Annotated in this window: 46 protein-coding genes (2 of these 46 cut by a window edge); 28 read left to right on the plus strand and 18 right to left on the minus strand. The window is 69.0% G+C overall.

Annotated features, from left to right (window positions below; all coding sequences use genetic code 11):
• A protein-coding gene (locus M673_RS16545; RefSeq protein ID WP_061977291.1) for a glycosyltransferase family 2 protein crosses the window boundary here: on the minus strand, nucleotides 1–487 show its 5' portion. 377 nt of this gene lie to the left of the window's left edge; only the first 487 of its 864 coding nucleotides appear in the window; the start codon lies at nucleotides 485–487; its stop codon lies off the left edge, out of view.
• Entirely contained in the window at nucleotides 469–2,547 is a 2,079-nt protein-coding gene (locus tag M673_RS16550; protein WP_061977293.1) for an HAD-IIB family hydrolase, read from the minus strand. The genes M673_RS16545 and M673_RS16550 overlap by 19 nt, the downstream gene beginning before the upstream one ends.
• 69 nt (nucleotides 2,548–2,616) lie before the next feature.
• Between M673_RS16550 and M673_RS16555 the strand changes: the two genes are divergently transcribed.
• Together M673_RS16555 and M673_RS16560 are read left to right on the plus strand one after the other, a co-directional pair.
• Entirely contained in the window at nucleotides 2,617–3,654 is a 1,038-nt protein-coding gene (locus M673_RS16555; RefSeq protein WP_061977295.1) for a glycosyltransferase family 4 protein, read from the plus strand.
• A 2-nt stretch (nucleotides 3,655–3,656) separates the two neighbouring features.
• Nucleotides 3,657–4,841 (plus strand): glycosyltransferase family 4 protein, encoded by a 1,185-nt coding sequence (locus M673_RS16560; RefSeq protein ID WP_061977297.1) that lies wholly within the window; start codon nucleotides 3,657–3,659, stop codon nucleotides 4,839–4,841.
• Between the two features lie 119 nt (nucleotides 4,842–4,960).
• Here M673_RS16560 and M673_RS16565 read toward each other — a convergent pair whose 3' ends face one another.
• Nucleotides 4,961–5,944, minus strand: a complete 984-nt coding sequence (locus M673_RS16565; RefSeq protein ID WP_244493208.1) for a hypothetical protein — start codon at nucleotides 5,942–5,944, stop codon at nucleotides 4,961–4,963.
• A 177-nt stretch (nucleotides 5,945–6,121) separates the two neighbouring features.
• Here M673_RS16565 and M673_RS16570 point away from each other — a divergent pair, with 177 nt between their 5' ends.
• Together M673_RS16570 and M673_RS16575 are read left to right on the plus strand one after the other, a co-directional pair.
• Nucleotides 6,122–7,195, plus strand: a complete 1,074-nt coding sequence (locus M673_RS16570) for an acyl-CoA dehydrogenase family protein (protein WP_187301280.1) — start codon at nucleotides 6,122–6,124, stop codon at nucleotides 7,193–7,195.
• Nucleotides 7,192–8,517 (plus strand): PIG-L family deacetylase, encoded by a 1,326-nt coding sequence (locus M673_RS16575; RefSeq protein ID WP_061977303.1) that lies wholly within the window; start codon nucleotides 7,192–7,194, stop codon nucleotides 8,515–8,517. The genes M673_RS16570 and M673_RS16575 overlap by 4 nt, the downstream gene beginning before the upstream one ends.
• Here the strand turns inward: M673_RS16575 and M673_RS16580 are convergent.
• Together M673_RS16580 and M673_RS16585 are read right to left on the minus strand one after the other, a co-directional pair.
• Complete coding sequence (locus M673_RS16580; RefSeq protein ID WP_061977305.1) at nucleotides 8,438–9,622, minus strand: glycosyltransferase family A protein; 1,185 nt, start codon at nucleotides 9,620–9,622, stop codon at nucleotides 8,438–8,440. The genes M673_RS16575 and M673_RS16580 overlap by 80 nt on opposite strands.
• A 5-nt stretch (nucleotides 9,623–9,627) precedes the next feature.
• A complete protein-coding gene (locus M673_RS16585) occupies nucleotides 9,628–11,211 on the minus strand; it encodes an aldehyde dehydrogenase (NADP(+)) (RefSeq protein ID WP_061977307.1) in 1,584 nt (527 codons plus the stop codon).
• Between the two features lie 216 nt (nucleotides 11,212–11,427).
• Here M673_RS16585 and M673_RS16590 point away from each other — a divergent pair, with 216 nt between their 5' ends.
• The 10 genes from M673_RS16590 (at nucleotide 11,428) to uvsE (ending at nucleotide 21,036) form a co-directional block, all read left to right on the plus strand.
• Nucleotides 11,428–12,900 carry a sensor histidine kinase gene (locus M673_RS16590; RefSeq protein ID WP_202814323.1) on the plus strand — a complete coding sequence of 491 codons (1,473 nt, stop codon included), beginning with the start codon at nucleotides 11,428–11,430 and terminating at the stop codon, nucleotides 12,898–12,900.
• Between the two features lie 26 nt (nucleotides 12,901–12,926).
• Entirely contained in the window at nucleotides 12,927–13,352 is a 426-nt protein-coding gene (locus M673_RS16595) for a response regulator (protein ID WP_061977908.1), read from the plus strand.
• Nucleotides 13,353–13,356: 4 nt separating this feature from the next.
• Nucleotides 13,357–14,478, plus strand: a complete 1,122-nt coding sequence (locus M673_RS16600) for a sensor histidine kinase (protein WP_061977309.1) — start codon at nucleotides 13,357–13,359, stop codon at nucleotides 14,476–14,478.
• A 130-nt stretch (nucleotides 14,479–14,608) separates the two neighbouring features.
• Complete coding sequence (locus M673_RS16605) at nucleotides 14,609–15,052, plus strand: MarR family winged helix-turn-helix transcriptional regulator (protein ID WP_061977311.1); 444 nt, start codon at nucleotides 14,609–14,611, stop codon at nucleotides 15,050–15,052.
• A 184-nt stretch (nucleotides 15,053–15,236) separates the two neighbouring features.
• Nucleotides 15,237–16,709 (plus strand): mannitol dehydrogenase family protein, encoded by a 1,473-nt coding sequence (locus M673_RS16610; RefSeq protein WP_061977313.1) that lies wholly within the window; start codon nucleotides 15,237–15,239, stop codon nucleotides 16,707–16,709.
• 375 nt (nucleotides 16,710–17,084) lie between these two features.
• Nucleotides 17,085–17,411: a BLUF domain-containing protein gene (locus tag M673_RS16615; protein WP_061977315.1), complete on the plus strand. Its 327-nt coding sequence runs from the start codon at nucleotides 17,085–17,087 to the stop codon at nucleotides 17,409–17,411.
• 99 nt (nucleotides 17,412–17,510) lie between these two features.
• Complete coding sequence (locus M673_RS16620) at nucleotides 17,511–18,479, plus strand: ROK family protein (RefSeq protein WP_061977317.1); 969 nt, start codon at nucleotides 17,511–17,513, stop codon at nucleotides 18,477–18,479.
• A 200-nt stretch (nucleotides 18,480–18,679) separates the two neighbouring features.
• Nucleotides 18,680–18,835, plus strand: coding sequence for a hypothetical protein (locus tag M673_RS24680; protein WP_156421126.1), 156 nt, complete (start codon nucleotides 18,680–18,682; stop codon nucleotides 18,833–18,835).
• Between the two features lie 81 nt (nucleotides 18,836–18,916).
• Entirely contained in the window at nucleotides 18,917–19,987 is a 1,071-nt protein-coding gene (locus tag M673_RS16630) for a DHH family phosphoesterase (RefSeq protein ID WP_061977321.1), read from the plus strand.
• Nucleotides 19,984–21,036 (plus strand): UV DNA damage repair endonuclease UvsE, encoded by a 1,053-nt coding sequence (gene uvsE, locus M673_RS16635; RefSeq protein ID WP_061977323.1) that lies wholly within the window; start codon nucleotides 19,984–19,986, stop codon nucleotides 21,034–21,036. The genes M673_RS16630 and uvsE overlap by 4 nt, the downstream gene beginning before the upstream one ends.
• A gap of 4 nt (nucleotides 21,037–21,040) precedes the next feature.
• Here uvsE and M673_RS16640 read toward each other — a convergent pair whose 3' ends face one another.
• The gene (locus M673_RS16640) at nucleotides 21,041–22,678 is read right to left on the minus strand and encodes an alpha-amylase family protein (protein ID WP_061977326.1); all 1,638 of its coding nucleotides are present in this window, start codon (nucleotides 22,676–22,678) and stop codon (nucleotides 21,041–21,043) included.
• A 258-nt stretch (nucleotides 22,679–22,936) separates the two neighbouring features.
• On the opposite strand from M673_RS16640, the gene ytfQ reads away from it, so the two are divergent.
• From ytfQ to yjfF, 4 genes are all read left to right on the plus strand, one after another.
• Nucleotides 22,937–23,902, plus strand: coding sequence for a galactofuranose ABC transporter, galactofuranose-binding protein YtfQ (ytfQ, locus tag M673_RS16645; RefSeq protein WP_061977328.1), 966 nt, complete (start codon nucleotides 22,937–22,939; stop codon nucleotides 23,900–23,902).
• Nucleotides 23,903–24,131: 229 nt separating this feature from the next.
• Nucleotides 24,132–25,637 (plus strand): sugar ABC transporter ATP-binding protein, encoded by a 1,506-nt coding sequence (locus M673_RS16650; RefSeq protein WP_061977330.1) that lies wholly within the window; start codon nucleotides 24,132–24,134, stop codon nucleotides 25,635–25,637.
• Nucleotides 25,634–26,680, plus strand: coding sequence for an ABC transporter permease (locus M673_RS16655; protein ID WP_061977331.1), 1,047 nt, complete (start codon nucleotides 25,634–25,636; stop codon nucleotides 26,678–26,680). The genes M673_RS16650 and M673_RS16655 overlap by 4 nt, the downstream gene beginning before the upstream one ends.
• Nucleotides 26,677–27,639 (plus strand): galactofuranose ABC transporter, permease protein YjfF, encoded by a 963-nt coding sequence (gene yjfF / locus M673_RS16660; RefSeq protein WP_061977333.1) that lies wholly within the window; start codon nucleotides 26,677–26,679, stop codon nucleotides 27,637–27,639. The genes M673_RS16655 and yjfF overlap by 4 nt, the downstream gene beginning before the upstream one ends.
• Nucleotides 27,640–27,866: 227 nt before the next feature.
• Here the strand turns inward: yjfF and M673_RS16665 are convergent, their stop codons facing one another.
• The 3 genes from M673_RS16665 to M673_RS16675 form a co-directional block, all read right to left on the minus strand.
• Complete coding sequence (locus tag M673_RS16665) at nucleotides 27,867–30,146, minus strand: NADP-dependent malic enzyme (RefSeq protein WP_061977335.1); 2,280 nt, start codon at nucleotides 30,144–30,146, stop codon at nucleotides 27,867–27,869.
• 87 nt (nucleotides 30,147–30,233) lie between these two features.
• Nucleotides 30,234–33,344: an efflux RND transporter permease subunit gene (locus tag M673_RS16670; protein WP_061977338.1), complete on the minus strand. Its 3,111-nt coding sequence runs from the start codon at nucleotides 33,342–33,344 to the stop codon at nucleotides 30,234–30,236.
• Between the two features lie 2 nt (nucleotides 33,345–33,346).
• Nucleotides 33,347–34,666, minus strand: coding sequence for an efflux RND transporter periplasmic adaptor subunit (locus tag M673_RS16675; RefSeq protein WP_062215181.1), 1,320 nt, complete (start codon nucleotides 34,664–34,666; stop codon nucleotides 33,347–33,349).
• Nucleotides 34,667–34,935: 269 nt separating this feature from the next.
• On the opposite strand from M673_RS16675, the gene M673_RS16680 reads away from it, so the two are divergent.
• From M673_RS16680 to M673_RS16690, 3 genes are all read left to right on the plus strand, one after another.
• Nucleotides 34,936–36,558, plus strand: coding sequence for a methyl-accepting chemotaxis protein (locus M673_RS16680; RefSeq protein WP_061977341.1), 1,623 nt, complete (start codon nucleotides 34,936–34,938; stop codon nucleotides 36,556–36,558).
• Between the two features lie 32 nt (nucleotides 36,559–36,590).
• Entirely contained in the window at nucleotides 36,591–37,157 is a 567-nt protein-coding gene (locus tag M673_RS16685) for an NUDIX hydrolase (RefSeq protein ID WP_061977343.1), read from the plus strand.
• Nucleotides 37,158–37,227: 70 nt separating this feature from the next.
• Nucleotides 37,228–37,686 carry a GNAT family N-acetyltransferase gene (locus M673_RS16690; protein ID WP_061977345.1) on the plus strand — a complete coding sequence of 153 codons (459 nt, stop codon included), beginning with the start codon at nucleotides 37,228–37,230 and terminating at the stop codon, nucleotides 37,684–37,686.
• A 95-nt stretch (nucleotides 37,687–37,781) separates the two neighbouring features.
• Here the strand turns inward: M673_RS16690 and M673_RS16695 are convergent, their stop codons facing one another.
• Entirely contained in the window at nucleotides 37,782–38,420 is a 639-nt protein-coding gene (locus M673_RS16695; protein ID WP_061977346.1) for a LysE family translocator, read from the minus strand.
• Between the two features lie 64 nt (nucleotides 38,421–38,484).
• Nucleotides 38,485–42,258, minus strand: a complete 3,774-nt coding sequence (gene metH / locus M673_RS16700) for a methionine synthase (protein WP_061977348.1) — start codon at nucleotides 42,256–42,258, stop codon at nucleotides 38,485–38,487.
• Between the two features lie 310 nt (nucleotides 42,259–42,568).
• Between metH and M673_RS16705 the strand changes: the two genes are divergently transcribed.
• Entirely contained in the window at nucleotides 42,569–43,390 is an 822-nt protein-coding gene (locus tag M673_RS16705; RefSeq protein WP_061977350.1) for a cyclase family protein, read from the plus strand.
• 168 nt (nucleotides 43,391–43,558) lie between these two features.
• Nucleotides 43,559–44,989 carry a dicarboxylate/amino acid:cation symporter gene (locus tag M673_RS16710; RefSeq protein WP_061977352.1) on the plus strand — a complete coding sequence of 477 codons (1,431 nt, stop codon included), beginning with the start codon at nucleotides 43,559–43,561 and terminating at the stop codon, nucleotides 44,987–44,989.
• Between the two features lie 42 nt (nucleotides 44,990–45,031).
• Here M673_RS16710 and M673_RS16715 read toward each other — a convergent pair whose 3' ends face one another.
• The 3 genes from M673_RS16715 to tkt all read right to left on the minus strand — a co-directional run bounded on the left by M673_RS16715 (nucleotide 45,032) and on the right by tkt (nucleotide 49,131).
• Entirely contained in the window at nucleotides 45,032–45,859 is an 828-nt protein-coding gene (locus tag M673_RS16715; RefSeq protein ID WP_061977354.1) for a Cof-type HAD-IIB family hydrolase, read from the minus strand.
• Nucleotides 45,860–45,936: 77 nt separating this feature from the next.
• Nucleotides 45,937–46,914, minus strand: coding sequence for a phosphogluconate dehydrogenase (NAD(+)-dependent, decarboxylating) (gene gnd / locus M673_RS16720; protein ID WP_061977356.1), 978 nt, complete (start codon nucleotides 46,912–46,914; stop codon nucleotides 45,937–45,939).
• 117 nt (nucleotides 46,915–47,031) lie between these two features.
• Nucleotides 47,032–49,131, minus strand: a complete 2,100-nt coding sequence (tkt, locus tag M673_RS16725) for a transketolase (RefSeq protein WP_061977358.1) — start codon at nucleotides 49,129–49,131, stop codon at nucleotides 47,032–47,034.
• 288 nt (nucleotides 49,132–49,419) lie between these two features.
• Here tkt and exbB point away from each other — a divergent pair, with 288 nt between their 5' ends.
• From exbB to M673_RS16740, 3 genes are read left to right on the plus strand one after another with little or no spacing between them, the layout of a single operon-like run.
• Nucleotides 49,420–50,544, plus strand: a complete 1,125-nt coding sequence (gene exbB / locus M673_RS16730) for a tonB-system energizer ExbB (RefSeq protein WP_061977360.1) — start codon at nucleotides 49,420–49,422, stop codon at nucleotides 50,542–50,544.
• 5 nt (nucleotides 50,545–50,549) lie between these two features.
• Nucleotides 50,550–51,005, plus strand: a complete 456-nt coding sequence (exbD, locus tag M673_RS16735) for a TonB system transport protein ExbD (RefSeq protein WP_061977362.1) — start codon at nucleotides 50,550–50,552, stop codon at nucleotides 51,003–51,005.
• Nucleotides 51,002–51,970: an energy transducer TonB gene (locus M673_RS16740; RefSeq protein ID WP_061977364.1), complete on the plus strand. Its 969-nt coding sequence runs from the start codon at nucleotides 51,002–51,004 to the stop codon at nucleotides 51,968–51,970. The genes exbD and M673_RS16740 overlap by 4 nt, the downstream gene beginning before the upstream one ends.
• Nucleotides 51,971–51,976: 6 nt before the next feature.
• On the opposite strand, the gene M673_RS16745 is transcribed toward M673_RS16740, so the two are convergent.
• The 4 genes from M673_RS16745 to M673_RS16760 all read right to left on the minus strand — a co-directional run bounded on the left by M673_RS16745 (nucleotide 51,977) and on the right by M673_RS16760 (nucleotide 54,855).
• A complete protein-coding gene (locus M673_RS16745; protein ID WP_061977367.1) occupies nucleotides 51,977–52,513 on the minus strand; it encodes a GNAT family N-acetyltransferase in 537 nt (178 codons plus the stop codon).
• 6 nt (nucleotides 52,514–52,519) lie between these two features.
• Nucleotides 52,520–53,086 (minus strand): helix-turn-helix domain-containing protein, encoded by a 567-nt coding sequence (locus M673_RS16750; RefSeq protein ID WP_061977369.1) that lies wholly within the window; start codon nucleotides 53,084–53,086, stop codon nucleotides 52,520–52,522.
• 31 nt (nucleotides 53,087–53,117) lie between these two features.
• Nucleotides 53,118–53,276: a hypothetical protein gene (locus M673_RS24685; protein WP_187301281.1), complete on the minus strand. Its 159-nt coding sequence runs from the start codon at nucleotides 53,274–53,276 to the stop codon at nucleotides 53,118–53,120.
• Between the two features lie 247 nt (nucleotides 53,277–53,523).
• Nucleotides 53,524–54,855, minus strand: a complete 1,332-nt coding sequence (locus tag M673_RS16760) for an NAD(P)H-dependent oxidoreductase (RefSeq protein WP_061977371.1) — start codon at nucleotides 54,853–54,855, stop codon at nucleotides 53,524–53,526.
• Between the two features lie 218 nt (nucleotides 54,856–55,073).
• Here M673_RS16760 and M673_RS16765 point away from each other — a divergent pair, with 218 nt between their 5' ends.
• Nucleotides 55,074–55,790 carry a response regulator transcription factor gene (locus M673_RS16765; protein ID WP_061977909.1) on the plus strand — a complete coding sequence of 239 codons (717 nt, stop codon included), beginning with the start codon at nucleotides 55,074–55,076 and terminating at the stop codon, nucleotides 55,788–55,790.
• Nucleotides 55,790–57,671, plus strand: partial view of a sensor histidine kinase gene (locus tag M673_RS16770; RefSeq protein ID WP_061977372.1) — the 5' portion only. 650 nt of this gene lie beyond the right edge of the window; only the first 1,882 of its 2,532 coding nucleotides appear in the window; the start codon lies at nucleotides 55,790–55,792; the stop codon falls past the right edge of the window. The genes M673_RS16765 and M673_RS16770 overlap by 1 nt, the downstream gene beginning before the upstream one ends.

Genomic DNA, 57,671 nt, shown 5'->3' on the forward strand with positions numbered 1-57,671 from the left:
CGAAGGAGAGACCCCAAAGCTCGCCGGAATTGGGCTCCTCGCGCACGCCTTCCGGGGGCATCTCGGGTTTGGACGGGTGCGGCTGGCCGATCCGGTCGAGCGCGGCATAGTCGATCCGCTCGCCCACCGCGCCTTCCGGCAGGTAGAGCACCTCGCCCAGGAACAGCCCGTCGCGTTTCGCCGCCGCCTTGCCGTAGGCTCCGACGAGATCGGGTCCGGCGATGCAGTCGACATCGAGAAAGACCAGCGTCTCGCCGTGTGCGGCCTCGGCCGCCCGGTTGCGCGCGCCTGCAAGCGGCATCGGGTCGCCCGGCACGAGAACATGGCGCACGGGGATGCCGATCTCCGGCAGGCCCGTGTGCGGTGCGTCCTGCATCCAGGCGATCACCAGCTCGTCCGGCCGGGTGGTCTGCAGCGCGAGGCTCTTCATCAGATTGCAAAGATGAGCCTCGCGCCCGCGAACGAGCGTCAGCGCGCTGATTGCCATGCCAGCCGTGCCTTGCTGCGGAAGTGGAGGACGCCCTCGATGACGCCGCGCGCATGGGTCGCCTGCGCGACATAGGAATGCGAGAGCGCCGGCAGGCTGGCGAGATCGTCGGAGAAGTTGGCGACGATGATGGCCTGGGGAATGGTGCGCAGCATCTCGATGTCGTTGCCGCTGTCGCCGGCCACGAAAACCGCGTTTTCCGGCAGGCCATAGCGCTGGCGCACGAACTCCACCGCCGTGCCCTTGGAGGCGCGAACGGGGAGGATATCGAGATAGCGCCCATGGCTGTGGATCACCGAGCAGCGCAGGCCCGCCGCCTCCAACCGCGCGCGCACGCGGGTCGTGACTTCGCGGTCGCCGTCGCTGAAATAGGAGAGCTTGAAGGCGCGCTGCTCCAGCGCCGCCTGCGGCACCAGGCCGGGCAGGCCCTTCAGCGCGCGCAGCACGGCCCCACGGTTCCAACCGCGCTGGACGATGGCGCGCCAGTCGGGGTCGGCGGTATAGGTCGTGCCGTTGGCGTCGAGGTGATAGACCTCAGAGCCGACCGAGGTGATCATGACCTGCGGGCGCGGCGCGTCGCGCTGCTCCAGGATCGACATGGCGCTGTGGAAGGAGCGGCCCGTGGCCACGCCGAACACCATGCCCTCCTGCTCGCTGCGCCATTCCGTGAACCGACGCACGCCGACATCGCAGCCGACCAGCGTGTTGTCGATGTCGCAGATCAGGATCTGGTCGACCGGCGGCGGTGTCGCCTGCTCCCGGCGGGCGAGAAGCGAGGCCAGAAGCTCGTGATAGCGCGCCGCGTGACGGCACCAGTCATAGGAAGCAACGGCCTTGGCGCCGGCAGCGGAATAGCGATCCCACAGGGCGGTGTCGCGCAGGATACGCAGCGCCGCGTCCGCGATGGCCAGGGTGGAATTGGGGTCCACCAACTCGCCATTGCCGCACATTTCGATAATGTCGTTGGGGCCGCCGCTGTCGGTCGCGACCAGCGGCAGGCCGACGGCCGAAGCCTCCAGAAGCGTCAGGCCGAAAGGCTCGTTCAGCGCCGGGTTGACGAAGATTCCGCGCCGGTCCCGCGCATAGGCGTAGATAGCGGCGACGTCGTCCGGCCGATGCGTCTTGGGATAGGCGACGTGGCCGTAGAGATCGTAACGGTCGATCAGGCAGAGAATGTCGCGGATTTCCCCGGCCATCTCGGCATCCAGCGCCGCGAGATCCTGCCGGTTGCCGGCCATGATGACGAGATTGGCGCGCTCGCGCAGCTCGGGGCTTTCGCCATAGGCCCGCACTAGGGCGCAGAGGTTCTTCTTGGCGACGGGGCGGGCGAGCGCCAAGAGCACCGGCTTGCCGGGATCGGCGAGGAAGCGGCCGATCGAGGCCTCGACCTCGGGGCAGGCCCGCGCCGCGCCGAAGCGGCTGAGATCGCTGCCGGGCGGCAGGATGCGGATGCGGCCGGGATCGTAGGCCTCGTAGCCGGCATATTGCACTTCGGCCTCGTCGCGCGAGGAGGCGATCACCAGCGAGGCGCGGGCGATGGCCGCTTCCTCGATCGCGATGCGCCGACCAAGATGCGGAACCTTCGCGGCCTTCTCGCCCATGACATCGGCCTTCACGCGGCCGAGCGAATGAGCGGTGAAGACGAAAGGAATGCCGAGGCGATCCTCCACGATAGCGGCGACGCTGGCGGCGTCGGCGTAGTGGGCGTGGAGCAGGTCGGGGCGCTCATCCTGCGCCTCGATCCAGGCGACGAGCCGGTCGGCGAAGGACTCCACCTCGCGCCAGAGCTCCTCCTTGGCAAGGTAACCGGGCGTCGCCGTTCCGATCCGCAATATCTCGAACCCGGCCTCGACGCGAAGCGGGGCCGGCGCGTATTCGGCACCCAGCTCGCTTTCGAAACCGCGCGTCGCGATCACCGAGCGCCGCACCGGACCGTCCGCCGTCGAAGCCTTCACCAGATCCAGGAGATAGCGAATGTGCCCTCCCGTGTCGGCGGTGAGGCCGTATGCGACATTGTCGGCGCGCAGGCAGCCCTGCAGGGCGACATGAAGCAAGAACATGGCCGTCTCCCTTTCCAACCCCTCAATCCGCCCATAATGAGCGAGGAAGAGTTTTGTTCAGGTCCCCAAATGCTTCGCATCGCCCAAGTCGCACCTAACATTTTCCCCGTGCCGCCCGTAAATCACGGCGGTACGGAAAGAATCGTCCAAGAATTGAGCGCAGCACTGCGAAGACTTGGACATGAAGTAACGCTGTTCGCGCCGACCGACAGTGCGACGAATGGGCCGATCGTCGGCTCGCTGCCCAGTCTCCATGCGCTGGAGACTCAATATGGCAAGGTTCCGCCTTCCATTCCGGCGGTGCTGGAAGCCGTGCAGATGGAGCATCTGCGCAGGCGGCTGGGGGATTTCGACATCGTCCATTGCCATGGCGAGTTCTTCCACGCCGCACTCCTGGGCGAGCGGCGACGCCACAGCCTGACGACGATCCACTGGCGGGTGGACGAGCTCGACCGGCAGCTCTTCTTCGCCGCTTTTCCCGACCTTCCCGTCGCCGCCATCTCGGCCGCGCAGGAAAGCGGCATCCCGGAGGCCAACCGCGCCGGCATCGTGCACCACGGCATCGATGCCGAGCGCTACCAGCTGGAGACGGCCCCGGGCGCCTATCTCGCCTTTATCGGCCGCATGACCGACCAGAAGCGGCCCGACGCGGCGATCCGCGTCGCCAAGGCGGCCGGGCGCTCCATCCGTCTCGCCGGCACGGTGGATGTCGGCAACCCCACCTATTTCGAACGCGAGGTGCGCCCGTTCCTGTCGGACGGGGCGGAGTATGTCGGGCCGGTGGACGACACGCAGAAGAACGCGCTCCTGCGCGGCGCCGAGGCGCTGCTCTTTCCGATCGACTGGCCCGAGCCCTTCGGCCTCGTCATGATCGAGGCCATGGCCTGCGGCACACCGGTGATCGCCTGGCGGCGCGGCAGCGTGCCGGAGATCGTGGAGGACGGCGTCACCGGCTTCGTGGTGGAAAGCGAGGCCGAGGCGGTGGACGCGCTATCGCGGATCGGCACAATCGATCGGGCCGGCGTGCGTCGGCGCTTCGAGGAACGCTTCACCAGCCGGCACATGGCCGAGCGCTATGTCCAACTCTACGAGAGGCTTCTGGGCTGACGATGCGCACCGCCCTGATCGCCTGGGACTACCCGCCCTCCCCCAGCGGCCTTTCCACCGCCGCGCGCGAGATCGCCGAGAGCCTGGTTCTCGCCGGCTGCGAGGTCACCGTCTTCACGCTCGACCGCGAGGGGCGCGAGTCGGCTGGCGGCGTCACGATCGTCGGCTGCCCGCTGGCGAAGGCGAGTGCGCTCGGCCGCCTGCGCCTTTACGGCGGCGCGGGGCATCTCGCCGCCCCGCTCGCCTTTCGCCGCGCGGTCCTGGCCGAGCACGCCCGCCGGCCCTTCCAGATCGTGGAAGCCACCAACTGGTACGCGCCCGCCGCGCTGCTCACTGGCCGGCACGGCTTCCGGCTGGTGACCCGCAACTCCACGCCCGCCGCCTTCTCGCGCGACCCCGCCGAGACCGCGCGAGACAGGCTGGACGGCTGGGCGGCGGACCGGCTGGAGCGGCGGCAGGCGCGGGGCAGCGCCGCGCTGATCTCCAACACCGGTGACCACGCTAGGCGCATCACGGCCGAATACGGCCTGAGCGGCCGGCAGCCCCATGCCGTGGTCGGCCTCAGCCTGCCACCCGCGACGATCGCGCGCGGGCAGGCCGCGACCTATCCCGAAGCCGGCGAAACCCAAGGGCTGCGACTTCTCTTCGTCGGCCGCGCGGAGCATCGCAAGGGCTTCGACATGATCGTGGAGGCCGCTGCCATTCTGGGCACGGAAGCGGACCAAGGCCGCGTTCCGCCCTTCGAGATTCGCCTCGTCGGCGTGCCGGAGAGCGACCTGCCGGGCGATCTGCCCGCCCCGGCCCGCGCCCGTATCCGCGCGCTCGGCCGGATGCGGGAGGAGGCGCTGGCGGTGGAATACGAAGGCGCGCACGCCGTTCTCGCCCCCTCGCGCTACGAGAGCTTCGGCCTCGTCTATCAGGAGGGCATCGCCTATGGCCGGCCCATGGTGGCGAACGCGCTGGACGCCAGCGGGCGCGAATTCGTGGGTGACACCGGCGCCGGGCGCATGGCGTCGCGCGACACAGGCGCGGCGCTCGCAGACGCCATCCGTCCAATCCTGACGGACGCGGCCGTGCGCGAGGACCTGCGCGCCCATGCTCTGAAAGCCGCCGGTCGCTTCAACCGCGACACGCTGGGTCGGGAAACGAAAGCGCTCTACGAACGGGCGCTCCAGGCGCCTGCCTGACGGCTGGCTCGGGAGGGCGGCGCTTGTCCGCCGTCTCCCGAGCTGCGCGAGCAAGACAGAGCCTCGCCCGTCAAGCGAAGAACAGGTCGAGCGTTCGATAGGCGGAAAAGGCCTCGCCCTTACGCCTGATAAGGGCGCAAGAGGTCGACCTCCTCGAACAAGCGGCCGCCGCCCGGCGCCATGCTTTCGTAGCGCTGCGAGCGCGCCTCGACATGGGCGCGGGCGAGGTGGTGCAGGAGGCCGCCGCCTAGGAACAGAAGGCTGCGTTGCCAAGGCCGCACGGGCCGCTCGTGAACGCGGCCCTCGAAACGCAGCGAACGGCGGTTCAGCCGATACTGCGTGTCGGGGAAGAGATCGGCCCGAACCCCGTCCACGAGATTGATGCGGCGAAGACCGATCGACACCGTTTCCTCCCCAAGCCGGGCAAGAAGGCCCGGCAGGGCCGCGATCGCCGCCTCGTCCAGCGTCTCGTCGAGATCGAGTTGCAGCACCCATTCGTGGCGCGCCAGAGCCTGCGCCGCATTTCGCTGGGCGCTGAAATCGCCAGCGAGCGGCCGGCGATGGAGCCGAGGGCCCGGCCGCGCCTCCCCCGGCCCGTCGCCATCGATCAGGATCACGCAGTCGTCGCACCAGACGCGGATGGTCCCGGCCAGCGCCAGGGCCTCATCCAATTCCCGCTCCCGGCAGAGGATCGCGACGCTCATCGGCTCTGTCGGTCCGCCGGTGAAAGGCTGGAGCGTGGCGCGCCCGGCAAGCGGCGAATGGGGCTCTCGCAGCGCATCGGCCTGCGCCGCGCCCAGGGGTTCGGCCCAGAGCCCATGAAGCGTCGCGGCGGAGCGCAGCGTATAGGCGTCGAAGCCGTAAGGATCGTCCGGCGACGGCTCGGCCCGGCCGCCGCGCGCCCGCTCCGTCCAATGGCGCTCGGCCGCTTCGCCATTCCCGCCGTCCCACAGCGCGCCGCAGGAGCCGCAGGCGAAAGCGAAGGCGCGCTCCAGGGCTGGGCCGTAGCGAAGGCGCCGCTCCGTCCCGTCCAGCATGCGCGCGCCGCAGAGAAAGCATCGCGGCCGCAAGGTCTGATCGTCCAACATTATTTCGATGGTCACCCACGCCGGCCCTGTCCTCGGCGGGCGCGGCTTCTAGCTGCGATGTAGAGCCCGCGCCCGCTCGCGGCAGGTCTTGCGGTCGCTTTGCCGCTGCTTCGCCGCACCTCAGCGCGGTTGCCCTCGTTTTTCAGGAAAAGAGATTCCGTTTTGAGAGATTGCGCGCACGGTTCGGAGCTGGTGTGGACCGGAGCGATCGAAGAAGTCGCGCGCCTCGCCGAGGCGCGGGAGGATGGGCCGGACGCCAACGCCGACGCCGAACTCGACGTGCTGCGCCGTCTCGGCCTTCTCGCCGCGCCCATCGCGCCGGAAGGGCGGGGCTATCGCTACACCTTCCCGGCCGAGCGCGCCCTGCCTGCGCTGGCGGGTCTGGGCGGCGCCGATCTCAGCGTCGGCCGCCTGTTCGAGGGCCATATCAACGTGCTCCAGCTCGTCGCCCTGTTCGGCACTGAGGCGCAGCAGGCGCGGGTGCGTGGTGCCGTGGAGGGTGGCGCGTTGCTCGGCGTCTGGGGCGCGGACGGTTCCCCGCCCTTCACGGTGGAAAACGTAGGCGACGATCGCCTGCGGCTCGGCGGCGCCAAGCGCTTCGCCTCCGGCCTCGGCGCCGTGTCGTTGGCGCTCGTGCCCTATTCCGACGCGGAAAACCGCCTCTGCCTCCTGCTTCTGGGCGTCGACGACATCGCCCGGATGGAGCCGGAAAGCTGGCGGATGCGCGGCATGCGCGCCTCGCGCTCGGGCACGTTCCGCTTCGAGGGCATCGAGATTTCAACTGACTGCGTCGTCGGCCAGCCCAACGACTATCGCCGCGAGCCCTTCTTCATGGGCGGCATCTGGCGCTGCGCCGCCGTGCAGCTCGGCGCGATCGAGCGGCTCGTCTCCGGCTTCGTGAAGGAGCTGCACGCCTTGAACCGGCTCGATCACCCACTGCAGAGTGCCCGCGTCGGCGAGGCGATCCTGGCCGCGCGCGACGCGCGGCTGCAGGTGGAGGCTGCCGTTCAGGCCGTGGAAGGCGGCGCGGATGCCGATCTCGCCGCCTCGCTCGCTGTCTTCTCGCGCCTGCGGGTGGAATCGGCCGGGCTCGTGGTGATCCAACTGGTGGAGCGGGGCCTGGGTCTTGCCGCCTTCGCCGAGGCGCATCCCTTGGCGCGCCCGATCCGCGACCTATCAACCTATCTGCGGCAGGCCAACCCGGACGCCGTGCTTCTCGAACACGCGCGCCGGCTCGCCGCGCGTCTGCCGGAGATTTTTCGATGAGCCGCTATGGCGACTGGTGCGCACGCCACGACGCGGCGCCGGTGGTAGACCCGCTGCTTCTGACCGGCCCGGGCGGGCTGGTGGTGCTCGCCCCGCATCCCGACGACGAGGCGCTTGGCACCTCCGGCCTGCTCGTCGCCATGGCCCATGCCGGCCGCCCGGTCGGCCTCGTCGCGCTGACCGATGGCGAGGGCTCGCATCGCCAGTCCGCCGAGTGGCCGGCCGAGCGCCTCGCCGCGCGACGGCGCGAGGAACAGGCCATGGCCATGGCGGAACTGGGCTGCGAGGACGCGTCGATCCTGCATCTTTCCCTGCCGGACGGCGCCTCGCGCTGGCACGACGATTTCGCCGGGGCGGCCGAGCGCGTGGCCGCCTTCTGCGACGAGATCGGCGCCACGGCGCTGGCCTCCACTGTCCCCTTCGACCCGCATCCCGACCACGAGGCGGCGGCGATCCTGGCCGAAAACGTGCAGCGCCTTCGCCCGCACCTGCGACGACTGTCCTATCCCGTCTGGTCGATGCGCCACCCCGCCGAGTTGGAAGTGGACGTGGACGGCCTGACCCCGTTCCGGGTGGAAACGCCGATCGTGGAAAAGGCCCGCGCCATCGCGCGCCACGAAACGCAGATGGGCAGCGTGGTGGGCGACGACCCTTCCGGCTTCGCCCTGCCGGACTGGTTCCTGCGCCACCACCAGGGCCCGTTCGAATGCGTGTTCTGGCACAGGATGCCGGGCTCGCCGCCCGGCCCCGAGCACTTCGCCGCCCTTTACGACGGGGACCGCGACCCGTGGGGCGCGCGCGACTCCGCCTACGAGGTGGAGAAGCGCGAGGCGCTCCTGCGCTTCCTCGGGGAGGAAGGCGGCGACAGCGCCATCGAGTTCGGCTGCGGTGAAGGCCATGTGGCGGGTGCGCTCGCCAGCCGGTTCCAAACCGTCGCGGGCTTCGACCTCGACCCCGGCATCGTCGCGCGGGCGACAGCGCATCACGGCGCGCCGGGCCGGGTGACGTTCCAAGTCGGGCGAATGCCAGAGGCGTTTCCCGATCTGCGCTTCGATCTTCTGGTTCTCTCGGAGATGCTCTATTTTTTGACAGAAGCCGAGATCGAGGCGTTGATGGCCCGGGCCTGCCACCATGCCCGGCCGGGGGCGCGGCTGGTGCTGGTCAACTATCTCGGCCCCACCGACACGCCGCTTTCGGGCGACGACGCAGCCGACTTCCTCCTGATGATCGCCTCGGAAAAGCTCACGCTGGAGCGTGCGGAGCGGACCGAGCGCTATCGGATGGATCTCCTGCGCTTTCGCGCACCCGATTCAGAAGCCTGAGAAGAGCGGGCAGTTCGGCGGCGAGTTGCGAGCGCCTGAGGCGCGTGCGCGACAATTCCGGGCTCTGTGCTTCCACCAGCAGCCAGGCCTCGCCGGGCGAACCCGCCTGGAAGGCCGCCTCCACCGCATCGGGCTCGACGCCGAGCCCGGCCACCACGAGAGCGCGTGCGCCGACATCGCCTGACGTGAGATAGGCGAGGCGCGCGCGGATGCGGCGCTCCAGAGCGGGTGCCGGCTCCAGCGCCTCGTCCACCAGCGGGTCGCTCTCGCTGCGCGAGCGCTTCAACTCGTCCGACAAGCCGCCCCGCGCCCGCCCGTCGAGTCGGCAGGAGGTCCAGACGACAGGCCCTTCGCTGAACCGCACCGGCAGCCCCAGCGCGCGGGCGCGGCGCAGGAGCGCGCGGTCCTCGCCGAAGGGCGTCACCGGCAGGCCGCCGAGCGCGGCATAGACACCGGCGCGCAGGCCGAAATTCGCCCCGCCGATATTGCCGTGATGCGGCCAGGGATTGATCGGATCGGGGTCGAGCCGGGCGTCGATCTCGCGCGCGGCGGCGCGATATTCGCGCAGCACCGTCTCGGCCGCTTCGTCGGTCGGCGGCAGCAGCGCGGCCTCGGCCGGGTCGAAGCCGATCGCGCCGCAGACGAGGGCCGCGCCGCGCGCGAATTCCGCCTCGTAGGCCGCGCGCCAGCCGGGGCGGGTCTCGGTGTCAGCATCAAGGGAGAAGAGATGCGCGCCGGGCGCAAGCTGATCGGCGCAGTCGAGCGCGAGGCGCCGGGCGAGCGGCGCCGAGCCGTGGCCCGCGCGCCAGTCGATATCGAGAAGCAGAAAGGGCGCGGCGCCGGCCTGCAGCACTTGGAGCGCCCGCGCTGCCGTGTCGTCGGCCGAGCCGTTGACCACCAGCACCACGCCCTCGCCGATCCCAAGCTCGGCCAGAAGCGCGCGCAGCGTCGCCTCGATGCGCTCCGCCTCGTCGCGCGCGGGCAGGCAGGCGACGGCGCCAGCCATGGAAAACGCGCCGCCCCGGTGAAGGGCGACGCGGGAGATCGTCTCGTGATCTTCGAGCACGTCCAGCCGGAAGGGCTCCACCCGCTGGATCTCGTGCATCGCGATCAGGCGTCCGGGGCGACCAGCTTGCCGTCGCGGCGGCGCCAGAGCTTCAGCGGGTTGGCGTCCTTCAGCGCGTCCGGCAGGAGCGCGTCCGGCAGGTCCTGATAGCTGACCGGGCGCAGGAAGCGCTCGATCGCCTTGGAGCCGACCGAGGTGGAGCGCCCGTCCGAGGTGGAGGGGTACGGGCCGCCATGCACCATGGCATGGCCGACCTCGACGCCCGTGCCGAAGCCGTTGACCAGGATGCGCCCGGCCCGCTTCTCCAAGAGCGGCAGGAGCCGGCGGGCGGCCTCGTGGTCGCTTTCGGTGATGTGGATCGCGGCTGTGAGCTGGCCTTCGAGCTTACGCACGACCTCGGTCAGCTCGGCCTCGTCGCGGCAGCGCACAACCAGCGAGGAGGCGCCGAACACCTCTTCCTGGAGATGCGGATCGGACAGGAACTCGGAGGCCGACACGGCGAAGAGCGCGGACTGGCCGCGCAGCGCGCCGCCTTCCTGGCCGCGGGCCAGCGTCTCGACGCGGGCATGGCCGGCGAGCTTCGACACGCCGGAGGCATAGGCCTCATGGATGCCCGGCGTCAGCATGACGGAGGCGGCGGTGCCGGCCAGCGCTTCGGCGGCAGCGGCGGCGAATGCGTCCAGCCCTTCGCCCTCGACCGCCAGCACGAGGCCGGGATTGGTGCAGAACTGGCCGGCGCCGAGCGTCAGCGAGCCGACGAAGCCCTTGGCGATGGCCTCCGCACGCTCCTTGAGCGCGCCGGGGAAGAGGATCACCGGGTTGATCGAGCTCATCTCGGCATAGACCGGGATCGGCTCGGGCCGCGAGGCTGCGATCTTCATCAGCGCCGTGCCGCCGCCGCGCGAGCCGGTGAAGCCGACGGCCTTGATGCGCCGGTCGGCGACCAGGCCCTGGCCGATCTCGCGGCCGGAATCGAACAGAAGCGAGAACACGCCCTCGGGCATGCCGCAGCGCTTGGCCGCCGCCAGAACGGCGCGGCCGATCAGCTCCGACGTGCCGGGATGGGCCGAGTGCGCCTTGGCCACGACCGGGCAGCCGGCGGCCAGCGCCGAGGCCGTGTCGCCGCCGGCGACGGAGAAGGCGAGCGGGAAGTTGGAGGCGCCGAACACCGCAACCGGGCCGAGCGCGACGTTGCGCAGCCGAAGGTCCGGGCGCGGCAGGGGCTGGCGGTCGGGCATGGCGGGATCGACCCGCGCGTCGAGGAAGCCGCCGTCGCGCAACACGCCGGCGAACATGCGAAGCTGGCCCATGGTGCGGCCGCGCTCGCCTTCGATGCGGCCGCGCGGCAGGCCGCTTTCCTGGCAGCAGCGCTCGATCAGGGCGTCGCCGAGATTTTGGATCTCCTCGGCGATCGCCTCCAGAAAGCGCGCGCGCTCTTCCAGCCCGGTTTCGCGATAGGTGTCGAAGGCTTCGTCGGCCAGGCGGCAGGCCGTTTCGAGGTCGTCCTTCGTGGCGCCCCCGAAGGCCGGATCGAGGCGCTGGCCGGTGGCCGCTTCGATCCCGAAAATCTCACCCTTCGCGCCCTTGGCCAGCGTGTGGCCGACGATCATCTCGCCCTGAATGGTCATGGGGGGTTCCTCTTCGCTATGACGGGAAGCGAAAGCTTCCGGAAGACTGGCGCTTTCCTACAGAGCTTCCATGTCGGTTGGAACCGTCCTTTTCGCCAGTGCGGGCAAAATGTCTGAGAAATTAACACCTCCCCTTTCCCCGCCTCGCCTCGCCGGCCTCCTGTGCCCGGCGGCGCGCTTCGTGGGGGCCTTCGCGCCTGGCGAAAGGACCGTTGCGTGAAACGGATTTCCCGACTCACCACCGGCGCCGTCGCCGCCGGGTTCGCGCTTCTGGTGGTCGCCGGCGGCACGACGGCCTGGCTCGTCTCGCGCGTGGCCGACAACACGGCGCGCGTCACCCACTCCATGGAGGTGGAGCTGGCGCTCGCCAATTTCCGCGCGCTGTCGGAACAGTCCGAAACGGCGCGGCGCGGCTTCCTGCTCGATCCCGACCCGCGCTTCGCCAAGTCCGTGGAAGACAGTGCGCGCGACGCCGGCCCGCAGCTGGCGCGGCTGGGCGCCCTGGTCAACGACAACCCGCAGCAGAAGGACATCGTGAGCCGGCTGGCGAGGGCCAGCCACGATCACATGACTCTGATCCGCCAGTCCATGGCGCTGCGACGGCGGGCGGCACCCGGCACCGATGTCCCCTTCAGCTGGGACCGCTCGACCCAGCTCATCCAAGTGGTGCGCGAACTGGCGAGCGAACTCTCCCGCAACGAGCGCGCTCTGATGCATGTCAGGCTGGAGCGCCAGGAAGCCAGCCAGCGCGTCGCCTCCGGCCTCATCGCTCTGGCCGCCGTGCTTCTGGCGCTGGTGGCCGCCGGCACCATCTGGGTCACGCGCCGCACGCTTCTGGCGCTGCATGCGGCCAGCGGGCAGCTGGCCCGGCTGAACGACGACCTGGAAGGCGCGGTGACGGAGCGCACCGTCGACCTGCAGCGCGCCAACGACGAGATCCAGCGCTTCGCTTATATCGTTAGCCACGACCTACGCTCGCCGCTGGTCAACGTCATGGGTTTTACCAGCGAGATGGAGGCCGCGATCCGGCCGCTGGACGAGCTGGTAACCCAGGCCGAGGCGGCGGGCACCTTCCCCGTTTCGGAGGAGGCGCGGCTCGCCGTGCGCGAGGACCTGCCCGAGGCGGTCGGCTTCATTCGCGCCTCCACGCAGAAGATGGACCGGCTCATCAACGCCATCCTGCGCCTGTCGCGCGAGGGGCGGCGCGTCCTCTCGCCCGAGCCGATCGACATGAACGCCTTGATCTCCGGCATCGAGGGAAGCCTGCAACACAAGCTTCAGGAGGTCGGAGGCGAGGTTCGCGTCTCCTCCCTGCCCTCGCTGGTCAGCGACCGCGTGGGTCTGGAGCAGATCTTTTCCAACCTGATCGAGAACGCCGTGAAGTACCGCTCGCCCCACCGCCCGCCGGTGATCGAGGTGACGGGCCGGCGCGAAGGCGAGCGGGCCGTGTTCGAGATCACCGACAACGGGCGCGGCATCGACCCGAAGGACCACGACCGGGTGTTCGACCTGTTCCGGCGCTCCGGGACGCAGAACGAGCCGGGCGAAGGCATTGGCCTCGCTCATGTTCGAGCCATGGTCTATCGTCTTGGCGGCGTCATATCCTGCCGGTCGGCCCTTGACGCGGGTGCGACATTTAGCCTTTCCATGCGGGCCGATCTTTCGGACGAAGGAGCCAGAGCGCTTTGAACGCACCTCGTAATGTGACGATCGTGATGATCGAGGACGACGAGGGCCATGCGCGCCTCATCGAGAAGAACATCCGCCGCGCGGGCGTCAACAATCCGATCCGGCATTTCACCGACGGAACCTCGGCTCTGCGCTTTCTGATCGAGGACGAGGACGGGCCGGGACACGGCATGCCCTCGCTCGTGCTGCTCGACCTCAACCTGCCCGACATGAGCGGCACCGACATCCTGATGCGGATGAAGGAGGAGGGCTCGGGGCCGCTTCGCCGCACGCCCGTCGTGGTGCTGACCACCACCGACGACAAGGTCGAGATCCAGCGCTGCTACGACCTCGGCGCCAATGTCTACATCACCAAGCCGGTGAACTACGAAAGCTTCGCCCAGGCCATTCGCCAGCTCGGCCTGTTCCTGTCCGTGATCCAGATCCCGGAAGCACCGAGCGAAGGCGCCTGAGGCCGTGGCGAGAGTGCTGTATATCGACGACGACGAAGGCTTGTGCCGGCTGATCAGCCGCGCCATGGCGCGGCGCGGCCACGCGGTGGAAACCGCATCGGGCGGCGCGGAAGGCGTCGCGCGCCTGCGGGCCGAGAGTTTCGAACTGGTCGCCGTCGATCATTACATGCCGGGCATGGACGGGCTGGAAACGCTGGCGGCCATCGCCGCCCTGCCCGACCCGCCGCCGGTCGTCTATGTCACCGGCTCGGAGGAAGGGCGCGTCGCCGTCGCCGCGCTCAAGGCGGGCGCTGCCGACTATGTCGTGAAGAGCGTCGGCGAGGAGTTCTTCGACCTTCTCCAGTCCACCTTCCGGCAGGTGCTGGACCGCAGGCGTCTGCTCGCCGAAAAGGCCGAGGCCGAGGCCAAGCTGCGCATCTCCTACGAGCGACTCGAGGCGCTTCTGAAGGAAGCCAATCACCGCGTCGCCAATTCGCTGCAGATCGTCTCGGCCTTCGTGAGGCTCCAGGCCTCGGCCGCCACCAGCGACGAGGCGCGCTCAGCGCTGCGCGACACGCAGCAGCGCATTACCGCGATCGCGCAGGTGCATCGGCGCCTCTACAATTCCGACGATCTCGACCTCGTAGAAATGTCGGACTATCTCGCAACGCTCCTATCCGAGGTCGAGGCGACCTGGTCGACGCCGCTCGCGCCCCACCGCCTGCATCTGTCGGCCGAGCCGATTCGGCTGGAAACCGACAGCGCCGTTTCCATGGGCGTGCTCGTTGCCGAGCTTGTGAGCAACGGCTTCAAATACGCCTATCCGCCAGGCGTGGTGGGCGAGATCCGCGTGGAGCTCCGCGCCGAAGGCTCCGGCTTCGTGCTTCGCGTGGAGGACGACGGGCAAGGCTTCGACCCGGCGGCGGCGCCCAAGGGCACAGGCACCGGCTCCAAGCTGGTCAAGGCGATGGCGTCGAGTCTCGGCGCCGAGATCACGCAGGAAAACACGCCCCGGGGCTTTCGCGTCGTGGTTCGCGCGACGCGGGGCCTCGGCCGTGCCGCGCGCGCTCCTGCCACCGCCGAGCCCTCGCCCGGCCCGCTGGAGATCGCGGCGCAACGCGGCCCGGCACCGCTTGCGCCGGCCTGAAAAGGTATATCGCGAGAAATGTTTGATTGTTATAATGGCATCGTGCGATAGATCGCGCAGGTTCAATTTAGAGTCATAATGCTGGCCAGCGACAAGTCGGCCGACCGGCCATGACGGGAGCGGCCCCTTGATGACCGACAAGCACCTTCAACTCGACGAACAGCTCTGCTTCGCCGTGTATTCGACGGCGCATGCCTTCAACCGCCTCTACAAGCCCCGCCTCGACGCGCTGGGCATAACCTATCCCCAATATCTCGTGATGATGGTGCTCTGGCAGGACGAGCCGCAGACCGTGGGCAGCCTGGGCGAGCGGCTTCTGCTCGACTCCTCGACCCTCACCCCGCTCCTCAAGCGGCTGGAAGCCAGCGGCTTCGTGACGCGCACCCGCTCGACCCGCGACGAGCGCGTGGTGGACATCGCGCTGACCGAGAAGGGCCGCACCATGGCCGAGGAAGCGCGCTCCGTGCCGGCCGAAATCCGCGAGGCGACCGGCGAGACCGATGGCGAGCTGGAGCGCCTGCGCCGCTCCATCCTGCGCGTGCGCGACGCGCTTCAGGCCTCCAACGTCGCTTAAACCAAAGGCGCCGACCGCCGGCCAGCCGGCGGCAGCCCTGCATGCGACATTCCTTCCCCTCCCCTTTGGCCTCCCCCGCCTGCGCGCCAGGGCGGGTGCATGGCGGCCAGAGATGCGCTAGAGCCTTTTGAGTGACGGAGGACGGCGCCCGGCGCGGCGGCTCGTCCAGGGGAGGAGGCCCAGCATGACTCGCATTTCCAACAACACCCTGCCTGAGCTCGGCGAGCGCATCGCCGTTCCCGCCTACGACCGGGCGGGTCTCAAGCCCGGCATCGCGCATTTCGGCGTCGGCAATTTTCACCGGGCGCATCAGTGCGTCTATCTCGACGATCTCTTCGCCACCGGGCGGGACCACGACTGGGCCGTGGTCGGCCTCAGCGTGCGCGTCGAGGACAAGGCCGCCTTCGCCGACATGGCGGCGCAGGACGGCCTCTTCACCGTGACCGAGGTGGACGAGGGCGTGTTCCGCCCCCGCGCCGTCGGCTCCATCACCAAGCTGGTCGAGCCGGGGGATCGCGACGCCATTCTCGCCACGCTGAATGCGCCCGAGATCCGCATCGTGACGCTCACGGTCACCGAGGGCGGCTACTACATCGCCGGCGACAAGCCGGACCTCAACCATCCCGATCTCGTCGCCGACACGGACGATCTGGAGTCCGCCCGCAGCGTCTTCGGACTGATTCTCTCGGCCATCCGCTCGCGCCGGGCGGCGGGCGCTCCCGCCTTCACCGTCCTCTCCTGCGACAACCTCCCCCACAATGGTGATCTGACGCGCGGCATCGTCACGGGCCTCGCAGCGCGCGTGGACCCCGAGCTCGCCAATTTCGTCTCGACCGAGATCGCCTTCCCCAACTCCATGGTGGACCGCATCACCCCGGCCACCAATCAGACGCAGATCGACACGCTGGCGCGGGAGAAAGGCGTCGAGGACAAGCGGCCGGTCTTCTGCGAGCCTTTCATCCAATGGGTGATCGAGGACCGCTTCTCGGCCGGGCGGCCGCATCTGGAGGATGTCGGCGTCACCTTCGTGGAGGACGTCACCGCCTACGAGCTGATGAAGCTGCGCATTCTCAATGCCGGCCACGCGACCATCGCCTATCCCGCCGCGCTGCTCGGCCTCACCTATGCCCATGACGCGATGCGCGACGATCTCGTCTCGCGCTTCTTCGACGACGTGGAGCGCAACTATCTCCTGCCCGCCTCGCCGGAGATCGAGGGCGTCAGCCGCGAGAGCTATCTGGCGACGGTGACGGGGCGCTTCGCCAACCCGGCCATCGCCGACACGATCCGCCGCCTCTGCCTCGACGGCTCGAACCGCCAGCCGAAATTCGTCATTCCGGCGCTGCGCGAGTTCCTGGCCGCCGGCCGCGACGTGTCGGGCCTCGCCATGGTCCAGGCGCTCTGGTGCCGCTACTGCTACGGCGAACTGGAGGACGGGACGGTGGTGGAGCCGAACGATCCGAACTGGGCCTCGCTTGTGGAGGCCGCGCGCGCAGCCAAGACCGAGCCGCGCCGATTCCTGGAGCAGCGCGGCATTTTCGGCGACGTCGCCGACAACGCCGCCTATGCCGACATCTTCTCCCGCCACCTCTCGGCCATTTGGGAAAAGGGCACGCGGCAGGCGATCGAGGACTATCTGTCCGGCGCCCGTCGCTGACCGCTCGCGGCGCGGGCGGAGCCTCCTGCCCCGCGCCGCGCAAATTCCGGCGCGGCACATTTCCTTCGGGTCTGGTCGCCGCGCCTTGCCCCTCCATCTACGCTGGTCTGACAAGGCCTGCGGGCTTGGAAGAGGCGAGGCTCTCTCTTCGGGACTGAGATGCAATGAGGGGGCAAGGCTTCGGCCCTTCCTCTCGCCGCACCCCAAGGAGAGGCCAGGCGCCCCGTTCCGATCCCGGCCGGTCTTGGCTGATGTCTGCGGCGCCTAAGGCGCCGATCGGCTTCGCTTCAGCGATGAAGCGGGCGGATTTTCCGCAGGCATGTCGAGCAATCGCCCCGCATCCCGGGGCTTCGGTCGGAACGCTGACACCCCACGATGGCCCTTCTGCATCTCAGCTATGTCAGCACGCTTGCCGAAGGCCAATCGCTGGGCGAACTCGTGCGCGATCTCGAATCGTTTCGGGACCGCAACCTGTCGCTCGGCATCACCGGCTGCATCGCCTTCGAGGGACGGCGCATCATGCAGGTGCTGGAAGGCCCGTTCGAGAGCGTCGAAACCCTGTTCGAGACGATCGCGCGCGATCCGCGCCATTGCGACGTGATCCAGATCGAGCGCAAGACGATCGACCGCGTCAGCTTCGGCCATTGGGGCATGGTCCGCCGGCCGATCGCCGACGTGCTCTTCCTCAGCCAACTCTCCTGACGCCAGCCGCTGCCGAACAGCTTCGCCGCCCGCTCTCTCTGGCCAGCGCGGCACGAAGGCTCTAGAGCCTTTGGCACATCAGCTCTGGGGCCGCCTGGCATGTCCGATCCGCTTCTTCCGCTTCACGCCCTCGCCGGCAACAGGCGCGCCCGGGTCCTGGCGGCCGATATCGGCGGCAGCTTCATCAAGCTCGCGGGTGCGGGCGAGGATGCCATGCCCCTGGCGCGCGCCTCGCTGCCCAACCCTGCCCAGTTCTGGCCCGACTTCGTGGAAACTCTGCGCAGCCTTGCCGACGCGGCCGACCCGGCGCGGCGGCTGACGCTGGCGCTGTCTGTCGCCGGCACGATCGACCCCGACACGGGCGCCTCGCTGGCGGCCAACATTTCCTGCATCACCGGGCGCTCGCTGAAGGGCGAGCTGACCTCGGCGCTCGGGCGCCGGGTGGAAGCGGCCAACGACGCCGACTGCTTCGCCCTGGCCGAGGCGCTGCGCGGCGCTGGGCGTGGCCATCGCACCGTGTTCGGCGTGATTCTCGGCACCGGCGTCGGCGGCGGCCTGATCTGGAACGGGCATATCCTCGAAGGCGCGGGCGGCGTTTCGGGTGAATGGGGCCATGGGCCAGTGCTCAAGGACCGGATCGTCGCCGGCCGCATCGTGCCGGCCTTCGCCTGCGGCTGTGGCCAGGTCGGCTGCGTCGATGCCAGCGGCAGCGCGCGCGGCATGGAACGCATCGACGCCGCGCTCCACCCCGCCGGCCCGGTGCGCGACAGCCGCGCCATCGTGGACGCCTGGCGCGCCGGCGAGACGGAGGCGGCCCTCACCATCGACACGTGGCTCGACACGCTGGCCGGCCCGCTCTCCCTGGTGCTCAACGCCACAGGCGCGAGCGTCGTGCCGGTCGGCGGCGGCCTGTCCAACGCGCCGGACCTTCTCGCCGCGCTGGACGCAAGGCTGCGCGCCGGCATCCTGCGGCGCACCGAGGCCCCGGTCATCAAGCCGGCGGAGCTCGGCCCGGAAGCGGGCCTCGTCGGCGCCGCCCTTCTCGGCCTCGGGGTCGGCAAGGACTAAGAGCACCAAAGGCAAATTTCGTGGGGTCCGCTGGCCGGCTCGCCCGCGCCTCATGGCGCGCGGTCCGTTCTGCAAAGGGCAGGTGCCGCGCTCTTCCGCCGCATCTCCCCGGCAGGGTAAGCCGGTGAAACCGAGCCGCACGGGGAGAACCGATGCGGGCCTTCCGCGTTGCCTTCCAGACACAAGAAGGACGACGCGTCATGAGCCGCATTCCCACGGACCGCTACGACAACCAGCAGGATCAGGCCGACAATCAGGATCGCGACGCCGATCAGGCCTCGCAGCAGTCGCAACAGGACGAACTGAACGAGGCGCTGGCCAAGATCCCGCCGCAGGACACGCCCGAGCCGCGCTGAGCGCAGCGGCCTTTCCGACTTCCTGCCTTCGCGGCGGTGCACGGCGCACCGCCGCCCTCCCCTGCCGATGGGTTGCCCCCCTTGCCTCTCCCCGCTTCCTTTCCGACCGGCCCTCAGCCGCCGTCGGCCTTTCCCTTGGCGCTGGAAGCCTTGGGGCCAAGGCCCCTCGTCGTCTGCCACAACGACGCCGACGGTCTCAGCGCCGGGGCGATCCTTCTCCACGCGCTGCGCCGAACGGGGCGGGAGCCGGGAGTGCGCATCGTCGGCAAGGCCGAGAACGCCTATTCCGATGCATTCCGCCGCGAGATGGCGGACAGTGCGGCGACGGGTCTCGTTATCACCGATCTCGGCGTCGCGCCTCATGTGCCGCGCCCCGATCTACCGACCGTGCTGATCGACCATCACGTGCCGAGCGGCCTGCCGGAGGGGGTCGCCATCATCACCGGCGTTCACGACACGCCGATCCCCACCTCCTCGCTTCTGGCCTATCGCTGCGCCGATGCGCTTGGTGCCGCCGACGGGCTGCTTTGGCTGGCGGCTATCGGCCTGATCGGCGACATGGCGGACGGCGACGGCTTTCCCGAGATGGAGGCCGCCCGCGCGCTCGGCATCACGGCGCTGCGCAAGGCCGTCTCGCTCGTCAACGCGCCGCGCCGCACGGCTTCGGGCGATGCTTCGGCGGCGCTCGCCCTGCTTCTGAAATCGGACGGGCCGAAGGCAGTGCTGTCGGGCGAACATGCCGAGACGGAAGCCTTGCTGGAGGCCAAGGCGGAGGTGAAGCGCGAGCTCGACGCCGCGCGCAAGATCGGGCCGAAGGTCGCCGGTGAGGTCGCCCTCGTTCTCTTCTCCTCGCCCACGCAGATCCATCCACTGGTGGCCCAGGCTTGGCGTGGGCGGATCAAGGACCGGATCGTGATCGCGGCCAATCGCGGCTACCGCGAAGGCTATGTCCATTTCGCCGCTCGCACGGCGGAGAACCGCGATCTCCTCGCCTTTCTCGCCGAGCACCGGCCGCCCGGCGCCGACGAGCAATATGGCAACGGCCACCGCGCCGCGTCGGGCGGCGCCCTGCGGTTCGCGGACTGGAACCTTTTCACCCGCTCCCTCGGCTTCGGGCCGGAGACGGAAATCCATCAGGAACAGGCCGCATGACCCAGCAACGCGTTTCCCGCCTCGGCTTCCCCGTCAAGGTCATGGCGCGGGACGACCTGAAGAGCAACGACGCACGCCGGGCCGCCAGCGACCCGCATCTCAAGGTCTCGCTCACCTATATCGACGCCATTCTCGACCATTTGGACAAGCACGACATCCGCATGTACCGCATGTCGTCGGATCTGGCGCCCTACGCCACGCATCCCGACATGCCGCAGTTCCACTCCATGGTGGCCGAGAGCCGGCCGGAACTGGAGGCGATCGGCCGCAAGGCCATGGATCTCGGCATCCGCCTGTCCTTCCACCCCTCGCAGTTCATCGTCCTGAACAGCCCGGACCCGGCGCTCGTGAAGAAGAGCGTCGCCGATCTCGTCTCTCAGGCCGAGATGCTGGACCTCATGGGCCTGCCGCCGGAGGCCGTGCTGGTGATCCATGTCGGCGGGACCTATGGCGACATTCCCGCCGCGCGCCAGCGCTGGGTCGACACCTGGGCTACGCTGCCCGAGCCGGTGCAGCGCCGCCTCGTGCTGGAGCATGACGACCTGCGCTTTTCCGCCGCCGACGTGCTCTGGATTCACGAGCGCACCGGCGTTCGGCTGATCTTCGACTACCAGCATTTCTGGTGCCTCAACCCGGAGCGCGCCGACCTGCGCGACACGGTGGAGCGCATCCTCGCGTCATGGCCGGCAGGGCAGCAGCCCAAGATGCACTTTTCCTCGCCGCGCACCGAGCTGCGCGAGCAGGTGCGCGTCGACAAGAAGACGAAGAAGAAGACCGTGGTCCACGTCGCGCCGGTCTTCACGGGCCATGCCGATTTCGTCAATCCGTTCGAATTCGCCACCCTCATGCGCGTGCTCGACGGTCTCGACTTCGACGTGATGCTGGAGGCCAAGGCCAAGGACCTCGCCCTCCTGCGTCTTCGCCCCGATCTCCTGCGCTATGCGCCGGACGTCGCCGCGCGCTTCGGCCTGGAACCCTCCGAAGCCCCCGCCCTGGAGGCGGAGGAGGACGAGGTCTTGGAAGAGGAAGAGGTCGCGGGCGGCGCCTGAGGGCTCACTCGTCCGTCTCGTCGTCCGTCGCGGCATCGAAGTGGAACCACTCGAACCCGTAGGCGTCGAGCCGCAGCGTCCTGTCCTCGGGCGAGATATGCACGCCCTGGCGCAGGAGCGGGCTCATCGCCTCGAAGGGCAGGCCCTCCGGCAGACGCGCCAGCGCCGGCCGGTCGGCGAGATTGTGCAGGGTCAGAACCCCGCCGCCGCGCCAGCGCGACACGAGCGCCAGCACCGAGGCGTCCCCGGCGTCCAGCACCTGCGGTCGCGCCCAGCCGATCTCGCGCGCCTCGCGCCGGGCGCGGATGAGCCGGCGCACCTGGGAGAGAAGCGACAGCGGGTCGAGTTTCTGCCGCGCCACGTTCACATGCGGATAGGCGAAGGGCCCGTCCGACACCGAGGGGCGTACGCAGTCCTTGGGCTTGGCCGTGGAAAAGGCGCCGTTCTCGGCCGCGCTCCACTGCATGGGCGTGCGCACGGAATGGCGCTCCGGCAGGCCCAGATCCTCTCCCATGCCGATCTCGTCGCCATACCAGAGCACCGGCGTGCCCGGCAGCGCCAGCATCACCGAGAAGGCCATGGCGAGCCGCCGCTCGTCGCCGCCCAACATGGGCGCAAGGCGCCGGCGCAGGCCCCGATCGTAGAGCTGCATGTCCTCCTCCGGGCCGAAGGCGGCGAAGACCTCCTCGCGCTCTTCCGTCTCCAGCCGGCCGAGATCGATCTCGTCGTGATTGCGCAAGAAGGTCGCCCATTGCGCCGGGCCGGGAATTTCTGGCAGCGCCTTCAGGAAATCCGACACCGGCCCGGCCTCGCCGCGCGCGAAGGCCAGGAACATCTGCTGGTTGAGCGGGAAGTTGAAGATGACGTGCAGCCGGTCGCCCGTGCCGAAATAGTCCGGCGCCTCGTCCATCGGAATGTTGGCCTCGGCCAGCAGGATCGCCTCGGACCTGCGCCACGAGAGGAAGGTCTGAAGCTGCGACAGGTAACGATAGGGCTCCCAGCCCGAATGGGCGGCGGACAGGTCCTCCAGCATGAAGGGCACCGCGTCCATGCGGAAGCCCGACACGCCGAGCGCCAGCCAGAAGCCCATGATGCGCTCGATTTCCTCGCGCACCCGGGGGTTGGCGATGTTGAGATCGGCCTGATGCTCGTAGAACCGGTGGAAGTAATATTCCCGGCGCTTGGTGTCGCGCGTCCAAGTCGTCTTCTGCACACCGGGAAAGATCACGCCCTTCTCGGCATCCGCCGGCTTGTCCTTGCGCCAGACATACCAGTCTCGATATTTCGGGTCGCCCATTCGGCTGGCCTGGAACCAGGGGTGGTCGATCGAGGAATGGTTGACCACGAGGTCGACGAGAACGCGCAAGCCCCGCTCGTGCGCGGCATGGGTGAACTCCACGAAGTCGCCAAGCGTGCCGTAGCGCGGATCGACGTTGTAATAGTCCGCGACGTCGTAGCCATTGTCGCGATTGGGGCTTGGGTAGAAGGGCAGCAGCCAGATACAGGTCGCGCCCAGCGCCTCGATATGGTCGAGCCGACTCGTCAGGCCCTTGAAGTCGCCGATCCCGTCGCCGTCCGAGTCCTGAAACGTCTCGACGTCGACGCAGTAGATCACCGCGTTCTTATACCAGAGATTGAACATTCCACCTCCCTTCGCCTCCACCCAAGCTAGTGCAGAGCCTCCCTACGCCTATCGAAACGCCGCCCCGCGTCATGCGGCAGCGCACAATGTCGGACCCCAAGAATCGGATTGACAGACGAGGCTCGCTCCGTTTTGTATGAGTTATTCGCAGGATCAGGCTGCGAGACGGACGCGAGGTCACGGGGCCTGCCGCGTCCGGCCGGTTGGGAGCCCGGTTTGGTTTCGGCGGCACGGCCGCCCCAAGGGAGGAATTTGACTATGACGATCAGACGTAGCCTTGCGGCCGCTTTCGCCTTGGCGACGGTGCTGGCGAGCCCGGTGCTCGCGGCGGACATGGTGGTCGGCTTCTCGCAGGTCGGCTCGGAATCGGGCTGGCGCGCGGCCGAGACCTCGGTCACCAAGCAGGAAGCGCAAAAGCGCGGCATCGACCTGAAATTCGCCGATGCGCAGCAGAAGCAGGAAAACCAGATCAAGGCCATCCGCTCCTTCGTGGCGCAGGGCGTGGACGCGATCCTTCTCGCCCCCGTGGTCGCCACGGGCTGGGACGAAGTGCTGGGCGAAGCCAAGGAAGCCAAGATCCCGGTCGTGCTGCTCGACCGCAACATCGACACCAAGGACCCGTCGCTCTACCTGACCGCCGTCACCTCCGACCAGGTGCACGAGGGCAAGGTCGCCGGCGAGTATCTCGCCAAACAGGTCGGCGCCAAGCCCTGCAAGGTCGTGGAGCTTCAGGGCACCACCGGCTCCTCGCCCGCCATCGCGCGCAAGAAGGGCTTCGAGGAAGCCATCGCCGGCAAGAGCAACATCACCCTCGCCCGGTCGCAGACCGGCGACTTCACCCGCACCAAGGGTAAGGAAGTGATGGAAAGCTTCATCAAGGCCGAGAACGGCGGCAAGGACATCTGCGCGGTCTACGCCCACAACGACGACATGGCCGTCGGCGCCATCCAGGCCATCAAGGAAGCCGGCCTGAAGCCGGGCAAGGACATCATGGTCGTCTCGATCGACGCCGTGCCGGACATCTTCCAGGCCATCGCGAACGGCGAGGCCAACGCCACGGTGGAGCTGACGCCCAACATGGCCGGTCCGGCCTTCGACGCGCTGGAAGCCTACAAGAAGGACGGCAAGGAGCCGCCGAAGTGGATCCAGACCGAGTCCAAGCTCTACACGCAGAACGACGACCCGAAGAAGGTTCTGGAATCCAAGAAGGGCCTCGGCTACTGAGCCGCCCCCGCATCTGACCCGACCGAAAACCAACGCGCGGCGCCCCTTCGGCGCCGCGTCGCTTCCTGCCCGACATCCGTTCGGCATCGCGCCGGCCCAGCCCACTTCGCGAACGACCCGTCGCGAAGGTCTCGAGCCGTTCCGTCGTGCCGCGCCCGGTCGATGCGAGCCGCCTCGGCCGAACCGGACGCGGTGCCGAGCAGGCTCCCGGAACCAGCGGATCGCCTCCATGACCAGACTTCTGATTCAGGGCCTCACCAAGAGCTTTGCCGGCATGACGGCGCTCGACGGCGTGGACCTTCACCTGCGCGCGGGCGAGATCCACGCGCTTCTCGGCGAGAACGGGGCCGGCAAGTCCACCCTCATCAAGACGCTGACCGGCATCTACCGGCGCGACGGCGGGCGCATCGCGCTCGACGGCGCCGAGATCGAGCCGGCCGACAGCGGCGAGGCGCAGCGGCTCGGCATCGGCACGGTCTACCAGGAGGTGAACCTCCTGCCGAACCTCACCGTCGCGGAGAACCTGTTTCTCGGCCGCCAGCCGACCCGGTTCGGCTTCACCGACGGGCGCGCCATGCGCCGCCGCTCGGCAGAGCTCTTGGAAGCCTACGGTCTGGCGGTGAACCCCAATGCCACGCTCGGCAGCCTGTCCGTCGCCGTGCAGCAGCTCGTCGCCATCATCCGCGCGGTGGATCTTTCCGGCAAGGTGCTGATCCTCGACGAGCCCACCGCCAGCCTCGACGCGGCAGAGGTGGAGTCGCTCTTCGTCGCCATGCGAGCCTTGCGCGACAGGGGCCTTGCCATTCTCTTCGTCACCCATTTCCTGGATCAGGTCTTCGCGGTCTGCGACCGCGCCACGGTGCTGCGCAACGGCCGTCTGGTGGGCGAGAAGGCCATCGCCGAGACCTCCCGCATGGACATCGTCTCCATGATGCTGGGGCGCGAGCTGGACGAGGCCGTGTCGCACGCGGCCCCCGCGCCGCTCGCCTCGGGCGAGCCGCGCGTGTCCTTCCGCAACTATGGCCGCAAGCGCATGGTCGAACCCTTCGATCTCGACATCCGGCCGGGCGAGGCCGTGGGCGTCGCCGGCCTGCTCGGCTCGGGCCGCACGGAAACCGCCCGCCTCGTCTTCGGCGCCGACCGCGCCGACACGGGCGAAGCGCGGGTGGACGGGCGCGCGACGCGCATCCTCTCGCCGCGCGCCGCCATCCGCCTCGGCTTCGGCTACTGCCCGGAGGAGCGCAAGGTGGAGGGCATCGTCGGCGATCTCTCGGTGCGCGAGAACATCATCCTCGCGCTGCAGGCGCGGCGCGGCTGGGCCAAGCCCTTGTCGATCCGCGAGCAGGCGCGCATCGCCGAGCATTTCGTCAAGGCGCTGGACATTCGCACCACCGACATCGAGAAGCCGATCCGCCTCCTGTCGGGCGGCAACCAGCAGAAGGCGATCCTCGCCCGCTGGCTCGCCACCGAACCCTCCTTCCTGATCCTCGACGAGCCGACGCGCGGCATCGACGTCGGCGCCCATGCCGAGATCGTGCGCCTGATCGAGGAGCTCTGCGCCAAGGGCATGGCCATGCTCGTCATCTCCTCCGAGCTGGAAGAGCTCACCGCCTATTCCCGGCGCATCCGCGTGTTGCGCGACCGGCGCCATCTCGGAGACCTGGAAGGCGGCGACATCTCGCCCGCTTCCATCATGCGAACCATTGCCGGCACCCAAGGGGACGCGCGCTCATGAACCGTCTCACCCGCGCCGCGCCGCAGATCGGCGCGCTCGCTCTCGTGCTCTTCGCCAACTGGCTGGCCTTTCCCGCCTTCTTCGACCTCGCCCTTCAGAACGGGCGCGCCTACGGCCCTCTGATCGACGTGCTCAATCGCGGCGCGCCGGTCATGCTGCTCGCCGTCGGCATGACCCTCGTCATCGCCACCAAGGGCGTCGACCTTTCCGTCGGCGCCACCATGGCGATCTCCGGCGCGGTCGCCGCGACACTCACCGTCCAGGGCTATCCCGTGCCGCTGGTGATCCTCGCCGCCCTCGGCGTCGGCCTCATATGCGGTCTGTGGAACGGGTTTCTCGTCGCCGTTCTCGACATCCAGCCGATCATCGCGACGTTGATTCTCATGGTGGCCGGGCGCGGCGTCGCCCAGCTCATCACCTCCGGCACCATCGTCACCTTCAACGATCCCGTGCTCTTCTTCATCGGCGGCGGCTCGTTTCTCGGCCTGCCCATGCCGGTGGTCATCGCCGCCGTGGTCGCGCTCATCGCCGTGCTTCTCGTGCGGCGCACCGCGCTCGGTCTCCTGATCGAGGCGACCGGCATCAACCGCCGCGCCTCGGCGCTGGCCGGCGTCGACGCGCGGGCCGTGATTCTGGCCGCCTACATGACCTCGGGCCTCTGCGCCTCGGTGGCCGGCATCGTCGCCGCCGCCGACATTCGCGGCGCCGACGCCAACAATGCCGGCCTCTGGCTGGAGCTGGACGCCATCCTCGCCGTGGTCATCGGCGGCACCTCCCTCATGGGTGGGCGCTTCTCCATCCTCCTGTCGCTGGTCGGCGCGCTCATCATCCAGGCGATGAACACCGGCATCCTTCTCTCGGGCTTCCCGCCGGAGATGAACCTGATCCTCAAGGCCGCGCTGATCGTCCTGATCCTGGTGATCCAGTCGCCTGCCATGGGCCGGATCGCCGCCTTCTCCCGCCACCGTCCGCCGCCGCCCTCGGCCAATGCCGCAAAGGCGAAAGGCTCGCTTCCTTCCGTGCGCGAGGTTCCCGGTCGATGAACGCCCGTTTCCTTCCCCTTCTCGTCACCATCATCGTGTTTCTCGCCGCCTTCGCCCTGTCGGCCGCGCAGTATCCGACGATCCTGTCCACCCGCGTCGCGGCCAATCTCCTGACCGACAATGCCTTTCTCGGCATCGTCGCCGTCGGCATGACGTTCGTCATCCTGTCGGGCGGCATCGATCTCTCGGTCGGCTCGGTGATCGCCTTCACCGGCGTCTTCCTCGCCGTCACCATCCAGGCCGGCTGGCATCCCTACGCGATGATCCCCGCCATCCTCCTCATCGCCGCCGTTTTCGGCGCGGCCATGGGCGCGATGATCCACTATCTCCAGACGCCGCCTTTCATCGTGACCCTCGCCGGCATGTTCCTGGCGCGCGGCGGCTGCTACTTGCTGACCACCGAGTCCATTCCCATCAACCACCCCGACTTCGACGCGCTGAAGCAGCTCTACTGGGTCATCCCCTCGGGCGGGCGTCTGTCCTTCGTCGCCATGGTGATGCTGGCCGTCTTCGCGATCGGCATGCTCATCGCCCACAAGACCCGCTTCGGAACTTATGTCTACGCGCTGGGCGGCGACCGAACCTCGGCCGAGCTCATGGGCGTGCCCGTCGGCCGCGTCACCATCGGCATCTATGCGCTCTCCAGCCTGCTGGCCGGCGTCGCGGGCGTCGTCTTCGCCCTCTACACGTCCTCGGGCTACTCGCTCGCGACCGTCGGCGTCGAGCTCGACGCCATCGCCGCCGTGGTGATCGGCGGGACGCTGCTCACCGGCGGCGTCGGCTTCGTCGCCGGCACCCTCGTCGGCGTCCTCATCTCAGGCCTGATCCAGACCTATATCGTCTTCGACGGAACGCTCTCGTCCTGGTGGACCAAGATCGCCATCGGTATCCTCCTCTTCGCCTTCATCACCCTCCAGCGCGTCCTCACGCGCCGCACCAGCCTCGCTGCGGCGGCTTGAGCGGATAGGGCGGGGCGAGACGCAGGGGACAGCCGTCCCCTGCACCCCTGCCAGGGGAAATGATTTCCCCTGGACCCCTCGTTCGTTTGAGTTCCTGTCCCCGATCCGGGCGGGCCAGAGGCCCGCCCGGATCGGGGAAAAGGTCTTCAAAAGAAAGGAAGGGTTCGGGAAGTCATTCCCGAGCGGGGTTCGGGGCGGCAGCCCCGCCTCTCGCCCGCCTCTCCCGCTCAGCCCTCCGCCGAGAAGGCGGCGAAGGCGGCCATGTTGACGATGTCGGTGTCCTTGGCGCCCAGCGTCACGATCTGCACCGGCTTTTCCAGGCCGACGAGGACGGGTCCGAGAACGGTGGTGCCGCCGAGTTCCTGCACCATGCGGGTGGAGATCGAGGCGGAATGGAAGGCCGGCATGACGAGGACGTTGGCCGGCCCGGTGAGGCGGCAGAACGGGTAGAGGGCCATGAGCTCGGGGTTGAGGGCGACATCGGCGCCCATCTCGCCGTCGAACTCGAAATCGACGCTGTTCTGGCTGAGGAGGCCGACGGCCTCGCGCACCCGCTCGGAGCGCTCGGAAGGCGGGTGGCCGAAGGTGGAATGGGCGAGGAAGGCCACGCGCGGCGTGTGGCCGAGCTTGCGGGCGAAGCGCGCGGCTTCCGTTGCGATGCGGGCGAGCTGCGCGGCGCTGGGCATGTCGTGGACGGCGGTGTCGGCGACGAAGGTCGTGCGGCCCTTGGCGATGACGATGGAAATGCCGATCACGGCGCGGCCGGGCTTGGGGTCGATGACGTGGCGCACGTCGTCGAGCACCACGGAGTAGTTGCGGGTGAGCCCGGAGACCATCGCGTCCGCATCACCCAGCGCCACCATGGCGGCGGCGAAATGGTTGCGGTCCGTATTGATCAGACGGTGGCAGTCGCGCTGAAGATAGCCCTCGCGCTGCAGGCGGCCGTAGAGATGCGCGGAATAGGCGTCGGTGCGGGTGGAAAGCTTGGCGTTCTGGATCTCGAGGCCGCTTTTCAGCTCGACGCCGACGAAGCGCGCGGTCTCCACGATCCGGTCCTCGCGGCCGACCAGCACCGCTTGGCCGAGGCCCTGATTGACGTAGGACGCGGCGGCGCGGATCACCTGCTCCTCCTCGCCTTCGGCGAAGACGACCTTGCGCGGGCGCTGGCGGAGCGTCGCGAAGATGTTCTGGAACGTGCCGGCGGTCGGGTCCCGGCGCGAGGCGAGCTGGTTGCGATAGGCCTCCCAGTCCGCGATGTCGCGGCGCGCGACGCCGCTGTCCATGGCGGCGCGGGCGACGGCCTCGGGAACGATCGTGATGAGGCGCGGGTCGAAGGGCGCGGGGATGATGTAGTCGCGGCCGAACTTGGGGCGCCCGGCGCCCTTATAGGCCGAGGCGACGGCGTCGGGCACGTCCTCGCGGGCGAGCGAGGCGAGGGCCTGCGCGGCGGCGATCTTCATGGCGTCGTTGATCTGCGTGGCGCGCACGTCCAGCGCGCCACGGAAGATGTAGGGAAAGCCGAGAACGTTGTTGACCTGATTGGGATAGTCCGAGCGGCCGGTGGCGACGATGGCGTCGTCGCGGATCGCGTGCGCCTCTTCGGGCGTGATCTCCGGGTCGGGGTTCGCCATGGCGAAGATAATGGGGTTCTCGGCCATGGACTTCACCATCTCGGGCGTCAGCGCGCCCTTGGCCGAGACGCCGAAGAACACGTCGGCGCCGCGCATCGCGTCCTCCAGCGTGCGGGCGTCCGTGTGGGCGGCGTGGGCCGACTTCCACTGGTTCATGCCCTCGGTGCGGCCCTGGAAGATGACGCCCTTCGTGTCGCAGAGGATGACGTTGTCATGGGCGACGCCCATGGCCTTGACCAGCTCGACACAGGCGATGCCGGCGGCGCCCGCGCCGTTGCACACGAGCTTGATGTCCTTCATCTCGCGGCCCGTCAGGTGCAGGGCGTTGATGATGCCGGCGGCGGCGATGATGGCGGTGCCGTGCTGGTCGTCGTGGAAAACGGGAATGTCCATCAGCTCGCGCAGGCGCTGCTCGATGATGAAGCATTCCGGGGCCTTGATGTCCTCCAGGTTGATGCCGCCGAAGGAGGGGCCGAGATAGCGCACGGCGTCGATGAACTTGTCCGGGTCCTCGGTGTCGATCTCGAGATCGATCGAGTCGACGTCGGCGAAGCGCTTGAAGAGGACGGACTTGCCCTCCATCACGGGCTTGGAGGCGAGCGCGCCGAGATTGCCAAGGCCCAGAATCGCCGTGCCGTTGGAGATCACGGCGACCATGTTGCCGCGCGTCGTATAGTCGAAGGCGCGGGCGGGATCTTCGGCGATCGCCTTCACGGGAACGGCGACGCCGGGCGAATAGGCAAGGCTCAAGTCGCGCTGCGTCGCCATGGGCTTGGTCGGCGTGATCTCGAGCTTGCCGGGCCGCCCTTCCGCGTGGAAGGCCAGCGCCTCCGCGTCCGTGGTGCGGATGCCGCTGCGTCGGGTTGTGTCGGCCATGTTCGCTTCCTTCGCCGCCAGAACTGCCTGGGATGTGCGGAAATCCGCACATCGGCCTTCTGTCTTGCGCGAGGGAAAGGCGCGTCGTCAACCGTGCGCGGCGGGGCTTTCATGGTGCGGCGCGGCAGTGCGGCGCGCAAAAAGCCGCCCCACGAAGCCGCGCAGCCGCTCGATCTCCACGAAGATGACGGGCGTGATGAAGAGCGTCAGAACCTGGCTGACCATCAGGCCGCCGACCACGGCGATGCCGAGCGGCTGGCGCAGCTCCGACGAGGCGCCGGTGCCGAGCGCGATGGGCATGGCGCCGAGCATCGCGCAGAAGGTCGTCATCATGATGGGGCGGAAGCGGCGCACGCAGGCCTCGTGGATGGCGGAGGCCGCCGAATGGCCGCCCTCGCGCTCCAGCTCCAGCGCCACGTCGATCATCATGATGGCGTTCTTCTTGACGATGCCGATCAGCATGAGAAGGCCGATCACGGCGATGATCGAGAGATCGAGCCCGAACCATTGCAGCGCCGCCAGCGCGCCGAAGGCAGCCGACGGCAGGCCGGAGAGAATGGTCAGCGGGTGGATGAAGCTCTCGTAGAGAACGCCGAGCACGATGTAGATGACGAGCACCGCCGCGCCGATCAGGAGGCCGAGATTGCCGGTCGCCTGCTGGAAGACCTGCGCCGTGCCGGCATAGGAGGTGGTGACGTTGGTGGGCAGGCCGATCTGGCTCTTGATGCCCTCCACCGCGTCCGTCGCGGTGCCGAGCGACAGGCCGGCGGGCAGGTTGAACGAGAGCGTGACGGCCGTGAGCTGGCCGGTCTGGTTCACCGTGACCGGGCCCGCTTCGCGTGTCAGCCGGGCGAAGGCCGAGAGCGGCACCAGCGTTCCATCCGAGGCCGGCACGCGGATCGAGGCGAGGCGCTGGTCGGTCCAGGGCAGGTTCGGGTCGTATTCGAGGATCACGTCGTAGCTGTTGCCGGTGGCCTGGATCTGCGTGGCGTTGAGCGTGCCGAAGCCCGCTTCCATCGCCGTGCGCAGATTGCTGGAGGAAATGCCCAGCGCATCGGCGCGGTCCTGATCGACGCTGACGCGCTCCTGCAGGCCGTTGTCCTGCAGATCCGTCGCCGCGTCCACGAAATGCCGGGGGTCGGCGCGCATGGCGTCGAGCAGCTTGGCCGACCATTGCCGCGCGGCGTCGGCATCGAGCGACTGGACCACGAGCTGATACTGGCTCTGGGTCGAGCGCCCGCCGAAGCGAAGGCTCTGCACCGGCGTCGCGAAGCTTTTCAGGCCCGCCACCGCGCCGAGCCGGCGGCGCAGCGAGCTCAGCGTCTGCTCCAGCGGGGGCCGCTGGTCCTTGGCCTTCAGCTGCACGAACATGGAGCCGGAATTGAAGGTCGCCCCGCCCGGACCGCCGCCGAGCGTCGAGGTGACGAAGGCGACCGCAGGGTCGGACTTCACCGCCTCGGCGGCCTTGGCCTGCAGCGCGCTCATGGCGGGGTAGGAAATGTCCTGCCGCGCCTGGGTCGAGATGGTGAGAAGGCCGTTGTCCTCCTGCGGAAAGAAGGAGCGCGGCAGCGTCGCCATCATATAGGCCGAGGCCGCGAAGGAGAGCACGAACACGGCCATGATGAAGCCGTTGCGACGCAGGCACCAGTTCACCATCCGCCCGTAGACCAACGTGGCGTGGTCGAAGCCGCGCCCGAACAGGGCGGCGATGCCGCGCACCGGCGCGTGCGACACCGGCAGACGCGCCGCCAACATGGGCGTCAGCGTCAGCGAGACCACCGCCGAGGCGAGGATCGAAAGCGCCACCACGACGCCGAACTCGTTGAGCACGCGCCCCACCACGCCGCCCATCAGGAGGATCGGCAGGAACACCGCGACGAGCGACAGCGACATGGAAATGATCGTGCCGGACACCTCGCCGCTGCCCTTCAGAGCCGCTTCCATCGGCGCCATGCCCTCTTCGACATGGCGCACGATGTTTTCCAGCATGACGATGGCGTCGTCCACCACGAGGCCGACCGAGAGCGTCAGCGCCAGCAGCGAGAGATTGTCGATGGAATAGCCCAGCGCATACATGGCGCCGAAGGTCGCCACCAGCGACAGCGGCACGGCGAGCGCGGGAACCATGGTCGCCGAAACGCGGCCGAGGAAAAGGTAGATGACGAGGATGACGAGGCCGATCGTCAGGCCCAAGGTCTCCTGCACGTCGGAGATCGCGGCGCTGATCGAAGTCGAGGCGTCGTTGACCACCTGGATGTGGACCGAGGCCGGTAGCGAGGCCTGAAGCTCAGGCAGCTTGGCTTTGATGGCCTCCACCACCTCCACCGTGTTGGCGCCGGGCTGGCGCTGCACGGCGAGCACGATGGCGGGCTTGCCGTCGAGCCAGCTTCCCTGGTTCACGTTGGACACGCTGTCCACCACGCCGGCCACATCGCCCAGCCGCACGGGCACCCCGTTCGGCCGGGCGATCACCAGCGTGCGAAACGCCTCGGCGCTGGTGCGCTGGGTCGGCGTGTCCACGGTCAGCGCCTGGCCGCCGGTCTGCACCGTGCCGACCGGGGTCTGGCTGTTGGCGGCCGAAAGGGCGGTGGCGACCTGCGACATGGCGAGCGAGCGGGAGGCGAGCTTGTCGGGATCGACCTGCACGCGCACGGCATAGGTCTTGCCGCCATAGACCTGCGCCTGCGCCACGCCCTGGATGGTGGAAAGCGCGGGCGAGATGATGTTCTCGGCGAGATCGTCGACCTCGGTCAGCGGCGCGCCGTCCGACACGAGATCGAGGAGGAGCACCGGCGCGTCGGCGGGGTTCGCCTTCCGGTAGCTCGGCGGCGAGGTCATGTTGTCGGGCAGCTGCCGCGCGCTGCGGGCGATCGCGGCCTGGATGTCGGCGGCGGCGGCGTCAATGTCGCGCGAGAGCACGAACTGGACGGTGATCTGCGTGTTGCCGAGCGACGAGCGCGCGGTGATCGTGTCGACGCCGTCGATCGTCTGGAACTGCTTGATGAGCGGGGTGGCCACCGCGCTCGCCATCGTGTCGGGCGAGGCGCCGGCGAGCTGGGCCGAAACGCTGATCGTGGGATAGTCGGCCTGCGGCAGGGCGGCCACCGGCAAGAGCCGATAGGCGGCGATGCCCGCCAGAAGCACGGCGAGCGAGAGAAGCAGCGTGGCGACCGGGCGGCGGATGAAGAGCGTGGACATGGCTAGCGCGCCGCCTCGCCGGCCCCGGCGGTGGTGGCGGTTCCCGTGCCAGCCTCGGCGACGGGCGTGCCGGCGTCCTTGCGGTGGCCCCCGTTCTTGCCGGAGCCGTCCTTGCCAGAACCATCCTTCCCGGAGCCATCCTTGGCCGCCTCGCCCGGAAGCGTCACCTTGCTACCTTCCGACAGGGCGCCCTGCCCTTCCGTCACGACGCGCTCGCCCGGCTCCAGGCCTTGGCTGAGGCCCGCCGTCTCGCCGACGCGAAAGGCGACGTCCACCTTACGGATCGTCACCGTGTCGTCGTCCTTGACGACATAGACCACGCTGCCGTCCTGGCGCGGCTGCACGGCGACGGTCGGCACGAGAACCAGATCGTCGCGCTCGCCCGCCTTGACCGTCGCCGAGATGGACTGGCCCGACACGAGCTTGCCTTGCGGATTGTCGATCACCGCCCGCAGCGCCACCGAGCCCGAAGCCGCCACCACCGCGTTGTCGATAAAGGCGACCTTGCCTTCCATCGTCTCGCCCCTCGCCCCGGCCGGGCGCAGCGACACGCCGAGCGAGCCGGCGGACAGGCTCTCCTGCAGGAGCGACAGGTCCTCCTGCGGCAGGGTGAAGGCGGCGTAGACCGGCGAGCTCTGGGTCAGCAGCACCATGGCGGTGCCGGGCGTCACCAGCGCGCCGGTGGAAACGGAGAACGCGCCGAGCCGTCCGTCGAAGGGCGCGGTGATCTGGAGCTTGGCGAGCGCCACCTCGTCGGCGGCGAGCGCCGCGCGGTCGACGTTCAGCACCGCCTGTGCGGAATAGGTGGCGCTCTGCGCATCCTCGCCCTGCTGGGTGTTGTAGGCGCCGGACTTCACCAGCGACTGAGCGCGCGAAAGATTGCGGTTGGCCTGGTCGAGCGTCACCTGGTCCCTGTCGATGGCGGCCTGGTCCTTGGCGATCTGCGCCTTGGCCGTGCGATCGTCCAGCGACACGAGAAGATCGCCGCGCTTGACCGCGGCCCCGTCCGGCACCGCGATGGCGGCGACCGTGCCCGTGGTCTCGCTCGTCATTACCGTGGAGGCGACGGGCAGGATCGTGCCGATCGTCTCGCGCAGGACCGGCAGCGCGCCCTTGGTCGCCACCGCGACATCCACCGCCACGGGCGCGCCGTTGCCCCGCCCGCCGCGCTTGCCGCTCGCGCCGTCGCCCTTGGCCGCGCCGGTGTCGGAGCCCTTCATGAGCGCCGCCAGCGCGGGTGGCGCGTAGGGTGCCAGCCGGTCCCGCTCCATGTAGGAGACGGCGCCGACCGCCACCAAGAGAAGAAACAACCAACGCAACATCCGCCTGAACCCCCGCCTCGGACTCACGGCCTCGTGAGCCGATCGTGATCGCGCATTGGAAGTCAAGCAGACTGTTGCGCAAGTGAATTTTCCGCAATGCCAGAGGCCGGCCGGGCACAGCGAGCGCTCGCGCCCGCGCTCTCGCCGGTGTTCCACGGCATGCGCGGCCGGAGTTTCAGCGTTTCGAAACCGCTCTCGGCTAAGACGGATCGTACCGCTGACTGACGGACCATCGTCATTCGAAATCCGTTGCCTCGTGGAGACGACCCATGCGCCTTAGCCTGAAGACCAAGATCGCGGCCTCGTTCGGCGCCGTTCTGTGCCTGTCCGCCGCCACGGGCGCCTTCGGCTACAAGAGCACGACGGACATCAATGCGCGGCTGGTGGATTTCGTGGCGGAGCCCTTCGCGCAGACCAAGACGGTGGGCGAAATCCGCACCCGAATCGAGGAAATCCGCCGCATCCTCTGGATGACCTACGCCGCCGATCCCAAGCTTCGCCCGGTCCTGAAGGAGCAGTACACCAAGGCCTGGGCCGTGATCGGCGAGGGTCTCGGGCGACTGGGCGGCCTGTCGCTGGAGGGCGCGCCGATCCGCGAGGCGCAGACGCTGGCCGCCTCGTTCCGCGCCGTGACCGACAAGGCGCTCGCGCTGGCCGAACAGGCCGATCTCGACTCGGCGGCGCCGGACACCGTCGCCCATTCGCACGAGGCCGGCGCCTATCTCAACAGCCAGTTGAAGCCCGCCGCCTTCGCGCTGGCCGAAAAGCTCGGCGTGCTGGACGCGGCGATCGATACGGCCGCCAAGGCCTCGATCACGGCGGCGGACGAAGCCTATCGGGACACCAAGCTTTCGCTCCTCACCGCGCTTCTGGCGAGCCTCGGCCTCGGGGCCGGCGCGGCGCTCTGGCTGTCGCTCTCCATCTCGCGCCGGCTCGGCCGCGCGGTGGAGCTGGCCGACAGCATCGGCGCGGGCGACATTTCGCGCCGAGAGCAGGTCCGAGGCTCCGACGAGATCGGCGATCTCCTGCGCTCAATGAACGGCATGAGCGCCAAGCTCAGCGAGATCGTCTCCAACGTTCTCACCTCGGCCGAGCAGGTGGCGACCGGCTCGCGCCAGTCGGCCGCCACGGCCGAGCAATTGTCGTCGGGCTCCACCGAGCAGGCGGCGGCCTCCGAGCAGACCTCGGCGGCGGTGGAGGAGATGACCGCCAACATCCGCCAGAACGCCGACAACGCGGTTCAGGCCGAGCGCATCGCCGCGCAGTCCGCGCAAGGGGCGGAGAAAAGCCGCGTCGCCATCACCGGCTCGCTGGAAGCGATGCGCGAGATCAGCGAGAAGATCCAGATCGTGCAGGAGATCGCCCGGCAGACCGACCTTCTGGCGCTGAACGCCGCGATCGAGGCCGCCCGCGCGGGCTCCCATGGCAAGGGTTTCGCCGTGGTCGCCTCGGAGGTGCGCAAGCTCGCCGAGCGCTCCCAGGCCGCCGCGGCCGACATCGGCACCCTGTCGGGCCAGACGCTCGCCGCTTCCGAGGAAGCCGGCAAGGTCTTCGACGGCCTCATGCCCGACATCCGGCGCACGGCCGATATCGTCAGCGAGATCGCCGCCGCCTGCCGCGAACAGTCGATCGGCATCGAGCAGATCAACCAGGCCATCGTGCAGCTCGATCAGGTGACGCAGGCCAATGCCGGCGCCGCGCTGCAGATGACCACCACGGCCGAGGCGCTGGCCGGCGAAGCCGTCAACCTCAACGACCGCGCCACCTTCTTCAAGCTGGAGCCCGGCGAGTTCGCGACCGTCGCCTCCGTCGAAAGCGCGCCCGCGACGTCCGAAGAAGCGAAGCCGCTGCCCGCGCGCGGCCGGGCGCAGGAGCGCGCGCAGGCGGCTTGAGCCCGGCTGCGCCTCCAGCGAGGGAAACCGGCATGTCGGCTCCGAGCCAGTTCCTTGTCCACCTTGGGACGATCGTCGGCCGCTATCGCGCCGAGGTCGCCTCAAAGCGCGAGACTTTGGCTTTGCTGCGCTGGCAGATGGCCGAGGGCCATGCGCTGGACGATCGCGCGACCCTGCCGGGTCATGTGACGACGAGCGCCATCGTCGTCTCGCCCGATCACCGCCGCGTGCTCTTGATCGACCACATCGCGTTGGGTCGCTGGCTCCAGCCGGGCGGCCATTACGAGGCGGCGCCCTTCTTCCACGATTCGGCGGCGCGCGAGGCCGTGGAGGAAACCGGCGTCGCCGGGCTTCGGCTTCATCCCTGGCACCGGGGAACGGACCTTCCCTTCGTGATCGACAGCCACGACGTTTCGGGAAACCCCCGGCGCGGCGAGCCGGACCATGTCCATGACGATCTTCAATATCTCTTCCTGGCCGATCCCGATGCGCCGCTACGGGCTCAGACCGAGGAGGTGCACGCCGCTTTCTGGGAGGAGATCGCGCATCTCGGCGACGCCGCGCCGAAGGCCGCCGCGCGCCTGAGATCGATCACCTGACCCGAGCCCGCTTTTCGCTCGAAGGAGCAAAGTCCTGGGCGGCGAGCGAACAGCCTGAAAGGACGAGATCATGACGGATCTGACATTTCGCCGGGCGACCCTGGCAGACCTCCCCGCCATCGTCGCCATGCTGGCGGACGACGATCTAGGCGCGGCCCGCGAAAGCGCGTGGGAGGATGGTTCGCAGTCCTATCGCGACGCGTTCGCCGAGATCGACGCCGATCCCCATCAGTTTCTCTGCGTGGCCGAAGCCGGCGAGCAGATCGTCGGAACGCTGCAGCTCACTTTTCTTGCCGGCCTCTCCAGACAGGGGGCGAAGCGAGGGCTGGTCGAAGCCGTGCGGATCGTCCGGCAACAGCGCGGCAAGAGGCTTGGCGAAGCCCTGCTGACTTGGGCCATAGAAGAATGCCGGTCGCGTGGCTGCTCCGTCGTGCAACTGACCACCGACAAGAGGCGCTTGGACGCCCCCCGCTTCTACGAACGATTGGGGTTCGAGCCGAGCCATCTCGGCTACAAGCTCCCGCTATGAGCCCGGAGCACCGCGATACAGGAACTGGTCCATCAGACCCGCTCGCCTGGCGGTTCGACCGAAAGTGGAGCCGGTCGTTGGCCTGACCCGTTGAGTCAAGCGGCGGAGCGGCGCCAGCCGGCGGCGAGGAGGCCGGCGCCGATCATCAGCGAGCCGCCCGTCCGGTTGACCGCGCGCTGCACGCCGGGCTTGCGGATGGACTGGCGCGCCATCGAGGCCAGGAGCGCGTAGAGGGTTGCGTTCAGCGTTGCGAGCACGAGGAAGGTCGTCTCGAAGACCAGCATCTGCCCGAGCAGCGGCCGGGAGAGGTCGAGGAACTGCGGAAGAAAGGCGACGAAGAAGAGGATGCTCTTCGGGTTCAGCGCCGTCACGACATAGATGTGCAGGAAGACGCGCAAGGGGCGTTCGCTTGGGCCCTCGGTGCCGGCCGCCTCCCCCGCCCCGCCGGAGACCGGCGCGCGCCAGAGCTTGATGCCGAGATAGATGAGATAGGCGGCGCCGATCCATTTCAGGGCCGTGAACAGGGCGGCGGAGGCCGCCAGAAGCGCGCCGAGACCGAGCATCGAGGCGGTCATGGCGGTGAAGTCGCCGAGCGCGACTCCGGCCACCGTCGCCGCCGCGAGTTTGCGCCCATGGCTCAGCGCATAGGAGATGACGAGCAGGATCGTCGGGCCCGGGATCGCCAGAAGAACGGCGGACGCCGCGACGAATGCCAGCCAATGGTCCAGGGACATGCCACCCCCTCCGCTTCGGGAGAGGGTAGCAATCCACGGGCGCCGGGCTGATGCAAGCCGATTTTTAGCCGTCCATCTTTCGCGTCGGCACGTAGTTCAGCACCGGCCCGAGCCAGCGCTCCACCTCGGCCACCGCCATGCCCTTGCGGTTGGCATAGTCCTCGACCTGATCGCGCTCCACCTTGGCGACGCCGAAATAATAGCTGTCGGGATGGGCGAGGTAGAGGCCGGAGACGGAAGAGCCGGGCCACATGGCGTAGCTCTCGGTCAGCACCACGCCGGTCTCGGCTTCGGCGTTCAGGAGCTTGAACAGCGTGACCTTTTCCGTGTGGTCGGGCTGGGCGGGATAGCCCGGCGCCGGGCGGATGCCGGCATAGGGCTCGGTGACGAGATCGTCCGGCGCGAAGCGCTCGTCCGGCGCATAGGCCCAAAGCTCGCGACGCACCATCTCGTGCATGCGCTCGGCGAAGGCTTCCGCGAAGCGATCGGCCAACGCCTTCACCATGATGGCGGCATAGTCGTCATTGGCTTTGGCGAAGCGGTTGGAGATTTCCTCCTCCTCGATGCCGGCCGTCACCACGAAGCCGCCGACATAGTCCGCCACGCCGGCTTCCAGCGGCGCGACGAAGTCGGCCAGCGCCACGTTGGGCCGCTCGCCGCGCTTGGCGAGCTGCTGGCGCAGGGTGAAGAAGGTGGCGAGTTCCGCGTTGCGCGCCTCGTCGGTGAAGAGGCGGATGTCGTCGCCCACCGCATTGGCCGGCCAGAAGCCCACCACGGCGCGGGGGCGGAACCAGGTCTCGTCCACGATCTGGCGCAGCATGGCCTGCGCGTCCTCGAACAATTGCCGCGCCGCCGGCCCCTGCGCCTCGTCGTCGAGGATCGCGGGATAGCGGCCCTTTAGCTCCCAGGTCTGGAAGAAGGGCGTCCAGTCGATATAGCGGGCAAGATCGGCAAGGTCCCAGCTGTCATAGGTGCGCGTGCCGAGGAAGCTCGGCTTGGCGGGCCGGAAGTCCGACCAGTCGACCCGCTGCCGGTTTTCGCGCGCGCGGGCGAGCGGCAGGCGCTGCTTCTCGGCCTCGGCCTCGGCGTGCTTGTCCGCCACCTTCTCGTATTCGGCGCGGATGCCCGTGGCATAGGCCTCGCGCCCCTCCGGCGAGAGAAGGTTGGAGACGACGCCGACGGCGCGGCTGGCGTCGGTGACATAGACCGTCTGCCCCTTGCGATAGCGCGGGTCGATCTTCACCGCCGTGTGGACGCGGCTGGTCGTCGCCCCGCCGATCAAGAGCGGCACGTCGAAACCCTCGCGCTCCATCTCGGCCGCCACATGCACCATCTCGTCCAGCGAGGGGGTGATGAGGCCGGACAGGCCGATCACGTCGACCTTCTCCGCCTTGGCGATTTCGAGGATCTTGGCGGCCGGCACCATGACGCCGAGATCGATCACCTCGTAATTGTTGCAGGCGAGCACGACGCCGACGATGTTCTTGCCGATATCGTGGACATCGCCCTTCACCGTAGCCATCAGGATCTTGCCGGCGTTCTTGCGCTCCTCGCCGCCCGACAGGCGCTTCTCCTCCTCCATGAAGGGCAGGAGATGAGCCACGGCCTGCTTCATGACGCGAGCGGACTTGACCACCTGCGGCAGGAACATCTTGCCCGCGCCGAAGAGATCGCCAACCACGTTCATGCCGGCCATGAGCGGGCCTTCGATGACATGGAGCGGGCGCGCGGCCTGGAGGCGCGCTTCTTCCGTGTCGGCCTCGATGAACTCGGTGATGCCGTTGACGAGGGCATGGGCGAGCCGGTCCTCGACCGGCCGCTCGCGCCAGGCGAGGTCCTTGGCCTTGGCCTCCTTGCCGGCCGTGCCGCGATAGCGCTCGGCGAGATCGAGCAGGCGCTCGGTCGGGCTCTTGCCCTCGCGGCCCGGCCGGTTCAGCACCACGTCCTCGCAGGCCTCGCGCAGATCCGCGTCGATCGTGTCGTAGACGGCGAGCTGGCCGGCATTGACGATGCCCATATCCATGCCCGCCTGGATGGCATGGTACAGGAAGACCGCGTGCATGGCCTCGCGCACCGGCTCGTTGCCCCGGAACGAGAAGGAGAGGTTCGACACGCCGCCCGAGATATGGGCGTGCGGCAGGGTCTCACGGATCGTGCGCGTCGCCTCGATAAAGGCGACGCCGTAGCCGTCATGCTCCTCGATGCCGGTCGCGACTGCAAAGACATTGGGGTCGAAGACGATGTCTTCGGGCGGAAAGCCGTTTTCGGTCAGAAGCTTGTAGGCGCGCGAACAGATCGCGACCTTGCGCTCGAACGTGTCGGCCTGCCCGTCCTCGTCGAAGGCCATGACCACCACCGCCGCGCCGTAGAGCCGGCAAAGGCGGGCGTGATTCAGGAAGGCCTCCTCGCCCTCCTTCATGGAGATCGAGTTGACAATCGGCTTGCCCTGGACGCATTGCAGCCCGGCCTCCATCACCTCCCATTTGGAACTGTCGATCATGACCGGCACGCGGGCGATGTCGGGCTCCGAGGCGACGAGATGGAGGAACTCCACCATGGCGCGCTTGGAGTCGATCAGGCCCTCGTCCATGTTGATGTCGATGATCTGCGCGCCGTTGGCCACCTGATCGCGCGCCACATCCAGCGCGGCGGCATAGTCGCCAGCCGTGATCAGCTTGCGAAACTTGGCCGAGCCGGTGACGTTCGTGCGCTCGCCCACGTTAACGAAGGGAATGTCCTTGGTCAGCACGAAGGGCTCGAGGCCCGACAGGCGCATCAGCGGCGCGGGCTTGGGGATGGCGCGCGGCTTCAGGCCCGCCACCGCCGCGGCGATGGCGCGGATGTGCTCCGGCGTCGAGCCGCAGCAGCCACCGACGACGTTGATTAGACCTTCTTCGGCAAAACCGCGCACCTGCGCGGCCATGGCCTCCGGCGTCTCGTCGTACTGGCCGAACTCGTTGGGCAGCCCGGCATTGGGATAGGCGCAGACGAACGTGTCCGCGACGCCGGACATCTCGGACAGATGCGGGCGCATCGCCTCGGCGCCGAGTGCGCAGTTCAGCCCGATCGTGAAGGGCTTGGCATGGCGCACCGAATGCCAGAAGGCCGTCGGCGTCTGGCCCGAAAGCGTGCGGCCGGAGAGATCGGTGATCGTGCCGGAGATCATCACCGGCAGCCAGAGGCCCTTCTCGGCGAACACCTCCTCGGCCGCGAAGATCGCCGCCTTGGCGTTCAGCGTGTCGAAGATCGTCTCGATCAGGATGATGTCGGAGCCGCCGTCCACGAGGCCTCTGACCTGCTCGGCATAGGCGACGCGCAGATCGTCGAAGGAGACGGCGCGATAGCCGGGATTGTTCACGTCCGGCGAGATCGAGGCAGTGCGGTTGGTCGGGCCGATGGCGCCGGCGACGAAGCGGCGGCGTCCGTCCGCCTCCTCAGCGCGCAGGGCGGCACGGCGGGCGACGGCCGCGCCCTCGCGGTTGAGGTCGTAGACCACCGCTTCCATTGCGTAGTCGGCCTGCGCGATCGTCGTGCCGGAGAACGTGTTGGTCTCGACGATGTCCGCCCCGGCCATGAGATAGGCGAAGTGGATGTCCTCGATGGCTTTGGGCTGGGTCAGCACCAGAAGGTCGTTGTTGCCCTTCAGATGACAGGCGCAGTTCTGGAACAGGTCGCCCCGGAAATGCTCCTCCTCCAGCCCCAGGCCCTGGATCTGCGTGCCCATGGCGCCGTCGAGGATCAGGATGCGCTCGGAAGCCGCCCGGCGCAGCGCGGTTCCCACATCCTCGCGCGGGGCGGCGGGGCGGGCGGCGAAGAGCGTGTCGGACGCGGAACTCATGGGGCACCTAACGGCAGGACTTGAACGGGTCGGCGTTCCGGCCATCAGGGGGCCGAACCATATAAGGACATCCTTATATGGTTTCGCAAGGCTTGGCGAGACACGGGTTTTCCACGGTCCCGACGGAGGCGAATGCGCGCGGCTTGCCAGGGGGCGCGCGCTCGGCCAAGCTTTGCGCTCGGCCAAGCTTGGCCTTGGCCCCGCTTCGCCCTCGGCCCTTGCCGGGCGGCGGTTCGCTGGAGGCCGGATGCGCCTTCGCCAGGGATGCGCCTTCGCCAGGATGGAATTTTCGGAAAGCGGGAGTTCGAGCATGTGCCATGCCTGCGTCATCGACAGCGTCAAGCATTCCATGCTGTCGCGCCGGTCCTTCTTCACGGCGGCCTCCGCTTCTGCGGGCGCGGCGGTCGTGGCCCCTCTCGCCATGGCCCGCCCGGCCCTGGCCGAGGTCACCCACGGCGGGCGGGTGGTGGATCTCACCCATGCCTATGACAGCGCCTTTCCGACATTCGACGGCGTGCCGGGCATCACGCAGGAGGAGGCGGCGAATTTCGACAAGAGCGGCTACCAGCTCTACAAGCTGACGATCTTCGAGCACACCGGCACCCATATCGACGCGCCGCTCCATTTCAGCCGCGACGGGTTGAGCGTCGACGAGCTGGAGCCCTCGCGCCTCGTCTGCCCGCTCTGCATCGTCGACATCACGGCCAAGGCTAAGGACGATCCGAACGCCACGCTGGAGGCCGAGGACATCGAGCGCTTCGTCTCCGCCCATGGCGAGATCCCGGCCGGCGCCTGCGTCGCGCTGCGCTCGGGCTGGGCCGCCAAGCTCGGCACGCCGGCCTTCCGCAACGACGCGGCGGGGAACTTCGCCTTTCCCGGTTTCGCCAAGAGTGCGACCGATCTTCTGGCCGAGCGGGATGTCAGCGCCATCGGCGTCGACACGCTGTCGCTCGACCCCGGCAATTCCGCCGACTTCGCCGTCCACTCGTCCTGGCTACCGAGCGGACGCTACGGGATCGAAGGGTTGGCCAATCTGGAAGCCCTGCCCGCGACCGGCGCGACGATCGTGGTCGGCGCGCCCAAGCACAGGGGCGGCACCGGCGGCCCGGCGCGGGTGCTGGCGTTGGTCTAGATCGGGCTCATGCTCCGAAACGGCCGTTCAGGGGAATGGTTTTCTACAAGTGGTGCCCTGCGCGCAATCCACCGTCTCGGCGACTCTCCTGCACCCGCCTAGATAGAAGGCAAGACAGAACGAAGGCGCTTGTCCCTCCAGCGGCGAGCGCCGATCAGGACCTTGCCCATGGCCCCTCCCCGCTCCGCACCTTCTCGCTCCACACGTCGCCCCGCCCCTGGACGCCCCGTCTCGGCCGCCCCCAAGCCTCCCAAGCCGTTCTATCGCTCCTTCGGATTCCAGGTTCTCGTCGCGCTGGTGATCGGCCTCGCGCTCGGGCTCCTCGCCCGCGAGATGGGGCCGGCCCCCTCGGGCGGGCCGAACTGGCTGGTGCAGACGCTGGCGACCGTCGGTTCTTCCTTCGTCTCGCTTCTGCGCACCGTCGTGCCGGTGCTGATCTTCACCGCCATCGTCGCCTCGATCGCCAATCTGCGGGAGTTGAACAACGCCGCGCGGCTGGTCTGGCAGACGCTCCTCTGGTTCGCCGTGACGGCGCTGATCGCGGTTCTGATCGGCATCGCGCTCGGCCTCGTGCTGCAACCCGGCCTCAACACCTCGGTGACGCAGGCCGCCGCCCATGCGCCTTCGCGCTCGGGCTCGTGGCTCGATTTCCTAACCGGGCTCATTCCCTCCAACATTCTCGGCCTCCAGGCCTCCACCAGCCTGAAGGACGGCGCGGCGACGACGAGCCTCAACTTCAACGTCCTGCAGATCCTCGTCATCTCCATCGCGGTGGGCGTCGCGGCGCTGAAGGTAGGCGAGGCCGCCGAGCCCTTCCTCGCCTTCAACCGCTCCTTCCTGAAGATCGTTCACAAGGTGCTCTGGTGGATCATCCGCCTGACGCCGATCGCGACCGTCGGCCTGCTCGGCAACGCGGTCGCGGTCTATGGCTGGACGACGCTGGCACAGCTCGGCACCTATGCGGTCGCGATCTATCTCGGCCTCGCCCTGGTGCTTCTCGTGGTCTACCCCGCGCTGCTCCTGGCGCATGGGCTCAGCCCCGTGCGCTTCTTCCAGAGCGCCTGGCCGGCCATCCAGTTCGCCTTCGTGTCGCGCTCCTCCATCGGCACGCTGCCGATCACCGAGCGCGTCACGGAAAAGGGCCTCGGCGTGCCGCGCGAATATGCCAGCTTCGCCGTGCCGCTCGGCGCCACCACCAAGATGGACGGTTGCGCCTCGATCTATCCCGCGATCTCGGCGATCTTCGTGGCGCAGTTCTTCGGCCTGCAGCTCGGGCTCACCGAATATGTTCTGATCGTCTTCGTCGCCGTTGTGGGCTCGGCCGCGACGGCGGGCCTCACCGGCGCGACCGTCATGCTGACGCTGACGCTCTCCACCCTTGGCCTGCCGCTGGAAGGTGTCGGCCTGCTGCTCGCTATCGACCCCATCCTCGACATGGGCCGCACGGCGGTCAATGTCGCCGGACAGGCGCTGGTGCCGACGATCGTCGCCAAGCGGCAGGGCATGCTGGATGAGGCGGTCTATAACCGGATCGGCGACATCGACGCGCTGGATGCCGGGCCGGAGCCGCTGGGCGCAAGACGCGTCCCGGCCGAATAAGACCACGAACGAAGAAGGGCGCCCTGAGCGCCCTTCTTCGCATCAGGAACGGGCAGCGATCAGTTGATCGAGAAACGCGGCCACGCCGTCCGCCTCGTTCGTGTCCGTCACATGCCGGGCGGCGCGGCGCACCTCGTCCGGCGCCTGTCCCATGGCGACAGAAAGGCCGACAGGCTCGAACATCGGCACGTCGTTGGGCATGTCCCCGATCGCGGCCGTCTCGCTCAAGGGAATGCCGGCCGCCCCGGCCAGTGCCTTGACGCCTGCGCCCTTGTTGGCGACCGCCGTGGTCACGTCGAGAAAATAGGGCTGCGAGCGCACGACATTGGCGCTTGTGCCGAGCGCCTGCCCGATCTCGCGCTCCATCCGGGCGATCAGCGCGTGGTCGTCGCTGACGCCGACGACCTTGTCGGCGCGCGGAAGCCAGGTCTCGAAATCGGGCGCGATGGTCGGCTCCTGCCGCGCGGCGCGGCGCTCCAGATCACCATGCGGCGAGTGGTCGTCGCGCGCGATCCAGAGCCCGTCGGCAAAGAGCCAGACCGGCACCTCGGCTTCGTCCAGAAGCGCGATGGCGCGGCGCGCGTCGCTTTCCTCCAGGCGATGCGCCTCGACGATCCGCCCACCCGGCTCGAACAAGGTGCCGCCGTTGAAGGCGCCGACCGCGCCGGTGAGGCCCAGCCGATCCACGAGTTCGCCGAGGCCGCTCGGCGGGCGGGCGCTGATCAGCGTGAAGGCGATCCCCGCCTCCCCCGCACGGCGCACGGCCTCCACCGTGCGCTCCGACAGCGTCTTGTCGTTGCGCACCAGCGTCCCGTCGATATCGGACACGACGAGGCGGATGGAGGCGGCGAGAGCCGGATCAAGGGTCATGGGAGCCTTTGTGCGGGGGAGGATGGGCACGGGAGGAAGGAGGGCGCGGCAAAGCGAACCGCGCCCGAAGTCGGCTGCTACTGCGGGATTTCGACGTGGCCGCCGAAGCCGAAGCGCATGGCGGACAGCATCTTGTCGCCGAAGGTCGCGTCCTGACGCGAGCGATAGCGGGCATAGAGCGCGGCGGACAGGACGTTGACCGGCACCGCCTCCTCCATCGCCGCTTCCAGGGTCCAGCGCCCTTCGCCGCTATCGGCGACATGGCCGGAGAAGCGGGCAAGGTCCTTGTCGCCCGCCAGCGCGATGGCAGTGAGGTCGAGCAGCCAGGAGGAGATGACCGAGCCGCGCCGCCACACTTCCGCGATGTCGGGCATGTTCAGGTCGAACCGCTCGTCCTCGGGAAGGTGGGGCGAGTTCTTGGACTTCAGGATGTCGAAGCCTTCCGCATAGGCCTGCATCAGCCCGTACTCGATGCCGTTGTGAACCATTTTGACGAAATGGCCCGCACCCGCCGGGCCGGCATGGATATAGCCGCGCTCAGCGCGGTCGTCCGGCGCGTTGCGCCCATGGGTGCGCTCGATGTCGCCATAGCCCGGCGCCAGCGCGTCGAACACGGGGTCGAGATCGCGCACCGTGTCCTCCGGACCGCCGATCATCATGCAATAGCCGCGCTCCAGACCCCAGACGCCGCCCGAGGTGCCGACATCGACATAGCGGATGCCATGCGGCGCCAGTTCCTTGGAGCGGCGGATGTCGTCCTTGTAGAACGTGTTGCCGCCGTCGATGATGACGTCGCCCTGGCCGCAAAGCGGGGTGAGGTCGCGGATCGTCGCCTCGGTCGGCTCGCCGGCCGGCAGCATGACCCAGAAGACGCGGCGCCCGCTAAAGCGCCCAGCCAACTCCTCCAGCGAAGCGGCGCCCGTCGCCCCGTCGCCGGACAGAGCCGAGACGGCCTCGGCGTTGCGGTCGAACACCAGGGCCTCGTGGCCGTGCTTCATCAGGCGGCGGGCGATATTGCCGCCCATTCGGCCAAGGCCGATGATCGCGATCTGCATGGAACTCTCTTCGACATCAGGGTTGCTTGGGAAGTCCCGGCCGCCCTCCCCTTCGGCCGAAGCTCTGTGGCTCCCGCCGCCCGGCTTTTTGAAGCGCAGGGCGGCGGGAGCGGATGGTCAGCTCTTGCGGGCTTCGATCTGCCCGCGCGCCTTCGCCACGACCGCATCCGGCGTGAAGCCGAACTTCTCCTGCAGCTTGGCGAGCGGCGCGGAGGCGCCGAAGGTCGACATCGTGACCTTGGCGCCCTTGGCGCCGACATAGCGGTCCCAGCCCATGGAGCCGGCCTGCTCCACCACGACGCGGGCCATGACGTCCGGCGGCAACACACTGTCGCGATAGCTGTCGTCCTGCTTCTCGTAGAGCTCCCAGGAGGGCAGCGACACGACGCGCGCCTTGACGCCCTCGGCCACCAGCTTCTCGTAGGCGGCAAGGCAGAGCGAAACCTCCGAGCCCGTGCCGATCAGGATCACGTCGGGCGTCTCGCCGGGGTCGCCGGCGAGGACGTATCCGCCGCGCTTCAAGCCAGAGGCCGGGGCGTATTTCGTGCGGTCGAGCGTCGGCAGCGGCTGGCGGGACAGGATCAACGCGGTCGGCTCGTGCGTCTGCTCCATGGCGACGCGCCAGGCTTCCGCCGTCTCGTTGGCGTCGCAGGGGCGGATCGTGTTGAGGCCGGGAATGGCGCGCAGGCTCGCCAGATGCTCGATCGGCTGGTGCGTCGGCCCGTCCTCGCCGACGCCGATCGAATCATGGGTGAAGACCCAGACCACCGGAATTTCCATGATCGCCGACAGCCGCACCGGCGCGCGCATATAATCGGAAAAGACCAGGAAGGTGGAGGCGTAGGGCCGAACGTAAGTCAGCGCCATGCCGTTGGCGATCGAGCCCATTGCGTGTTCGCGAATGCCGAAATGCAGGTTGCGACCGGCGTAATTGTCGCTTTCGAAAGAGCCCGCGCCCTCGAAGCCGAGCTTGGTCTTGTTGGAGGGGGCAAGGTCGGCCGAGCCGCCGATGAGATAGGGCACCTTCTCGGCGATGGCGTTCAGCACCTTGCCGCCGGAATCGCGCGTGGCGAGGCCCTTGGCGTCCGCCTCGAAGGTCGGGATCGATCCGTCCCAGCCGGCGACGAGCTTGCCCGAGCGCATGGCGTCGATCTCTGCGGCGAGTTCGGGATAGGCGGCGCGATAGCGCGCGAAGGCCGCTTCCCATTCCTCACGGGCCGGGCGGCCGCGCCCCTCGACGGCGGCGCGGAAGCTTCTGGCCGCCGCGTCCGGCACGAGGAAGTCCTTGTCCTCCGGCCAGCCGTAGAAGCGTTTGGCGCCCTTCACGTCGTCGGCGTCGAAGGCCTCGCCATGGGCCGAGGCCGTGCCCTGCTGCTTCTGCAGGCCGTAGCCGATCACCGTGTCGACCACGATCAGCGTCGGCCGGTCATCCGTCTGCCGGAACTCGGCGACGGCCTTCTCGATGGCGGCGAGATCGTTGCCGTCCTGGACATGCAGCGTCTTCCAGCCGTAGCCCCGGAAGCGCTCGGCGACATCCTCGGAAAAGGCGAGGCTGGTGAAGCCTTCGATCGACACCTTGTTGTTGTCGTAGATCCAGCAGAGGTTGGAGAGCTTGAGGTGGCCGGCGATCGAGGCCGCTTCGGAGGACACGCCCTCCATCATGTCGCCGTCACCGCACAGGACGATGACGTCGTGGTCGAAGACCTTCGCTTCCGGCTTGTTGTAGCGCGCGGCGAGCCAGCGCTCGGCCAGCGCCATGCCGACCGAATTGCCGCAGCCCTGGCCAAGCGGGCCGGTCGTGGTCTCGACGCCCGTGGTCATCCGATATTCCGGGTGGCCCGGCGTCTTGGAGGAGAGCTGGCGAAACTGCTTGATGTCGTCGAGCGAGACGGCGGGCTTGCCGGTCTTGCGGCCATCGGCGTCGATCTCCTCGACGCCGGCCAGATGCAGCACGGAGTAGAGCAGCATGGAGCCGTGGCCGACCGAGAGCACGAACCGGTCGCGATTGGGCCAGTCGGGCGCGGTCGGGTCGTAGCGCAGAAACTGCGTCCACAGCGAATAGGCGACCGGCGCAAGGCCGAGCGGCGCGCCGACATGGCCGGAATGGGCCTTCAGAACCGCGTCCATCGAAAGGGTGCGGATCGTGTCGATCACCAGTTGGGGCGAGCCGTTCTCGCCGGTGCGGGTCTCGGACGGGGTTTTGGGCAGGGCGCTCATGGGCGAAATCCTTCGTCGTTCGGGACGAAACGTTTCCACGGCGAATTCGGCTGCTTCCTCCTGAAAGGCTACAACCGGCAGGCCGGAAACTCGTGGCCTGAGATGGAGCGCGAAGGCCGCGCGTCGATGGGCGGCAACGCGAAAATCCGTGCGCAAAAAGGGGCTTGATGCGGGGACGGCGCTTGCCTAATGAAAACATGACATATGAAATCATGTATTGGCGCTTGCGCGACGGCTTCTCCCGGCTTCGTCGCCGCGCCCCGCTTCAACAGACCGGAAGGCCCCGCCATGATCGGACCTCGACACACCGCGACGCCGGCAATGGCCGCCGCGAAAACGGGCCGACGCCTCGCCGCCCCAGCCCTTCTCGCCACGCTGCTGATGATGGCGCCCGCCCTGGCGCAGGACAGCGCCTCCCCCGCGCCGACCACTGCGCCCCCTGCGGCCGGCGGCACTCCGAGCGCGGCCCCCGCTGCATCTTCCTCCCCCGCGCCTACCGCTCCCGCATCGACCTCGCCTGCCACCGCCCCTTCGGCGACCCCGGCGGCGCCCGCAACCGCGCCGGTGCAATCCGCGCCCATGACGCCGGCACCCGAAGCGTCCGCCCCCGCCTCTCCGGCCGCCGAGGCCGGCGGGCAGACGACGCTGCCGGCCTTCGCCAGCGAAAACGAGGGCACGCTGCCGGTGGAACCCGCCAATGCCACGGGCCACGACCTGTCCCCCTGGGGCATGTTCATGGCGGCCGATATCGTGGTGAAGGCGGTCATGTCCGGCCTCGCCTTCGCCTCCGTCGTCACCTGGACGATCTGGCTCGCCAAGGTCCTGGAACTGATCGGCGCGCGCCGACGCGCCCAGTCGGGCGTCCGGCGCCTTGCCGAGGCCAGCGGCCTGCCGCAGGGCGAGGGCGTCGAGGCCGCCGGCTGGCGCGGTGGCCCGGTGGCGGCCATGGTGCGCACGGCAAGCGCCGAGCGCGAGCGCTCCGCAGGCCTGCCCTCCGAGGGCGTGAAGGAGCGCGTCGCCACCGCGCTGCAGCGCATCGAGGCGCGCGCCGGCCGGCGCATGGCGCGCGGCACGGGCCTTCTCGCCACGATCGGCTCCACCGCACCCTTCGTCGGCCTGTTCGGCACGGTCTGGGGCATCATGAATTCGTTCATCGGCATCTCGAAGGCCAACACGACCAATCTCGCCGTGGTGGCGCCGGGCATCGCCGAGGCGCTGCTCGCCACCGCGATCGGCCTCGTGGCGGCCATTCCCGCCGTCATCATCTACAATGTCTTCGCCAGGGCCATCGCCGGCTACAAGGCGGTGCTGGCCGATGCCTCGGCCGGCGTTCTCCAGCACCTCTCGCGCGATCTCGACCGCGCCAAGGCGGGGGCCACGCTGCGTGGCCCGGCCCGCATGGCGGCGGAGTAAGCGGCATGGGGGTCAGCCTTCGCTCCGGCGACGACGACGACACCGGCGAAGTCGCCGACATCAACGTCACGCCCTTCATCGACGTCGTCCTTGTTCTGCTCATCATCTTCATGGTGGCCGCGCCGCTTTCCACGGTGGACGTGCCGGTGGACCTGCCGGTTTCCAACGCGCAGCCGCAGGAGCGGCCGGACGAGCCGCTCTTCCTCACCGTGTCGAACGATCTCGACCTCGTTATGGGCGAAGCGCCGGTGGAGCGCGGCGCGCTTCAGGCCGCGCTGGATGCCAAGACCGGGGGCAAGCGCGACGAGCGCATCTTCCTGCGCGCCGACGAGAAGGTGGCCTATGGCGACCTTATGGAGGTGATGAACCTCCTGCGCACGGCGGGCTATCTCAAGATCGCGCTGGTGGGGCTGGAATCGGCCCCCGCCCCGAGCGAAGCGGCACCCGCTCTCCAGCCATGACCCTCGCTTACGACAAGAAAGCGGAGCGCGGCGGCTCGCTGCTCGGCGCGATGCGCTGGGGCACGGCCGCCCTTGCCGTCGCCGCGCTGCACGCGGGCGCGGCCTTCTACGTTTCCAACATGCCCGCGCCGGAAGCGCCCCCGCAAGGCACGCCCGAGGCAGCCGTGCTGATCGACCTCGCGCCGCCCGCGCCGCCGCCAAGCGCGCCGGCCGCCGAGGCGCCGCCGGTCGAGGCGCCGCCCGAGGAGGTGCCGCCGGAGCCCCAGCTAGAGCCGACACCCGAGCCGGTTCCGCCGCCGCCCGAGCCGGTGGCTCCGCCCCCCGAACCCGCGCCACCCGAGCCGCCGCCCCCGGAGCCCGTGGCCGAGCCGGAGCCTCCTCCGCCTGAGCCTATCCCGGAACCCGAGCCTTTGCCCGAACCGCCTCCGCCGGAGCCGGTGGTAACGCCCGAGGTGCCGAAGATGGAAGCGCCGCCGGAGGTCGCCGAGCGCGCGGCCGTACCGCTGCCGCGCCCGACGCCGCCTCGCCCGCGCGTGGCCGAAAAGCCGCCCGAGCGCCCGACGCCGCCCAAGCCACGCCGGGAGCGCCCGCGCGAGGAAGCGCGTCCGCGCACGCCGCCGCGCGCCGCGCCGCCGCCCTCCCGCGCCTCGCAGGCGTCCCGCGCTCCCACGACGCAAGGGGCAGCAGTGTCCTCGTCCGCGGTAGCGCGCTGGAAGTCGCAGGTTCAGTCGCGCCTCAACCGGTTCAAGCGCACTCCGCCCGGCGGCGCAGTGGGTATGCCGAGCGTGACCTTCACCATCGGCCCATCGGGCGCCGCGTCCAACATCCGCATCGCGCGTTCCTCGGGCAATCCGATCCTGGACCAGGCGGCGCTCGATCTCGTGCGCCGCGCCAGCCCCTTTCCGTCGCCGCCCTCCGGAGAAAGCGTGTCGATCCCGCCGTTTGCGATCAACTACAAGCGGTAGGCGGGTTCAGGCATGGTCCGGCAGCGGCGCGATCTGCTTCCAGAACAGAACCGTGCCGGTCAGCCCGCCCTGCGGCTTGAAGGCGTAATGCGGGATCAGGCCGGCCCTGATATAGCCGAGGCGCTCGTAGAGCGAGGCGGCCCCCTCCTCCTCGGCGGTGTCGAGAACGAGAAGGCTCTTGCCGCGCTCGCGCGCCAGGGCTTCGGCCGCCGCCATAAGGGTGCTGGCAATGCCCCGGCCGCGATGCGAGACGGCGGTCATCAGCTTGCCGATCTCGCCGCGATGCGGCTGGTTCTGCGGCAGCGCGAGAAACACCGTCACCGTGCCGACGATCCGCTCCCCGTCGAAAGCGCCGAGCACCACGCGCTCGCCGCTTGCCGCCGCCGCCAGCGCGCCGGTCCAGAACGTTTTGGCCCGCCCCTCGTCCAGCGGATGGAGAAAGCTGACCGACCCGCCGTTCGCCACCGTCTCGATCATGAGATCGGACAGGTCGTTGAGCGACCGGGGCGAGGCGTCCACGGGGCGGATCACGACATCAGACATGGGGCTTCAGCTCCTTGTGAGGGCGACGAGATAGAAGCAGGCGGCGTCACTCTCGTTGGAGAAGGTGACCTCGCCCGGCGCGCCGAAGCCGAGGCAATCGCCCGGACCGAGATCGAACAGCTCGCCCCCTTCCGAAAGGCGCAGCCGCCCTTGCGTGACGCGCACGACCTGCCGGATGCGGCTGTAGGAAGAGGCAGGCAGCACCACACGCCCGCCGGGCGGCAACTCGACATCGACGATCTCGACGGGATGCCAGGACCGGGCGAAGGCTTGGCGGCGCCGATAGCCGGTTTCCGGATCGGTCCACCAGCTCTGGTGCCCGCTCCTCTGAAGACGCGCCTCGTCGCCCTCGGCCCGAACGAGCAGACCCGCCAGCGTCAGCCCGAAGGCCTCGGCCAGCCGCACCAGCACGCCGGCCGTCGGGCTCACTTCGCCGCGCTCGATCTTGCTGATCGCCGCCTTAGACACGTCCGAACGCGCCGCCAACTCGCTCAGCGACCAGCCCCGCGCCTCCCGCTCCCGCCTGATATGCTGCGCCAGCCGCCGCTCCGAATCATCCACTAAAATATCCATTCGTATTTTTTAAGAGACGAATGACCTTTCGTCAAACGACATCCAGCAGAGGCCCCACCGCGACGAACTCGACCTTGATCCGGCCGGGGTCCTCGACGAAGAGCGCATGATAGTCCTCGCCGCCATTCGCGAAGGGATAGCGATCGTCGTCGAGACAGAGGATGCCCCGCGCCTCGCAATGATCCCGCAAGGCATCGACGGCCGCCCGGCTGTCGAGCGTGAAAGCGAGATGGTTTAGCCCGACGCCCGCGCGGTGATAGGGGCGATCGGCATGGTCCGGCCGGACCTGAACGAATGTGAGATAGGCGTCCTGCCTGTTGGCGAGCGGGAAGCCTTCGCCCTAGCATGACAGACCCTGCCGAGAGACCACGGTTCGCCCAGTTCGATCAGTCCCCGACGCGCCCTTGCCGCGGGCCGCGTCGGGGAACTTGCAGCGGTCAGGCGGCGGCGGTCAGAAACCGCGCATCCGCCTCGTCCAGCAGCTTGCGGATCTGCGTCACTTCCTGCGCGGCGTCGGGGGTGCAGTTGGCGTAGGTGATCTTTTCGCCGGCCTTGATCGCCGCCGTCACCACCCCGCCCTCGGCAAGGCCCAGCGGCAGGCCGCCGGCCAGGCGCGCGTCCTTCCAGGTCATGGCGAAGCCGCGATATTGCGTTTCGCCGATGCGCCCGAGCACCTCGCCCACGGCGAGATCGCGCTTGGCCACCGCGATGCATTCCCCGACCGGCCGGTCCAGTGGCTCCAGATGCGGCGCGCCGCGCATGACGGCGTGGATGGCGGACAACGGCACTTCGATCGAGGTGAGGTGGAAGGGGCGGAACAGGGCGAAGCACGGGCCGGGGCCGACCTTCAGATCGGCGATGCGCTCCAGAACGCGGGGATGCTTGGGCTTCACGATGCAGAAGACCCCGGGCGCGACGCCCTTGCCGATGGAATAATCGACGCAGCCCGAGCGCGACAGGATGCCCCCGTCCTCGCGGGTGCAGAGAACCTGCGCCAGATCCTCGGCCGTGGCGTTCGGCCCGTGCATACCGGGCACGTCGGGGCGAAGGCCCGTGGCGTTGGCGATGGCGGTCATCTCCACCATGGTCTTGGAGCCGTCCACGAACTCCACCAGCATCCGGGCATTCATGTTGCGCCGGGCGGCCTCCTCCTCGTAGTCCGCCGGCACGGCGGAGAAGTCGAGCGGGTTGTTCTTGCCCTTGCCGGCCGCCACGATCTCCAGTCCCAGCGACTGGGCAAGGCCGATCAGCTCGATCGTTGATTGCGGCTCGTCGCCGGCCGCTCCCGTGTAGACGACGCCGGCGCGCCGGGCCTCGGCCTTGAGATAGCGGCCGATCGTGATGTCGGCCTCGACATTGAGCATGACCACATGCTTGCCGTTGCGAAAGGCGTCGAGCGCGATGCGCGTGCCCGCGCTCGGGCTGCCCGTCGCGTCGATCACCACGTCGATCCGGCCCGCCGCGCAGAAGGAGCGGAAGTCCTCCACGATCGCGACCGCGCCGGCCCCGATCGCGGCGTCCACGCCGGCCGGCGTGTCGGCGCTGCGCACGGCTGCGTCCTCATAGCCGGCAAAGCGCAGCGTTTCGCGGGCGCGGTCGGCCTTGGAGGTGGAGACGGCGCCGAGCCGGACGCCCGGCATCAGGAGAAGCTGCACCATGAGATCGGTGCCCATCTGCCCGGCGCCGGCAAGACCCACGGTGACGGGACCGCGCGCCTGCGCATAGGCCAGAAGTTCGGCCGCAAGGCCCACCCGCGCGATGCCATCCATGCTTCCAGCCTTCTTCCTGTTCCGCCGCAGAGGGCGCGACACTTCGTCGGTTCGGGGGATAAGGGGTGATCCGCTCCGGGATCAACCGTCTTCGTAACGTGCGGCGCATCACGCGCCCTTGTGTCCCGCCCCTTCCCGGACGGTTTCCAAAGCCGGGCAGGCTCCCTATGCTTCGCCGGCTCGAGCATCACAAGAGATCGGACAGGCAGCCCGTCGCCATGCGCATGCTTCTGGTGGAAGACAATGAAGGGCTCGGCGACGCGGTGAACCGGCACCTGCGCAATGCCGGCCATTCCGTGGAATGGGTGCGCAGCGGCGAGGACGCGCTGGAATGCCTCGGGCTGGAGCGGTTCGACGCGGTCATTCTCGACCTGTCGCTGCCCGGCCGCGACGGGCTTTCGGTGATCGCGGAGCTGAGGCGCGGGCGCTCCAGCGTGCCGGTTCTGGTGGTCACCGCGCGGGCCGAAATCGACGATAAGGTGAGCCTTCTCGACCAGGGGGCGGACGACTATCTCGTGAAGCCCTTCGACCTGCGCGAGCTGGAAGCGCGGCTGCGCGCCCTTCTGCGCCGCCCGGCCGGGCAGACCACGAGTCTCGCCCGCGTCGGCGACGTGGAAATGGACATGGCGGGCCATCTCGTGACCGTCGGCGGCCGGCCGGTGGATCTCGGCCGGCGCGAGTTTCGTCTCCTTGAAATCCTCCTCTCCAAGCCCGGCGTCGTGGTGCAGAAGGAGCAGCTGATGGCGCAGCTCTTCTCCTATGACGACATGGTCTCCACCAATGCGCTGGAGCTCTACGTCTCGCGCTTGCGCCGAAAGCTGGAAGGCGCCTCCGTCGAGATCGCCACCGTGCGCGGGGCGGGCTATGTCGCGCGCGTGCCGGGCAGCGGCCCGGCGCTCGACCCGAAGGCGGCCGGCGAGCGGAAAAACGGCTGATGCCGCTGCGCTTCGCCCCGGTCCATGTCCGCGCCGCCGCCGCCCCGCCCGCCGCTAGGGTGCCGCGCCCCGTCTCGATCCGGCGGCGCATCCTGGTCTTTGCCGGCGCGCTGCTCTTGATCGCCGCCTTTGGGCTGGTTCTCTTCATCCGCGACTATGCCGAGCGCTCGTCCGACCGCGCCTTCGACCGGCTGCTCGGCGCCTCGGCGCTCACCATTGCCGGCGCGGTGCAGCTGGAGGACGGGCGCGTCACGGTGGAGCTGCCGCTCGCTTCCTTCGCCATGTTCTCGGGCGAGGATCGCATCTTCTACGCCGTGGAATCGCCGGCCGGCGAAAACGTCACCGGCGAGAGCGACCTTTCCGCCGGCTTGGCCCCCGCGACCAGCAGCGACCCCGCCTTCGCCGACAAGACCTATCGCGACGAGGGGGTGCGCGTGGCCAGCGTCGGGCGCCTCGTCTCCACGGCGGAGGGCACGGGCTGGGTGACGATCCGCGTCGCGGAAACGCGGGGCGAGCGCAACGCTCTGGCGCGCGAGATCCTGAACAACGCCATCCTGCCCGTTCTCCTCATGACGCTGCTGGCGCTGGTTCTCCTGTGGATCGGCATCGGCCGCGTCTTCGCCCCACTGCTCACCCTGGAGCGGCACCTGCGCGGGCGTTCGCCGGACGATCTCTCGCCGGTCGACCTGCCCGCCCCGCTGGAAACGGCGCAGCTCGTCGGCGCTCTGAACGGCTTCACCGCGCGGCTGAAGCTCGCCCGCGAGCGGCTGGAGGCGCTGGTGGCCGAGGCCGCTCACGAGGTCCGCACGCCGCTGGCGAGCCTTCGCGCCCAGGCCGAGCTGGCCTTGGGCGAGCGCGACCCGGCGGCGCTGCGGCGCGATGTCGAGCGCATCCACGAGGGCGCGGTGCAGGCGAGCCAGCTCGTCTCGCAGCTTCTGATGGACGCGACCGTGACGCACCGCCTGGAAAACCAGCCCGAGCCCACACCCGTCGCGCCGCTGGCGCAGGAGGTCGTGCGCCGCCTCAGCCCCGACATGGCCGAGCGGGTGTGCCTGTCCATCGCCCCCGAAGCCGCCGAGGCGGAACTGCCGATCGACCGGGTGGTGCTGCGCGAGGCCATCCGCAATCTCGTGGACAATGCCCTGCGCTATAGCGACGAGGCGGTGGAAATCCGCATCGAGCGGGACGGATCGTGGCTCGCCATTCGCGTGCTGGACCGGGGGCCGGGCATCCCCGAGCACGAGCGGCCGCTGGTCTTCCAGCGCTTCCGGCGCGGCGAAACGGGCTCGCGGCGGGACCGGGGCGGCTCGGGGCTCGGCCTTGCCATCGTCGCGCGCGTGGTGGAGGCGCATCGCGGCGAGGTGCGTCTTGGCGAGCGCGAAGGCGGCGGCCTCGACATGCATCTGCGCCTGCCGCTCGCGCCGACTGCTACGCCCCTAGCCGGGCCGGGGGCGACGCGAAGCGGGCGCGCCCTCCCGGCCCTTCTCTTGTTCGCGGCCTTCGCCGCCCTCCCCCTCCTCACCGGCCGGGCCGAGGCCGCCGCCGAGTTCCAGGCGCGTGAAAACCCGCCCTCTGCCACGCTGCGCATCCTGGGCGCGACGGACACGGGCCTGTTCTCGCATCTGATCCGCGCCTTCCAGCGCGAGCGGCCGGACATCGCCATCACCTACGAGGAAGACGAGAGCCGCACGGTCTACGACCGGCTGGTCGCGCCCGGCGCCTCGCCGCCCGATCTCGTGGTGAGCTCGGCCTCCGACCTTCAGGTGAAGCTCGTCAACGAAGGGCTGGCGCGCGCCTATCAGCCGCCCCGGCTCGCCGGCATTCCCGACTGGGCGCATTGGCGCTCGGAGGTCTTCGGCTTCAGCTTCGAGCCGGCGGTGA

The sequence above is a fragment of the Aureimonas sp. AU20 genome (genome assembly GCF_001442755.1).
In the GTDB taxonomy this organism is placed as follows: domain Bacteria; phylum Pseudomonadota; class Alphaproteobacteria; order Rhizobiales; family Rhizobiaceae; genus Aureimonas.

Coding starts and splice junctions, on each gene's coding strand:
- M673_RS16550 (WP_061977293.1), bottom strand. CDS start 2,547: ATGTTCTTGCTTCATGTCGCCCTGCAGGGCTGCCTGCGCGCCGACAAT.
- M673_RS16555 (WP_061977295.1), top strand. CDS start 2,617: ATGCTTCGCATCGCCCAAGTCGCACCTAACATTTTCCCCGTGCCGCCC.
- M673_RS16560 (WP_061977297.1), top strand. CDS start 3,657: ATGCGCACCGCCCTGATCGCCTGGGACTACCCGCCCTCCCCCAGCGGC.
- M673_RS16575 (WP_061977303.1), top strand. CDS start 7,192: ATGAGCCGCTATGGCGACTGGTGCGCACGCCACGACGCGGCGCCGGTG.
- M673_RS16580 (WP_061977305.1), bottom strand. CDS start 9,622: ATGCACGAGATCCAGCGGGTGGAGCCCTTCCGGCTGGACGTGCTCGAA.
- M673_RS16585 (WP_061977307.1), bottom strand. CDS start 11,211: ATGACCATTCAGGGCGAGATGATCGTCGGCCACACGCTGGCCAAGGGC.
- M673_RS16595 (WP_061977908.1), top strand. CDS start 12,927: ATGATCGAGGACGACGAGGGCCATGCGCGCCTCATCGAGAAGAACATC.
- M673_RS16605 (WP_061977311.1), top strand. CDS start 14,609: ATGACCGACAAGCACCTTCAACTCGACGAACAGCTCTGCTTCGCCGTG.
- M673_RS16610 (WP_061977313.1), top strand. CDS start 15,237: ATGACTCGCATTTCCAACAACACCCTGCCTGAGCTCGGCGAGCGCATC.
- M673_RS16615 (WP_061977315.1), top strand. CDS start 17,085: ATGGCCCTTCTGCATCTCAGCTATGTCAGCACGCTTGCCGAAGGCCAA.
- M673_RS16620 (WP_061977317.1), top strand. CDS start 17,511: ATGTCCGATCCGCTTCTTCCGCTTCACGCCCTCGCCGGCAACAGGCGC.
- M673_RS24680 (WP_156421126.1), top strand. CDS start 18,680: ATGAGCCGCATTCCCACGGACCGCTACGACAACCAGCAGGATCAGGCC.
- uvsE (WP_061977323.1), top strand. CDS start 19,984: ATGACCCAGCAACGCGTTTCCCGCCTCGGCTTCCCCGTCAAGGTCATG.
- M673_RS16640 (WP_061977326.1), bottom strand. CDS start 22,678: ATGTTCAATCTCTGGTATAAGAACGCGGTGATCTACTGCGTCGACGTC.
- ytfQ (WP_061977328.1), top strand. CDS start 22,937: ATGACGATCAGACGTAGCCTTGCGGCCGCTTTCGCCTTGGCGACGGTG.
- M673_RS16650 (WP_061977330.1), top strand. CDS start 24,132: ATGACCAGACTTCTGATTCAGGGCCTCACCAAGAGCTTTGCCGGCATG.
- M673_RS16655 (WP_061977331.1), top strand. CDS start 25,634: ATGAACCGTCTCACCCGCGCCGCGCCGCAGATCGGCGCGCTCGCTCTC.
- yjfF (WP_061977333.1), top strand. CDS start 26,677: ATGAACGCCCGTTTCCTTCCCCTTCTCGTCACCATCATCGTGTTTCTC.
- M673_RS16665 (WP_061977335.1), bottom strand. CDS start 30,146: ATGGCCGACACAACCCGACGCAGCGGCATCCGCACCACGGACGCGGAG.
- M673_RS16670 (WP_061977338.1), bottom strand. CDS start 33,344: ATGTCCACGCTCTTCATCCGCCGCCCGGTCGCCACGCTGCTTCTCTCG.
- M673_RS16675 (WP_062215181.1), bottom strand. CDS start 34,666: ATGTTGCGTTGGTTGTTTCTTCTCTTGGTGGCGGTCGGCGCCGTCTCC.
- M673_RS16680 (WP_061977341.1), top strand. CDS start 34,936: ATGCGCCTTAGCCTGAAGACCAAGATCGCGGCCTCGTTCGGCGCCGTT.
- M673_RS16685 (WP_061977343.1), top strand. CDS start 36,591: ATGTCGGCTCCGAGCCAGTTCCTTGTCCACCTTGGGACGATCGTCGGC.
- M673_RS16690 (WP_061977345.1), top strand. CDS start 37,228: ATGACGGATCTGACATTTCGCCGGGCGACCCTGGCAGACCTCCCCGCC.
- M673_RS16695 (WP_061977346.1), bottom strand. CDS start 38,420: ATGTCCCTGGACCATTGGCTGGCATTCGTCGCGGCGTCCGCCGTTCTT.
- metH (WP_061977348.1), bottom strand. CDS start 42,258: ATGAGTTCCGCGTCCGACACGCTCTTCGCCGCCCGCCCCGCCGCCCCG.
- M673_RS16705 (WP_061977350.1), top strand. CDS start 42,569: ATGTGCCATGCCTGCGTCATCGACAGCGTCAAGCATTCCATGCTGTCG.
- M673_RS16710 (WP_061977352.1), top strand. CDS start 43,559: ATGGCCCCTCCCCGCTCCGCACCTTCTCGCTCCACACGTCGCCCCGCC.
- M673_RS16715 (WP_061977354.1), bottom strand. CDS start 45,859: ATGACCCTTGATCCGGCTCTCGCCGCCTCCATCCGCCTCGTCGTGTCC.
- gnd (WP_061977356.1), bottom strand. CDS start 46,914: ATGCAGATCGCGATCATCGGCCTTGGCCGAATGGGCGGCAATATCGCC.
- tkt (WP_061977358.1), bottom strand. CDS start 49,131: ATGAGCGCCCTGCCCAAAACCCCGTCCGAGACCCGCACCGGCGAGAAC.
- exbB (WP_061977360.1), top strand. CDS start 49,420: ATGATCGGACCTCGACACACCGCGACGCCGGCAATGGCCGCCGCGAAA.
- exbD (WP_061977362.1), top strand. CDS start 50,550: ATGGGGGTCAGCCTTCGCTCCGGCGACGACGACGACACCGGCGAAGTC.
- M673_RS16740 (WP_061977364.1), top strand. CDS start 51,002: ATGACCCTCGCTTACGACAAGAAAGCGGAGCGCGGCGGCTCGCTGCTC.
- M673_RS16745 (WP_061977367.1), bottom strand. CDS start 52,513: ATGTCTGATGTCGTGATCCGCCCCGTGGACGCCTCGCCCCGGTCGCTC.
- M673_RS16750 (WP_061977369.1), bottom strand. CDS start 53,086: ATGGATATTTTAGTGGATGATTCGGAGCGGCGGCTGGCGCAGCATATC.
- M673_RS16760 (WP_061977371.1), bottom strand. CDS start 54,855: ATGGATGGCATCGCGCGGGTGGGCCTTGCGGCCGAACTTCTGGCCTAT.
- M673_RS16765 (WP_061977909.1), top strand. CDS start 55,074: ATGCGCATGCTTCTGGTGGAAGACAATGAAGGGCTCGGCGACGCGGTG.